The sequence below is a fragment of the Streptomyces lydicus genome, assembly GCF_000717345.1.
Lineage (GTDB): Bacteria > Actinomycetota > Actinomycetes > Streptomycetales > Streptomycetaceae > Streptomyces > Streptomyces lydicus.
In genome coordinates this window covers 111538-166716 of the sequence record NZ_JNZA01000012.1, presented here as the reverse complement: position 1 = coordinate 166716, position 55179 = coordinate 111538, and the positions used below count along the sequence as shown (strand labels likewise).

Here is a 55179-nt window from a genome sequence, read left to right as displayed (position 1 = left end):
AGGCGCTCGCTGCGGCGCGCGCCCAGGACGAGCCGTGCGCCTCGCTCGGCGAGCAGCAAGGCGGTCGCCTCGCCGATGCCGCTGCTGGCTCCCGTGATCGCCACTACCTTGCCGTCGATTCCCGCCATGGCTGCCTCTTCCTTCGTGCTCGCGTGCCGTATGCCGGCGCCGGGGGCGGCGAGCCGGTGGCCGGTGACTGCGGCATGTCCCGCGCACCGGCCAAGGCCCGAACTCCCGCCCGGGGGCACCAGTGTGCGCAGGATTCAGCCTGGTATACAGAACGTACTTATTCTGGAATCAGGGATGCCATCCACCATGCCGAAACCGCCGGACCAACGCCGTGAGCTGAGTGTTTTCCTGCGCAGCCGCAGGGAGCGGACAACCCCCGACCAGGTGGGCCTGCCAGTGACCGGGCGGCGCCGGACGCCGGGCCTGCGTCGGGAGGAACTGGCGCTGCTCGCCGGGATCAGCGCCACCTGGTACACATACCTCGAACAGGGCCGGGACATCCGGGTCTCGGAACAGGTGCTCGACGCGCTGGCCACGGCCTTGCGACTCGACCGGCACGAGCGCGGGCATCTCTTCCAGCTCGCCGGCCACGCGCCCGCGGCCGATGCCGCGCAGCCCGCGCCGCTCGCCGCCGAGGTGGCTGCCGTCCCGCTCCTGCTCCAGCCGAACCCCGCGTACATCATCGACGGCACCTACGACGTGCTCAGCCACAACCGGGCGGCCGAGGAGCTGTTCCCGCGCCTCACCGCGGCCGCCGACCGGCCGGCGAACTTCGCCCGCTGGGTATTCCTGGAGCCGGTGGCCCGGGAGGTGCTGGTCGACTGGGAGCCCGAGGCGCGGGGTCTGCTCGCCCGCCTGCGGACGCTGGCCGGCCGCCACCCCGGCGATCCCCGCTGCACCCGGCTGATCGAGGAGCTCACGGCGGGCAGCCCGGAGGTGCGTGCGTGGTGGCCGCAGTACGACGTACAGGTCCGGCGCGGCGGACGGAAGCGGCTGCGGCGCCCGGGCCGGGGAGCGATCGATATCGCGTACACCGCGTTCCACCTCGCCGAGCAGCCGGACCGGACACTGGTGGTCTACTCCGACGAACGGGAATCGGCCAACTGACCACGTAAGGCCGGGACCTGGACCCTGGAGCGGCAGCGGCTTCGCGCTCGTGTCGCGGTCCGGCGATATCGGCCGCCCGTGCGGAAGGTTCTGGGTCAGAATGCAGCCATGACCGAACAATTGCCCACGCCCGCCCGCCCGTTGCTGCGCAGCCCCGAGGACGGCGAACTCGTCGACGTCGCCGGTGTCGCGCATTTCTTCCGGCTCACCGCCGAGCACACCGACGGGCACTTCGCCTTCGAGGAGTTCAGCCTCGCGCCCGGTGTCATAGGCGCCAGACCCCACGTGCACGACGGCCACGACGAGTATTTCTACGTGCTGGAGGGCGAATTGACGCTGCACTCCGGGGACGGCGAGGTGACCGCGGGCCCCGGACATCTGCTCGCCGCCACCCGCGGCACCCCGCACGGCTTCCGGAATGCCGGCCCGACCACCGCGCGGGCCCTGTGCCTCTACACCCCGGCGGGCTACGAGAACTACTTCCGTGAGGTCCACGCCGCCGTCAGCGCGGGCGCGGAGGCGACGGATGAGCTGCTGGCCGAATTCCGTAGCCGTTACCGGACGAGGTCCTACCAGGAGGCGACGGACCCGGTGAGCTGATGAGCTGACGGGCGCCTCGCAGGCTCGGCGCCGGTTCTCCACCCAGGGGAATTGCTGAGAGATTCCCACGGGTTCTCGCCCTCCCGGACGCCGCATTCCGTCCGGCGAAGGTGTGCTCCGGTTATGCGTTGCACAACGACGTGTCAGGGGGCGGTGCGCGGCGTGCGCACCGGTGCGTGCGCCCGCCACGCTCCAAGGGCCGGGGAACGGCGGAGAATTACCCTGAGTGGGATCTTGGAAGCGACCCATACTGGTGGCGCTTCGAGACCGGCCGCAGGGTGGCCGCGTGGGCGTTCAAGGCTTTTGCGCTTGCGTGCGTTCCCGTTCGGCGGCCGGCTCTTGGAGCGGCAAATTCGCCGACCGACAACGGAGAACGGGAGTTCCGCCATGCGCCGCTTCCCCTCATACGCCATTGCCGCAGCCGCCCTGGTCACTGCGCTCGGGGTCACCCCGACCGCGAGTGCGGCGCCCGCAGCGCCCGCCCGCGCGGCCGCTTATCGCTGCAGCCCCGGCTACTTCTGCATCTACAGCGACTGGAACGGCGGCGGAACCCGCTGTCAGTGGTCGCAGTCCAGCAAGGCCAATACGGCCGACGATTGTTCCTTCATCCAGCGCGGGCAGAACGTGCGCTCCGTGTGGAACAACACCGGCCACCGCGTGCAGTACTACACCCAGACCAATTACCACGCGCGCGTCGGCTCCACCCCCTCCGGCGCCGGGGGCAACCTCCAGGGCAGCTACCAGATCCGGTCCTTCAAGCCGCAGTAGAGCGATTCCGGGACGGGAGGCACCGTGCGGCCTAGGCTGGCGCCATGCCGTCACGTAACCCGTCGTCGTTCACAGTGTCCCCCGACGTCGAACTGCCCGTGCCCGCGCCCGGCGAAATCTGGGCGGTCGGTGCCGTCATCCTCAATGCGGACGGGGCGGCATTCGCCCAGAAAAGAAGTCCGAGCCGGCGTCTGTTTCCCGACGCCTGGGACATCGTGGGCGGCCATGTCGAGGCCGGGGAGACGCTGCTGGCGGCTCTCGCCCGGGAGATCGAGGAAGAGACCGGCTGGCACCTCCGCCATGTGCGCCGATGCCTGGGCACCAGCACCTGGACCGGAGATGACGGCGCCGGCCTCCGGCACGAGGCCGACTATCTCGTCGAGGTCGACGGTGACTTGGACCGTCCCGCTCTGGAATGGTCCAAGCACACCGCATACGGCTGGTTCGGCCTCGACAACCTTTCCCGCCTCAAGGAGCATCGCGCGCCGGGGGATTTCTTCATCCATGATCTGCTCGCGGAAGCGATGTCGCAGCGCCCCTGAGCAGCCCGAATACCGTTTTGTGGGCGACCCTGATCGACTGGAGAGGGCCGTCACTGCGTGTTAGCGTGAAGGTATGCGTGACGATTGTTGCGACGGATTTCTGAGGGGGTTCCCGAGGAAATTCGTCAAAGCGTCAACGTAACGACGGAACGCATCAACGTAACGCTGACTCTCAAAGCAGCGACGTCACGCTCATTCACTCATCACTCATTTACGCAAAGGCGCTCACCCGCTTTCCTCAGCGGGTGCGGAGGAGATGGTGGCCATGGCGCGGGCCCCGTTGTTCCACGCGTCGAGGGAAGCACCGCCGGCCGTCGGCCCCTTCAAAGCCAAGGTGGACTGGGACGGTCTGCGTCACCGACTGCACGGTGCGCTGCTGCGGCCGGGAGATCCCGGGTTCGAGGACGCCAGGAAGCTCTTCAATCCGCTCAACGACGATCACATCCCCGCGGCCGTGGCGCAGTGCGAGTCCGCCGAGGACGTGCGCGAAGGAGTGCTGGCGGCCGCGAACCGGGTGCCGCTCGCCGCCCGCAGCGGCGGGCACTCCTACGTGGGCTACTCGGCGCCGCAGCGCGGCCTGGTTCTCGACCTGCGCCGCATGGCGGCGGTGACGGTCCAGGCGGACGGCACCGCGAGCGTCGGGGCGGGCGCCTGTCTGCGGGACGTCTACAGCGGGCTCGGCCAGGCGAACCGGTGTCTGCCCGGCGGCTCCTGCTTCACCGTCGGCATTTCCGGCGTGGCGCTGGGCGGCGGAATCGGCGTACTGCAAAGGAAGTTCGGGCTGACCTGTGATCACCTGGTGTCCGCCGACGTCGTCACCGCGGACGGACGGCTGCTCACGGTGTCCGCCGCGCGTACCCCCGATCTGTTCTGGGCGCTGCGCGGCGGCGGGGGCGGAAATTTCGGCATCGTCACGCGGTTCACCTTCGCAACCGATCCGGCCCCGACGCTGACCGTGTTCGTGATCATCTTCCCGGCAGGTTCGGCGGTCAAGGTGCTGGGCGCGTGGCAGCCCTGGATCAGTGCCGCACCCAACGAGCTGTGGGCCAACTTCAACATGTCGGGCGGCGACCCGCCGAGCTGCCGGGTGGCCGGCTGCTTCGTCGGGCCGAGCAGTACCTGTCACCCCCTGCTGGACGATCTGATCTCGCGCTCCGGGGTCATGCCCGACCGGCGCACGGTCGACGAGCGGGACTACTTCAGGGCCATGCGCTTCTTCTCCGGCAAACCGGACCGTGAGTCGTTCGTCGCGTCGTCGCGGGTGCTGAGCAAACCCGCTCCCGACCCGGGTGCGGTGGTCGCCGTGCTCACCGGCCGCACGGGCATGTCGCTCATCGTCGACGCGCTCGGCGGCGCGGTGGCCGACGTCGGCGTGCAGCAGACGGCCTTTCCACACCGCACCGCCTTTGCCACCGCACAGATCTACGCGACCGCGTCGGCTGCGTCCGAGGCCGAAGTGACGCACAGCGTCGCCGAGGTCGTGGCCGGGCTGGCGAAGCTGGGCATGGGCGGCGGCTACGTGAACTACATCGATCCGGCCCTGCCCGACTGGCCCCGGTCCTACTACGGCCCGAATCTGGAACGGCTGCGTTCGGTCGCGCACGACTACGACCCGGACCGGGTCTTCGACTTCGCGCAGAGCCTGTCGAGGGCGTAGGGGCCCGTTTCGGCCCCTCGTCAGCCCGCCGTAGCGCCGTCGTGAGCACCGGCGGCCTCAACGGTCGTGACTTCTGCGGACATTCACCTCCCCACGGCTTGTGGCCTGAGTCACTCCATGGCTAAGCTCCGGCACGTTTCGGGCACATTTCCTCCGCAAGTTGACTTATTTGGTGAGCCGATCTTCACGATCTGCCCACATCGACGTGAGGTGGCTCGCATGGAACGGCGATCAGCGGCGTCCCCGGCGGACGACTTACCGTCCGGCTTACCCTCCGGCCCGGTGGCCGGTATGCCCTCGGCCCTTGGTCGTATCCGGTGACGCCGTCCGCCGCCGCGGGGGCCGCAGCGTCCGCCGTACCGCTGCCGCACGCCCGCCGTGACGTCCGGCTGTTCTGGTGGGCGGGCACCTGCGACGCGCTGGGCAGTCAGGTGTCCGGGCTCGTACTGCCGTTGCTGCTGCTGAGTCTGGGCTGGTCCCCGGCCGAGGTGGGTGTGGTCGCCGGGCTGTCCGCGGCCGCCACGCTGCTGTTGGGGCCGCTCGCCGCGGTACCCGCCGACCGCGGTGCGCGCAAGAGCGTGATGGTGGGTGCCGCGGTGGTGTCCGCGGCCGCGATGGCCTGCGTCGCGGTGACCGTGGGGCGGGGAACGGTGCTGCCGGCCGTGCTGCTGACCACCGTCCTCGTCGAGCGGTGTGCGACCTCGTGCTACGAGGCGGCCTCGCTCGGGACAGTCGCCCTGGTGAGTCCGCCCGGCGAACACCGGCGCGTGCTGTCCCGATTACAGGCGGGAGAGCGCGGCGCCCTCGTTCTCGGGCCGGCGCTGGGCGGGCTGCTCTTCCACACCGGCCGGTCGCTGCCGTTCCTCGCGGACGCGCTCTCCTACGCCGTCGCGGCGGGCTGCATCCGTGCCATGCACGCGGATCTCGCCCCGGCCGGGCAGCTCAGGCCACCGGACGGCGCCCCGCGCCGCGGACCGCGAGCGCTGGCGGCCGAGGCGGGGGCGGGCGTCGCCGTGATCCGCCGCGATCCCTTCCTGCGGCTGGCGTTCGTCTGGCTGACGGCCGTCAACGCCCTGCTCGTCGCGCTGTATTACACGACGGTCTTCGCGTTGCAGGGCGGTGGCCGGGGCGCGGCGGCGCTGGGGCTGGTGCTCGCGCTTGCCGGCGCGGCCGGCCTCGGTGGCGCGCTGCTCGCGCCCAAGCTGGCCGGCCGGCACGCCGCGGGACGGGTACTGGTGCCGGTGTCGTGGCTGCTGGTGCCGCCCGCCGCCGCCCTGGCGACGGCCCGCGAGGGCTGGCAGTTCGGGCTGCTCTTCGGCCTTCTGTGCGTGCTGACGCCGCTGGCCACCGTGGCCCTGCAGGCCCGGATCATCCAGGTCGTCCCGCCGGCGCTGCAGGCCCGCACCGGCACCGTGCTGGCCACGGCGGCGGGGACCGGTGCGGCTCTGGCGCCGGCCCTCGCCGGGCTGGCCGCCGACCGGGCCGGGGCCGCCGTCACCTTCACCGGCTGCACCCTGCTGCTGGCGGTGCTCGCCCTGTACGCGACCTGCGCGGCGCCGGGTCTCCCCCGCGCCGACGCCGAGGGGGACGCATGACCGCCGGCGACTTCCGGGTCTACCAGCCGGCGCTGCCCGAGGTCTGCCCGCGCGACCCGCAGCGGATGGTCCTGGCCGCGGACGCGGACGGCCGCTGCGAGATCTTCACGTGGCAGGCCGCCACCGGCACCGCACGCCAGGTCACCGACAGCCGCGACGGAACGCTGCACTGCGCCATCGACGCCGACGCCCGGGTGTGGTGGTTCGCGGAGGACCGCAACGGTCGCGGGCTGTGGTACTTCGAGGAGTTCGAGGGCGGCGGGCCCCGGCGCCCCGGCCTGACCGGTCTGCGCCCGGGCCTCCCGCACGGGCTCGCCGTCAGCGACGCCGGGACGGTGGCCATCGGCCTCGGTGACGGCCACGGCACGACCGTCCACATCGGGACGCCGGGCGGCCCGGCGCGGCCGGTGGCGACCGTCGACGGTCCTGCGCTGCTGGCGGGCATCTCGCCCTCGGGCGGGCTGCTGGCGCTGTCCGGGCCGGCCGGTTCCGAGCGCGCAGTCACCCTGCTGACTTGCGCAGGGGCACCCCTCGACCGGCTCTCCGGGCGGCACGGCCGGTTGTGGGCGCTGGGCTTCGCACCGTCGACGGCGGGCACGGAACTGCTGCTCGTACAGGAATGCGGACCGGAGTCCGCGACGCCTCACGAGCAGCAGGACGTGCAGCAGCGCACGGCCGACGACACATTCAACGGCCGCTATCGACTGGCCAGTTGGCGTCCCGGAAGCGGCCTTCAGCCGTACGACTGGTGCTGCTTCGACACCGAGATCACCGGTCGCTGGTATCCCGAGGGGCGTCGGGTCCTCATCCGTCAGGACCGGCACGGGCGCTCCACGCTCGTCGTCGCCGACCTCGACCGGCGCACCCTGACCCCGGTGCCCACGCCGCCGGGCACCGTGCTCGACGCCGCCCCGCATCCGGGCGACGACGTGCACTACCTCTGGACCGACACCGCCACCCCGCCCCGGATGCGCTCCACCGCCGGCACCCGGCTGCCGGCCCTCGCCACGCTGCCCGGTCGCGCGCCCGGCCGGCACGGCGAGCTGTGGACCGACGGCCCGGACGGGCCCGTCCACACCCTGCTCAGCCGGCCGGACCCCGGACCCGGCGGGTGCCCCCCGCTGGTGTTCCTCGTCCACGGCGGACCCGCCGACCACGCCCGCGACGCCTACGACCCGGAGGTGCACTCCCTGGTCGCGTCGGGATTCGCGGTCGCGCGGGTCAACTACCGCGGTTCGACCGGGTACAGCCCCCGCTGGCGGGCCGCTTTCGGCGAGGGCGTCGGGCTGACCCAGGTCGCCGACCTCGTCGCGGTCCGCGCCGATCTGCTGCGCCGCGGCCTGGCCCGCGAGGACGCCATCGGGCTGTGGGGCACCTCCTGGGGCGGCTACCTGGCCCTGCTGGCGCTCGGCACCCGGCCCGGTCTGTGGCAGGCGGGCGTCGCCGTCAAACCGGTCGCGGACTGCGCGGCGGCGCACCGCAGCGGTACCCCCGCGCTGCGCGCCCTGGACGAGCGGCTGTTCGGCGGCACCCCCGACACGGTGCCCGCACGCTACGCGCGGAGCTCGCCGCTCCACTACGCCGCCGAGGTGCGCGCTCCGCTGCTGGTCGTCGCCGCCACGCTGGACGCCAAATGCCCGCCGGGTCAGGTGCGCGGCTATCTCACCGCGCTGCGGGAGGCCGGCGTCGCGCACGAGTCCCTGTGGCTGGAGACCGGCCACGACGGCTACACCGGCGCCCACCACATGACCGTACTGAGCCGCGCCGTGCGGTTCCTGGACCGGCACCTGCGCCGCTCCGGCACGGCCCACCGAGCTCCCCGCCCCTCCGTGGGCGGGGTCTCCGGGGAAACCGGCGCGTCCGGTGTCCCCGGATTGCGAGGCCCGATTCCCGATGCCGTACACCGGCAGAACAGGAGAAGCAGCCATGCAGAAGGACATCATCCACAACGACCCGCTCGCGGGTGACGAGGAGAACCGCAAGCCGGGCATCGGCATCACGGTGACCGTGCCGTTCCGCACCGCGGAGGACACCGAGGAGGAGTGACCTCCCCGGCCGGCCCGGTACGCCACCGGGCCGGCCGGCCGCCCGCCGTCACCCGCCCGACGCCGGCCGGTGACGCGTGGTGGCCGCCCCTTGCCCATCCGCCGCCGTACGAGGAGCCGCCATGCGCGTTCTGCTGGTCAACATGCCCTGGTCCCCGATCGATCTGCCGTCCCTCGCGCTCGGCATCCTCCGGCGGAGCGTCGACGAGCGCACCTCCGGCCACGCCGACGTACTGCACGCCAATCTGGAGTTCACCGACTGGATCACCCGGCGCACCGCGTTCACCGGTGACGACTACCAGTTCTACGCGCTGTCCTCGTACTTCATGGGGTGCGGCGACTGGGTCTTCTCCTCCGCCCTCTACGACAATCCCGAGTGGCGCGTACCGGAGTTCAGCGCGTCGATGCGCGGCAAGCTGAAGGACGCGCGGCTGCGGATGTCGCACGAACTGCACCGGGTGGTACCGGAGTTCGTGCAGGAGATCGCCGAGCGGATCGTCGCGGCCGGTCCCGACGTCGTCGGCTTCACCTCCACCTTCCAGCAGAACACCGCCGCGCTCGCCGCCGCCAAGTACGTCAAACGCCTCGCCCCGCACATCCGGACGGTCATGGGCGGGGCGAACTGCGACGCCGAGCAGGGCGCCGCCGCGCACCGCAACTTCCCGTTCGTGGACTTCGTGGTCCGCGGCGAGGGCGAGGCCGCTTTCCCGCAGCTGCTGACCGCGCTCGACGAGGGCACGGAGCTGTCCGCCGTACCCGGCCTGTGCCACCGCGGCGCCGACGGCTCCAGCATCGCCAACCCGATGAGCACCAGCCCGCTGCCGCCCGTCGCCATCCTGCCGCCCGACTACAGCGGCTACTTCGAGCGGCTGGCGTCGTCCGTCGCCCGCAACTGGGTGGAGCCCAAGCTCGTCGTCGAGGGGGCGCGCGGCTGCTGGTGGGGCGAGAAACACCACTGCACGTTCTGCGGCCTCAACGGCTCCTTCATGCAGTTCCGCAGCAAGAGCCCCGACACCTTCTACAAGGAGATCATGGACCTGGCACGCCGCCACCGGGTGCTGGACATGTACGTCGTCGACAACATCCTCGACATGGGCTACCTCCACACCGTGCTGCCCCGCATCATCGACAGCGGCTACGACCTGCGGATGCACATCGAGATCAAGGCGAACATGCGCCGGCCCCAGCTGCGCACCCTCGCCGAGGCCGGGATGATCTACGTGCAGCCGGGCATCGAGAGCCTGAACAGCCGGGTGCTCGACCTGATGGACAAGGGCGTCAGCGGCTGCCAGAACGTCCGCATGCTCAGGGACGGAGCCGAGACCGGGCTGTCCGTCTCCTGGAACTACCTCCACGGCTTCCCCGGGGAGACCGCCGCCGACTACGAGCCGGTCATCGCGCAGATACCGGCTCTGGAGCACCTCAACCCGCCGGTCGACCTGTCGGCCCGGATCGCGATCGAGCGGTTCAGTCCGTACTTCAACCGGCCCGAGCTGGGGTTCACCGGCCTGCGGCCCGAGGAGCACTACCGCTTCACCTACGACCTGCCGGAGTCCGAACTGCTCGATCTGGCCTACGTCTTCGAGGCTCCCGAGCGCGGCATCGGCGAGCCCACCGTCACCGCCCTCAACGACGCGCTCGGCGCGTGGAAGAAACGCCACGTGGACAGCAGGCTCACGCACGCCGACCTCGGCGACCGCATCGTCCTGGTCAGCCGGCGGCACGCCTTCGACTGGGACATCATGGAACTCAGCCGCCCCACCGACATCGAGACCTTCCGGCTTCTCGACCAGCCGCACACCCCCGCCGCGCTCACCCGCAAGCTCGCGGCGCGCCTGCCGGAGCACGCCCTCGACGCCGCCGCCGTCCACGTCCTCCTCCAGCACTGGGTGACGCTCGGCCTGGTCTTCACCGACAACGGCCAGTACGTCCATCTGGCCCCCGCCGCCGTCAACGAGGATCTGCTGCGCCTCGACTTCATGCGCCACACCCACGCCGCGGCGGCCCCGGCGGACCAGCCGGACGCGGCGGCCCGCCCCGTCGTCGCCCACGCCTGAGCGCCCACCCGGCCCGGAGAGGAGACCCCCATGCCCCCTACCACCACCGCCCCCGCCCGAGGCGCGCTGACACTCAGCGCATGGCGCGACTACGACGAGGACGCCTGCGCACTGCCCGGCATGAGCCTGGGCGCAGTCGAACTGACCGGCCCGCCGGAGAAGTACGCCACCCGGCTGTGGGAGCTCGGGGCGCGCCGCGTCCGGCTCGCCGACCCGGTCGACCTCACCGCGGTGGGCGACCCGGACACCGCCGCGCACGCCGTCCGGCAGCTGTGCCTGGTACGCGATCTGACCGCCCGCGCCGTTCTGGTGGAGTGGCACCTGCGGCTGCCGCCGGAGCCCGACGACGGCTGGCGCGACCTCAGCCACCTGCAGCCGCCCCTCACCCTGACCGGCCCCGCCGACCCGGCGGCCGTCCTGACGCGGTGGCGCGACGAGCACTACCTCTGCAAGTGCCTGTGGCGCCAGGGCCCCGGCTTCGTGCAGATCCGCGACCGCCGCTGGGGCGATCTGCGCCGCTTCACCGCGGACGAGCCCGCCTACCACGAGGCGATCGGCCAACTGGCGTACGGCGCCCCGCCGTCGGCCGTACCGGAGGCGATCGCCGCCGACTTCCTGGAGGAGCGGCTGATCGCCCGCACCGGCCCGCTGCTGTGGTGGCTGCCGTACCGGGTCCATCGCTGGATCCAGGAGGCGATGGCCATCTGAACGGCCGTCAGGAAAGCAACACCGAAGCCGATCGGCCCGGCAGCCGGCGGCTAGCCCCGGCGGTTGTGGGTGCCGGGCGTGTAGCCGTACGCGCGGCGGAAGACGTCGATGAAGGCGCTGGTGGAGGACCAGCCGCAGCGGTGGGCGACGGCGGTGACGGAGAGGTCGTCGGCCAGCATCTTCAGGGCATGGTAGAGGCGCAGTTGGGTGCGCCATTGCGGAAACGTCATGCCGAATTCGGAGCGGAAGAGGCGGCTGAGGGTGCGCTCCCCGGTGTGCGTGCGGGCGCCGAACTCGGCGAGCGTGCCGGGGTCGGCGGGGTCGGTGTGCAGGAGCGCGCAGACGGCGGCGAGGCGCGGGTCGGTGGGCGTGGGCAGCTGCACGGGCTCGTGCGGAGACGCGCGGAGCTGGTCCAGGAGCACCGCGCGCAGCCGGCGGCGCGCGGGGCCCGTGTCCGTGGGGTCGCGGGTGTAGGCGAGGATCAGCTCGCGCAGCAGGGGGCTGACGGCGAGGACGGTGGGCGCGTCGAGGCGCAGCGGGTTGTCGCCGACGGGCAGGCCGAGGGTGTGCAGGTCGAGGTGGCCGTAGGCGCGGTGGGCGTGGACGGTTCCGGCGGGCACCCAGATGGCTCGGGTACCCGGCGCGAACCACGTCCCGGCGTCGGTGGTGACGGCCAGCACGCCGGAACCCGCGTAGACGATCTGGTGGTTGTCGTGGCGGTGCGCGTCGATGCGTTCTCCGGCCGCCAGCGCGAGGGTGTGGGTCGGTGCCGCGGGGGTGTGGCGGATGTTCGGCATACCTTGGCATTTTATCGGAAGCACGACAGCCGGGCGGCCGTGACGATCGAGACATGCCAACGACTCCCCCGCCCGGCCGGGCCGCTCCGCCCGGCCGATCCGACCCGTCCCAGCGAATCCACCAGTCCCGCCGGTCCCACCGGTCTCGCCGGTCCGAGGCGTCCGGTGCACCACGTCCGTCCGGAAGCCCTCTCCTGCTGCTGGCCCTGGGGCACGCCTGTGTGGACGTCTATCAGGGCGCGGTGGCCGCCCTCGTGCCGTTCTTCCTCGCCGAGCGGGCCTACACCTACGCCGCGGCGTCCGGCATCGTCCTCGCCGCCTCGTTGCTCTCCTCGGTGGCCCAGCCGCTGTTCGGCGCGCTCACCGACAAGTGGCCGATGCCGTGGTTGCTGCCGGTGAGCACGCTGGCCGGAGGCGTCGGTGTCGCGCTCAGCGGCGTCAGTGGCTCGTACGCGCTGACGCTGACGGTGGTCGCGGTGTCCGGGATCGGGGTGGCGGCGTACCATCCCGAGTCCGCCCGGATGGCCCGCGTCGCGAGCCGGGGCAGTCACACCGCGATGGGCTGGTTCTCCCTCGGGGGCAATCTCGGCTTCGCCACCGCCCCGCTCGCCGTCTCCGCCGTCGTCGCCACCGGTGGCCTGCACGCCTCACCGCTGCTGATCGTTCCGGCCCTGGTGGGCGCAGCGCTGTGCCTGGCCGCCCTGCGTACGGTCAACGCGCCCACTACGACCGGACGTTCCGCCTCCGCCGCCACCCGCCCGGCGGGCAAGGACGACTGGCCGGCGTTCCTCAGGATGTCCGGGGCCATCGTGTGCCGCTCGATCGTCTTCGTCGGCCTGAGCGCCTTCATCTCCCTCTACGCGCGGCAGCGCACCGGAGGAGGCGAAATCGCCGGCACCGCGGCCCTGTTCGTGCTCTACCTCGGCGGCGCGATCGGCACCGTCGCGGGCGGCCGGCTCGCGACGCGTTACGGCCGCGTCCGGGTGGTGCGCTGGTCGTACGCGCTGACCGTGCCCGCCGTCGCCGGCATCGTGCTGGTCCCCGGGCCGCTGCTGTACCTGTTCGTCGCGCTGACCTCCGCCGGTCTGTACGTACCCTTCTCCCTGCACGTCACCCTCGGACAGGATTACCTGCCCCGGCGCGTCGGCACCGCCAGCGGCGTCACCCTGGGCCTGACGGTCAGCGTCGGCGGCATCGCCAGCCCCCTCATCGGCGCCGCGGCCGACGCGACGTCCCTGCAGACCGCCCTCGCCCCGCTCATCGCGCTGCCCGCCCTGGGCTGGCTGCTGTTGCGCACCCTGCACGAGCCCGCCATGCCCGAGGCCGCGACGTCCGAGGTCTCGATGTCCGAGGCGGCCACGCCGGCAGCTGACCCGGCCGAAGCCGCCGCGTCCGAAGCCGCTGCTCCGGACCCCGCGAGGGCCGTCGCCCGCGCGCCGCACCGCGACACCGCGCGCACCACCGGCACCTGACGTCCCAGCCCTCGGTGCCACCGGCCGGAAGGCCCGAGGGCAGCGGGACCCCCCGGGGCGCTCCGGCAGGGGCACGTCAGCGCGTTGCACGGCTCAACAGGGCCCCGGCGATGGCGACCTGCGCAGGTTCGAGGTGCGTCTTGCCGTCTTCGATGTCCCACAGCGCGTTCTGCAGCACACGGCCGAGCGTCCAGCCGGTGGCCCGCCGCCGGTCCAGGCCGAGGGCCTCGGTCAGCAGGTCGAAGCGGCGCAGCACCGCACGTTCGACGTCGCCCGTCGCCACCACCTCCGCCCACCGGTTGTGCAGTGCCGGCAGAAGCTCGAACCCGGGATCCCCGGCCAGCGGCTCGGGGTCGATGGCCAGCCAGGGTTCCCGCTCGCCCGCGAGGACGTTGTCGTAGTGCAGGTCCCAGTGCAGCAGCCGGTCGCCGGGTTCACCGACCAGCTCGGCGACGGCGGACGCGCAGGTGCGCACCAGCCGCTGTTCGGCGGGATCGCGCAGCGCCGGCACGGCCCGCGGGACCTGGTCGAGCATGGCGGCGGCGAGGCCGGACAGCGTGCGCAGGCCCTCGGGGGCGGGCACCGACGACAGCCGGGCCAGCAGCTCGGCGAGGATCTGCAGGGCCCGGGCGTCGTCGGCGACCGAGGACAGCGTGCGGGTGGCGTCGAGCCTTTCCAGCAGCTGGCTGCTGGACTCCTCGTCGTGGTCGAGGAGGCGGACGATGCCGTTGCCCCGCCACGTCCGCAGACCGGTGGCCGCGCCGGCGGTCTCCTCCCGGAGCTGCTGGAGCTTGAGGGCGGCGGGAGTGCCGTCGGCGCGGAGCACGGGCAGGACGAGCGAGGCCATGCCGTGTGCGGCGGGGCCGTCGGGCCGCAGGTCCCAGCGCTCCAGGAGGTCAGCGCCGAGGCGGGGCAGCCCGGCGAGCCAGGCCCGCGCGTCGGCACCCTGCCCGCCGTAGGACGCGGCGAACGCCTCGGGAACGTCGATGGAGGTCGGCGAGTGCATACGAGCAGTCTCCGTCACCGCCCGTACCGGCGCCCGAACTCTCGGACATCCGACCGGACATCCGATCTGGAAGTCGCTCGGCTCCTTACGGACCTTATGAGCAGCATCAACCGCAAAGGTCGCATATGACCCATCTACCGTATGCGGACGCGGATATCACTCTCCGAGGTCACGGCGTCCACATAGCGTTCAGCTCCCGGGCCCACCCGCGTCGGTTTGTATTCTCGGCAGGCGCCCCCCTTCGACGCGGCACCTGTGAGAGGAAGCACCATGACCACCGAGCTGAGCCCCGACGCCCTGACCGAGGCCCTTGCGCGGGCCCGCCGGGACTACCAGGACCTCACGGCCCGCGGGCTCTCCCTCAACCTCACCCGGGGCAAGCCGGCACCGGAGCAGCTCGACCTCTCCGAGGAACTGCTGAGCCTGCCCCGCGGAGTGCACACCTCCGCCGACGGCACGGACGTACGCAACTACGGCGGCCTGCAGGGACTGCCCGAGCTGCGGGAGATCTTCGCCGAGGTGCTCCAGGTGCCGGCCGGACAGCTGCTCGCCGCAGGGAACTCCAGCCTTGAGCTGATGCACGACTGCCTGGTGCACGCCCTGCTCGGCGTACTGCCCGGTGCCACCTCGCGCTGGGTGGAGCAGGAGCGGATCGCGTTCCTGTGTCCGGTGCCCGGTTACGACCGGCACTTCGCGCTCTGCGAGCGGTTCGGGATCGACATGATCCCGGTGCCGATGACCGCCGAGGGCCCGGACATGGACGTCGTGGAGCAGCTCGTCGCCGAGGACCCGACGGTCAAGGGCATCTGGTGCGTCCCGAAGTACAGCAACCCGGACGGCACCTGCTACAGCGACGCGACGGTGGCGCGGCTCGCCTCGATGAACACCGCGGCCCCCGACTTCCGGATCTTCTGGGACAACGCCTACGCCGCCCACCACCTCACCGAAGAGCCCGTCGAGATCGCCGACCTGCTCGCCGCCTGCGACGAGGCGGGGAACCCGGACCGGGCGTTCGTGTTCGGCTCCTCCTCGAAGATCACGATGGCCGGCGCGGGTGTCGCCTTCTTCGGCTCCTCGCCCGCGAACCTGAAGTGGCTGCTCGGCCACAACGCCAAGCGCTCGATCGGCCCCGACAAGGTCAACCAGCTGCGGCACGTCCAGTTCCTGCGCGACGCCGACGGCGTGCGGGGGCACATGGAGCGCCAACGCGCCCTGCTGCAGCCGAAGTTCGAGGCGGTGGCGCGGATCCTGGACGCCGAGCTCGGCGGGACCGGACTCGCGACCTGGACCGCGCCCAAGGGCGGCTACTTCGTGACGCTGGAGGTGCCGGACGGCTGCGCCAAGGAGGTCGTACGCCGTGCCACCGAGGCGGGCATCGCGCTGACCCCGGCCGGCGCCACCCACCCCTACGGCAACGACCCGCGCGACGCGGTGATCCGGATCGCGCCCAGCTACCCGAGCCTGGCCGAGCTGGAGCTCGCGCTCGAAGGTCTCGCCGTCTGCGTCCGACTCGTGGGGTACGAGCAGCAGGCCCGCTAGGTTCCGCCCGTCCGACGCGAAGCATGCGAGGGACGGGGCACGAGCTGTGGGGGGCGCTCCCGGAGCCGGCGTGACCACGGCACCGCGTCATCAGCGGGGCGGTGTGGTCAGCGGTTCCGGGGGCGCCCCCGCAGCACCGGTGCAGGGCATGGCCGGGCGCCTCAGTCCAGGGTCTGGGTGAGTGCGCTGCGGGTGGCGGTGTGCACGACGTGGCCCCGCGCTCCGTTGACGATCGGCAGGTGCGGCGGGACGTGTCCGCACTCGACGTCGGCGATGATCGGCACGTTGAGGGAGCCGAGGGCGTCCAGCACGGCCCGGTGCTGGGTGAGGGAAGCGCTGTCCGGTGCCGAGGTCCGGCCGACGAGGACTCTCCTTCCCAGGAATTCACCACAGCTCCAGCAGTTGAGGGGAGTTCACAGCAGGGCGAGCAACCGCTCTGCTTGCCTCTCGGCGGTGCCGGGCGGGTTGCGACGGGGCGTGCCGTTGTCGCTCAGCAGGTTGCCCAGCCACAACAGGGCGTTGAGCCGGCGCAGATGCTCGATCCGGGCGGACTCGGCCTCGGTGAGCGGGAACAGGCCGAGGAAGAAGTCCACGTCGAAGGTGCTGTCCACCCAGGTGGAGAGGTGGCTGCTGATCTCCGCCAGCTCGAAGGCGCGGTCGCTGCGGCCGGCGTCCTCGAAATCGAGGAGGCGTACCCGGGCCCCGTCATAGAGGTAGTTGGCGATATTGCCGTCCGTCAGCCCGAAAACCGGGTGGACGGCGTCCGCGCCGGACACCGTCTCCAGACGTGCTCCGGCCAGCCACCGCTCCCCCGCCGCGAGCGCCTCCCTGACCACCGGCTCCCAGGGCCCGTCCGGCCGGCGGGCCAGCCGGCTGCGGACATGGGTGTCGACCCGGCGGGCGTGCCAGGCACCGGTGGGGATCGCGGCGAGCGCCTGACCGGGAACCGCACGGTGCACGGCGGACAGCGTCCGGGCGAGCGCGCGGAGGGTCGGCCGCGACACGACCGTTCCGCGCAGCGGCGTACCGTCGATCCTGGACATGGTCACCTCCGGCGGTTCCGCGTCGAGGGCCGCCGCGAGCGGGGCCGGGGCGATGCCGGGCGCGAAGCGGTGCAGCAGGGTGAGTCCGCGCCACTCACGGAGCGCCTCACCGCGCCCCCAAGAAGTGAAGCGCTTGGTCACCACGTCGTCCGCAAGGTGGAGTTGGTGCGTGCTGCGCAGTACGGTCATCGGCCCCGTCCGCTGGTTACTGTGGGGTAGTGCGCCGGCCGTGGCAGCCGGCGGAGGGGCGATCCGCTGCCCGCGGGCCCCCCGGGAACTCCATGAAAGGTGCTACATGACCGCAGTGCACGGTGAATACCTGGATCTCGCCACCCCGGACGGCGTGGCCGACGCCTTCCTCGCCCACCCCGACGACGGCCGGCCACACCCCGGCGTCCTGCTGTACATGGACGCCTTCGGGCTGCGCCCCTCGCTGGAGGAGATGGCCAAGCGCCTGGCCGGGCACGGCTACACGGTGCTGACGCCCAACGTCCTGTACCGCGCCGGGCGCGCCCCGCTGGTGGACCTGCCGGACTTCATCGACGGCCCCCAGGCGGCGGAGATCTTCGAGCGGCTCTTCCCCCTGATCCGGGCGCTCACACCCGAGTTGGCCATGCGGGACGCGGGCGCCTACCTCGACTGGCTGGCCGCCTCTCCCCTGGTCGCAGAAGGCCCGGTGGGCACCACCGGCTACTGCATGGGCGGCGTCCTGGCGATCCGTACGGCCGCGGCCCACCCCGACCGGATCGCGGCCGCGGCCGCCTTCCACGCCGGCCGCCTGGCGACCGACGCCGAGGACAGCCCGCACCGCCTGGCCGGCCGCATCACCGCGGAGCTGTACTTCGGCCACGCCGACCAGGACGCGTCGCTTCCGGCCGAGCAGATCGAGGCCCTGGAAACGGCCCTGGACAGCGCGGGCGTGCGCCACCGCACCGAGGTCTACGAGGGCGCCCACCACGGCTACACCCAGGCCGGCACCTCCGCCTACAACGCGGAGGCCAGCGAACGCCATTGGCAGGCCCTGCTCGACCTCCTCGGACGCAACCTGCCCTGACCACCGCCTGCCACCCGACGCCGGCGGACAGCCGGCAGCCACCGGCCCCGGTAACGGCCGGCCGGGCCCGCGGCCGAGGCGAAGGCCGCGGCCGAGGCGAAGGCCGCGGCCGCCCGGCCGGCCGCCCGGCACCGGGGCCCGGTCAGGTACGGGAGAGCGCGGGAGCGCCGCTCCGTAAACTGATCATGGTGCGAGCACGAGGGGGACGAATGAGCACGACGGTGTGGATCCACGACCCGGGCCGGAAGAGCGGGAAGGCGGAGAGGCCGAAGGACGGGCGCGTGTGGCGGGAGATACGCGCCGCCGGTCCCAGGGGACGTGAAGGCGGCGGCTCGGAGGAGGCGACGCTCGGGTACCTGGAGCGTGACCTTCCGTCCGGGGGCCCGGATGCCTACCTCGCCGCTCGTAAGGAGGGCGCCCGCACGTTCCTGTTGTGGGCCGATGCCTACCGGCAGCACCTGCTGGCCCGGGTCGTCACCAGGTCCGCGACGAAGGGCGGCACCGCCGTGTTCGAGGTGCTCGGGGCCCGCGGCGAGACGCTGGCCGTCGTCTCGCGGAACCCTGCGCTGCACGGTGGGCACGGGCGCTCCCGCTGGACGGTCGAGCAAGCGGGCCGCCCGGCGGCCGTCGGCGTCAAGGGCCACCTCTTCTGGTGGTGGGTGTGGTGGCTCCTCCTCCCCCTGTGGGTGGCCATCGCGGTGGGCAGCTTCGTGGCGGGCGGTGACATCGCGCGGATGCCCCGCAGCATCCGCTGGAAGACGTCCCAGGAGGAGGTCCTCGTCTGGCACTCCGGTACGGACGACTTCGCGCTGACCGCCCTGGCCGACTGGTGGGACCCTCGCGTCACCGCCGCCCTCGCCGCGTTGGTCAAAAGTTACGACGGCTGGCTCGGCACGCCCTGGGACGAGGGGAGGTAGGACGGCGGCCGGGCGAGGTCGCTGCGGGAGTTCCGGCTGCCGATCGACCTGCGAAACGGCGCCCGGACCTGGTCCCCGGAAATGCTCACCACTTTTCGACAGCGGGATGCATGCTCGGATCCGCCCCGATGACCAGGACGCCGAGGTGGCTCGTCTGGTGGCCCATGGCGCACAGCGTGTTGACATCGGCCAGGGTTGAACCGTCGTGGGTTGCCTGGGACTGCGCGGGGGCGGAGCCCGTTAGCGGGTCCGGTACGAGGTTCCCCGCGCAGTCCTCGGGCGGTGGGCGGACGGGCGGGCGCCGGTCCGGCCGGTTTGCTCAGTGGTCGGCGGCCGCGTCGGATTCGGCGGCGGCCGCTGCGCTCTCCGCGCCGTCGACCAGCTTGCGCATGCCCGCCAGGTCGGTGGGCGCCGGCGAGGCGGCCGACGGTGGCGCGGTAGGTGTGGCGGTGGCGCGCGAGGCGTCGCCCTCGGCGCGTACGCCGTTGCCGCACCCCGTGACCAGCAGGCCGCAGACCAGGGTGGTCGCCGCGAAGACGGCGGCCTGGGCGGTGCGGGTCACGACGCGGCGTTGGTCTGCGTCCGGCACCAGGTGGCCACCTTGGCGAGGTCCTTCTCCCGCTGCTGAAGCGTGGGGACGAGGGACTTGCGGTGGGCCAGCTTGTGGTTGAGGAAGGTGGCGATCTCGGTGTGACCGGCCGCCTTCGCCTTCTCGACGCGCTTTTCCAGGCGGGCGATCGAACCGCGCACCGTGGCCTTGCCCTGGAGACGGGCGAGCGCCCGGTGGAGACGCTTTTCGATCTTCGGGGCGCGCTTGCACAGGGCGCGCGCACCGTCGCCGGTGTGGGTCTTGGCGGTGGCGGACGGCTTCGGGGTCGCGGCGGGAGTGTTGTCCGCGGCCACGGCGGTGCCGGCGATGCCGAGCAGGGCGGTGCCGGCGGCCACCGAAGCGATGGCGATGTTCCGGGTTCGGGTGGGCATGGGCTTCTCCTCGTGCGGTTCGTTGCGTGACGTACGGCGCGCTGCGTGACGTAGGGCCCGTTGCGTGTACAGCCCGTCGCGCGTGTGGTGCGTTGCGCTGCGTGCGGTTCTTGCGTGCGTACGGGCGCCGCGTCCGTGCGTATGAGCGCTGCGTTCGTACGGTCGGCGGGCTCGTCGCCCGTCCACGGGGAGAAGTTAGAGAAGCTCTTTGTGGAAACCTTGTGGTCGTTCGACAGGGTCGGCCAGCCAGTCCCGGTGGGCGGGCAGTTGCGCGGGCCGCGGCCCGTCGGGGGTCGCGGCGGGGAAGGCGACCTCGAAGCGGGCGCCCCGGCCGCCCGGGCCGTCCAGGACGCGCAGCCGCGCCCGGTGCAGGGCGGCCTGCTGGGCGACGAGGGTGAGGCCCAGGCCGGATCCGGGACTGTCCTGGCCGCGGTGGAATCGCTGGAAGACCACCTCCCGGCGCTCCGGCGGGATGCCGGGGCCACGGTCGTCGACGCACAGGACGACGTGGCGGGCAGCCGTCGGCGTCCGTGACTCCCCGGGGGCCGTCGGCCCGGCGGCGTGCAGCGAGATCCGCACCTGGCCGGCCCCTCCCGCCGCGGGCCGGCCGTGGACCAGGGCGTTCGTCACGAGGTTGTCCATCAGGGAGCGCAGACCGGGGCGCCAGCCGTGGATCGTCAGGCCGGGGCTGCTGTCGACGGTCACCTCGGCCGCGGGGTTCCTGCGGCGGGCGTCGGCGGCGGCCTCGTCGGCGAGTTCGGCGAGGTCGATCAGTTCGAACGCGTCCGCCTCGACGAGGTCGCCCTGGCCGAGCGCCCTCAGCATCACCAACAGGCCCAGCAGCCGGGCGTGTTCGCGACGCAGATCGTCCACCGTCTCGGCCCGGTCGGTGGGGTCGAGATCCTGGAACGCGTCGAGGATGTCGAGGTTGGTCTGCATGCTCATCAGGGGCGTGCGCAGTTCGTGGGACGCGGCGGCGGAGAAGGAGCGTGCGGCGGCCAGGGCCTCGGCGGTCCGGGTGGCCTGTTCGTCGTAACGGGCCAGGAAGGTCTGCAGCGTCCGGGCGAGGTCGTCGACCTCCGTGATCCGGGTGGGGAGGTGGTCCAGGCGGGCCACGCTGGTGTGCGGGTCGAGTCCGCTGGTGGCCTGCTGGAGCCGCCGCAGCGGCCGGGCGGCACGCGCGGCGAGCAGCCAGGCCGCGGCGCCGGCCGGCACGGCGGCGAGCAGGGCGACGGTGAGGACCCTGCGGCGCACCAGTCCGATCTGCGCCTCGCGCGCGGTGTCCGCGGAGAACAGCCACAGCATTCCGCGCGCACCGGCTCCGCCGCCGGTGACCGGAACGGCCAGCACCCGCCAGCTGTCGCCGTGCGCGCGGACGGTTGCCGGGCGGCCGGAGCGGGCCGGCAGCGGTACCGACACATCGGGTTGCGGGCCGTCGAGGACGGTGCCGCCGGGGCCGGTCAGGCGGACCCCGACATCGAGGGCGGCGGTGAACAGCTTCTGCCGCCGGGCTTGTTCGGCGCGCGGGCGACCGTGCGAGGAGGCCCTCAGCACGCCGCGCGCGGCGACCGCGACACTCTGTGCGCGTTCGGTGAGACGCTGGTCGGCCTGGGTGCGCAGGTCCTTGGCCACCAGTGTCACCAGAAGCCAGCCGGAGGCAGCCACCAGCAGGGGCACCACGAGTCCGACGACGAGCGCGATGCGGGTGGAGAGTCTCATCTCGTCGCGCCCCCCGCCCCGGCCGCGGAGTCCCCGTCGTCGCGCAGGACGAAGCCCACGCCGCGCACGGTGTGGACGATGCGGCCGCGGCCGCCGGCTTCCAGCTTGCGTCGCAGATAGCTGACGAAGGTGTCGACGGCGTCGGTCCGTACGTCGAAGTCGTAGCCCCAGACCCGTTCCAGGAGCTGGTCGCGGGTCAGGACCTGACCGGCGTTGCGGGCCAGCACCTCCAGCAGCGCGAACTCGCGCCGGGTGAGGGACAGCTCCCGGTCGTCGAGGCGCGCGCGGTGGGCTGCCGCGTCGAGCAGCAGGCCGCCGACGCGCACCGTGTCGGTGGCGGCGGGCGGGCGGCGGCGCAGCAGTGCGTGCAGACGCAGTACCAGCTCGTCGAGGGCGAACGGCTTGACGAGGTAGTCGTCGCCGCCCGCCTGGAGGCCGGCGACGCGGTCGGCGACCTCGTCGAGTGCGGAGAGCATGAGGACCGGTATGTCGTTGCCGTCCTCGCGCAGCCGCCGGCACACCGTGATGCCGTCGAGGTCGGGCATCGAGATGTCGAGGACCATGACGTCCGGGGGCGTGTGCGTCAGCCGTTCCAGCGCGTCCCGGCCGCCGTCGGCCAGGCTCACCGTGAAGCCGTTGAGCCGCAGTCCGCGCCCCAGCGACCGCCGGATCGCCGCGTCGTCGTCCACCAGGAGAACCCGGCCGGTACTGAGCGGTCCCGTCATTCTTCTCTGCCTCCGTGCCTCGCCGTCGCCGAAGCATCATGCGTCATGGGGGCGGCGGGCCGGTGGGCGCGGGTGGCAGAACGGGTCTCCCCGGATCCTGGGCGTGCGGAGCGGAACGCACTTCGTCCGTTTTATGTCTTGTCGGGTGGGCGCCTGCCCCGCACTGTCGATGCCGACAGTCTTGATCACCATCACGGAGGCCCGTACACCGCCATGAACACCGAACGTGAGACCACCGTCCGCGCCCAGCTCGAGGACTTCATCCAGACCCGGGAATTCAGCTGCCTGGGGGCGCGCGCCGCGCTGAAACGCGACAGCATCACGCACCGGCATTACCGAAGAATGGGCGAGGCGTCATCGGCCGCCGAGAATCACCGTGATCTCGTGGAGTACGTCCGCACCGTACGGCCGCTGCTCTCGGACCGGAGTTTCCGTACCTTCGTCGCGACGTTCGACGAGCCCGGAACGGTGGACGAACTCGCCTACGAGGGGCTGATATGGCAGCACCTCCAGCTCATGCATGACCTCGACAGCCGCAGCTTCGGGCTGGACAAGGGGGCGACGTCGGACCCCGCACTGCCCAATTTCGGGTTTCACACCGGCGGGCATGCGTTCTTCGTCGTGGGGATGCACCCCGGCGCGTCCCGGGCGAGCCGCCGCTTCTCGGCGTCGGCGATCGCTTTCAATTCGCTGGCGCAGTTCGTGCTGCTCGGGGAGAAGTTCTACTCGATGCAGGGCGCGATCCGCCGGCGTGAGAGCAAGAACAACGGGTCGGTGAATCCGAGTTTCACGGTGTACGAGTACGAGCAGCCGGCGCGGCACTTCTCCGGGCGGTTCACGGAGGAGGACTGGCAGTGCCCGTACACCTCGCGGCACGAGCCGGCCACCGAGGACTTCACGGCGGGGCTGATGCAGCACGGGCGGTAGGCAGGTGGCCGAAGCCGGGCTCAGAGCACGGCCGACGCCGAGTCCGCCAGCCGGCGGCGGGCGGCGCGGGCGGCCGGAAGGGCCGAGGCCGCGGCGGAGACCGTCACCGCGAGGGCGATGACCAGCGCCAGGACGCCGAAGGCCGGGCGCTGTGCGATGCCGGTGCCCCAGCCGCTCGCGGCGCCCTGGAGGTCGATGAGCCACCGGGAGGCGAGGACGCCCAGCACGGTACCGGCCAGCGCGGCGGCCAGGGTGACGAAGGCGGTGGCCGAGACGATGACGGCGGTGATCTGGCGCGGGGTGAGGCCGACCGCCCGGAGCGCGAGCAGGTCGCGGCCGCGGTCGCGGACCGTGGCGCCGACGGTCGTGGCCAGCTCCGCGAGTCCGATCAGCGTGAGCACGGCGATCAGGCCGGCGGCGACGGCGCGGACCGTCGAGAGCTGGTCGGCGGGGTTGGGGACCTGGCGCACTTCGAGCCGGCCGCCGGACGCCTTGGTGAGGGCGTCGCGTACGGCGGCGGGGTCGGTGCCGTGGTGCAGCACCAGGTTGTAGAAGTCGGGGCGGGGCGGCTGCGGCGTCGGGGTGGCGGTGTCGCCGTCGCGCAGGGTGTCCAGGGTGGTGGAGATGACCCGGCCGGCGTCGGCGGTTTCGATGCTGCGGCCGACGATGTGCAGGACGTGCGGCCGGCCGGCGACGGTCATCCGTACCCAGTCGCCGACGTGCGCGTCGAGGAGTTCCAGCAGGCCCTGCCCGGCGACCGCCTCGTCGGGGCCGCGCGCGGCGTGGCCCTCGGCGACGGCGAGGGGGTAGGGGCGGGCCAGGGTGCCGAGCCCGCGCAGGGTGATGGTGCCGGTCTGGCCCGGGACGAGGGCCTGCACCTCGGCACCCGGGTAGGCGGTCAACCGGTGCTGCCCGGCGAGGAGTTGGCGGACGGCAGGGTCGTCGAGGGTGTCGGAGCGGGCGGTGAGGGCCGCGGCCAGGCCGACGCTTTCGGGGCGGGCGGTGAAGCGGTCCACGGTGGTCCAGGCGCCCAGGGCGATGGTGATGAGCAGCAGGGGGACGGCGAGGCGGGCCACGGCCGCCGAGGAGCGCAGCGGGCGGTGGAAGGCGCCGCGCCAGCCGAGGACGAGGGCCGGGGGGATCTTGAGGCCGAGGGCGCGCCGCGTGAGGGCGGAGGGCCGGCCGGCGGTGGGGGCGGCGGCGCGGGCGACCGGGACCGGTGGCACCCGTCCGGCGCGCCAGGCGGTCAGGCAGGTCGCCGAGCCGATGAAGGCCACCACGCCACCGCAGATGGCCAGGGGCAGCCAGGTGTGTTCGGGGAGTTGCCGCCACACGGCCGTCGCGTCGCCGATCCGGCCGGGCGCCAGGGGGCCGAGGAACTGGGTGACGAGTGCGCCGAGGGTGACGCCCAGCAGCGCGAAGCCGAGGTGCAGGGCGAGGAACATGCGGACGACCTGGCCGGGGGTGAAGCCGATGGCCTTGAGGACGGAGATGTCGCGGAGGTGGCCGCGGATCCTGCTGCTGATGGCGCCGCCCACCGCCAGCGCCGCGGCGAACAGCGCGCCGAGCCCGAAGAGGCCGAGAAGGCGGGCGAGCAGGCTGTTGTCGCCGGCGGCATCGGCGCGGGCCTGGCGCCAGGTGGAGACGTCGGTGATCTGGTCGGCGCCGAGCCGGGTGACGGCCCGCTGGACGACGTAGTCGGTGTCCGCGGGGTTGCCGAGCCGGAGGCCGATGGTGCGGCCGTGCTGGTCCTGACCGGCATCGGAGGCGGCAAGGGTCCGGGGCAGCACCCAGCCGACACCGGGGGTCTCGCCCGCGCGGAAGGGGACTTCGGCGGAGTCCGCGATGCCGACGACCCGCAGGGGGGCGGTGAAGCCGCTCAGCGCCAGCGAATCGCCCGGTTTCGCCCAGATCGCGTGGGCCACCGAGGCGTCGAGGACGATGCCCCGGGTGGAGCCGGCGTCGGCCCGTTCATCGAGCCAGCGGCCGGCGACGACCTGCGGGGCGGCGGTGGCCGGGCGACGGGAGGTGCCCCGCAGTTCGAGGGTGGCCCGGGCGCCGCCGGGCTGGAGGCTCGCGGTGGCGCGGACCGTGGGGAACGGGCCGGAGGCGGCGCGGACCTCGTCCAGTGCGGCGAGTGAGCCGGCCGGTGTGCCGGCCTGGGTGTGGATCCAGACGTGGGCGCCGGAGGACTGGGTGAAGACCCGCTGCCAGGGGTCGGTGGCGTACGCGAAGAGGGCGGTGGCCAGCAGCAGGGAGATGGTGATGCCGGCCGTGGCCAGCACGATGAGCACCGCCGCGGGGCGGTGTGCGCGCAGGTGTGCCCGGGTCCAGCGGGCTGCGGCTCGCACCGGTCAGCCCTTGAGCTTGAGGACGTCGGAGACGCCGGCCGCGGGGCGGTCGGGTGCGCTGCCGAGGTGGGCGTCGTCGCGGACCCGGCCGTCGAAGAAGCTGATCACGCGGTCCGCGGCGCTGGCGATCCGGGCGTCGTGGGTGACCAGGAGGATGGTCTGGCCGCGCCGGTGGAAGCGGGCGAGCAGCCGCAGCACCTCGCGGGTGCCCTTGCTGTCCAGGCTGCCGGCGGGTTCGTCGGCGAGCAGCAGGCTGGGGCTGTTGACCAGGGCGCGGGCCAGGGCCACACGCTGCTGTTCGCCGCCGGAGAGCTCGCCGGGGGTGCAGTTCTCCTTGCCGGTCAGGCCCAGCTCGTCGAGCAGTTCGGTGCGGTCGGTGCGGGCCTGCCGGGGGGACCGGCCGGCCAGCAGCGCGGGGAGTTCGACGTTGTCGGCGACGGAGAGGTTGGAGACCAGGTTGAAGAACTGGAAGACGATGCCGATGTGGTGCCGGCGCAGCTCCGCCCAGCGGGCCTCGCTGTAGGTGTCGACCTGGCGGCCGTCGACCCAGAGGGCGCCGCTGTCGGGGCGGTCGAGGCCGCCGAGGAGGTGCAGGAGGGTGGACTTGCCGGCTCCGGAGGGGCCGGTGACCGCGACGAACTCGCCGCGTGCGACCGTCAGGTCGACGCCGCGTACGGCGTGGACGGGGGCGGCGCCCTCGGGCCGGTGGGTCTTGACCAGGCCGGCTGCCCGCAGTATCGGGCCGGACGGCTCGTCCCGGTTCATTCCAATTCCTCCTGACAGCGCTCCAGCCAGTCGAGATCCGCCTGCAGGTGCAGCATCGCGCCCTCGATCAGCAGCTGCGCGACGCGGTTGTCCCGGTCCTCGCTCGCGGCGAGTTTGGACAGGTCGCGCATGGTGTTGAGGTACTGGCGGCGCTGCTTGTTGATCAGGGTGATCTGGTCCGCGGTCCCGGTGTGGGGGGCGAGGGCGAGCTTCATGAAGAATTCGTCCCGTACCCGAGGTTCGGCGGTGGTCTCCTCGAACCACGCGTCCACGGTCTCCCGTCCCGCGTCGGTGATCCGGTAGATGCGCTTGTTGGGCCGGTCCGACTGCTCGACGTCCTCGCCCTCGATCAGGGCCGCCTTCTCCAGCCTGTTCAGGGTGACGTAGATCTGGCCGACGTTCGGCTGAGGGTATGCCGCGCCGAGGAGGTTCTCAAGGGCCTGTTTGAGTTCGTAACCGTGCGCGGGTCCGCCGACCAGCAGGGCCAGGAGTGGCAGCCGCACGCGTGTCCTCTCCCTCCCCGCCGTACTTGCCGGTTATCCGGACCCGTCCGAGTGTGAGCCGGGTCGCCGTCGCATCTTCCTGCGGCATCTAGTATCCCGCATGGCTAACAGGTATACATGGGGCGGGCTGTCGGTCCGCACGTCCCGTCGACGCCTGGTTCAAGGAGGAGCCCATGCGGTGGAAGCGTGCCGCGGGAAGGGCTCTGCTGGTCCTGTCGCTGCTGTTCGCGGGCAGCGCGGGCGCCCAGGCCGGGGAGCCGGCCAACGGCTCGGACGACCGGGGGCCGATCACGCTCGTCACGGGCGGCGACCTCACCGGCTATCTGCGCGGCGTCCTCGACGGCTGGAACGTCCGGCACCCGCGCGAGAAGGTCACGCTGGTCGAGCTGCCGGACGCGGCCGACGAGGTGCGGGCCCAGATGGTCACCGAGCTGCGCGCGCACAGCGACCGCTTCGACGTGCTGAACATCGATGTGGCCTGGACGTCGGAGTTCGCGGCGGCGGGCTGGATCCGGCCGGTGGACGGCCGGCAGTTCCCGCTGAACCGTTTCCTGCCTCCCGTGGTGGACACCGCCACCTTCCGGGGGCGGCTGTACGCGGTCCCGTACGTCACCAATGCCGGGCTGCTCTACTACCGCAAGGACGTGCTCGACCGGGAGGGTGTGCGCCCGCCGCGCACCTGGGCAGAGTTGCGGCACCTGGCGAAGACGGTCGCACCCAAGTACGGACTGGACGGCTACGCGGGTCAGTTCCTGCCGTACGAGGGGCTGACCGCCAATGTCGTCGAGGCCGTGCAGTCGGCGGGCGGTTCGGTGCTCGCCGGTGAGGGCGCGCGGGTGACGGTGGACTCCCCGGCCGCCCGCCGGGGCCTGTCCTTCCTTCTCGACGGGGTGCGCGAGGGCTGGATTCCCGCGCGGGCCCTGTCCTACAAGGAGGAGGAGTCCCGGAAGTCCTTCCAGGACGGCCGGCTGCTGTTCCTGCGCAACTGGCCCTACGCGTACGCGCTGGCCGGCTCGCGTGCGTCGAAGGTGGCGGGGAAGTTCGGGGCGGTGCCGCTGCCGGGGCCGGACGGGCCGGGTTCCAGCGCGCTGGGCGGTTCCAATCTGGCGGTCAACGCGCACTCCCGGCACCCGCGGACGGCCGCCGAGCTGATCTCCTACCTGACGTCCGAGCCGGTGCAGCGCCGGGTGCTCACCGAGGGGGCGCTGCCTCCGGTGTGGGCCGGGGTGTACACCGATCCGCAGCTGGTGCGGCGGTTCCCGTACCTGCCGACGCTCAAGCGTGCGGTGCTGACGGCCCGGCCGCGTCTGAAGAGCCCGCGGTACGACCAGGTGAGCCTCGCGGTGCAGGCGGTCATGCATGACGCGCTGCTCCACCGGCGGAGCACGGACGCCACCGTGGCGCGGCTGAAGCGCGAGCTGAGCGCCCTCGTCGGCCGCGGCTGACGCACGCTTCACCCCCTCATCTAGTTACTTGTTAAGTACAGCCTCGCCTGGGCGCGCTTCATAATTCTGCACAAATACGGGCATCCAAAAGGGATCTTGAGTCTTTTCGTTGACACCCGAATGACATCCCTACTTAACATGCATGCACAACAGCGACCCCCGCCGCAGGCCGCACGGCATGCCCATGCAAGAACGGGATCACGGCAGATGCTCATCGCCACCGCAGACAACGGCTCCCCGGCCGACTCCGCGCCCTCCCTCTCCCTCCCCGGCCCGGCCGCCCCCGCGCCGGCCACCGGGACCACGTCCCACGACACGGCGCAGCGCTGGTGGCGCGACGCGGTGATCTACCAGGTCTACGTCCGCAGCTTCCTCGACAGCACCGGCGACGGGATCGGCGATCTGGCCGGCGTCCGCACGGGGTTGCCGTACCTCAAGAAGCTGGGCGTGGACGGCATCTGGCTCAGCCCCTTCTACCCGTCGCCGCAGCACGACCACGGCTACGACGTGGCCGACTACCGCGAGGTGGATCCCGTATACGGCGACCTCGCCGAGTTCGACCTCCTGGTGGCCGACGCCCACCGGCTCGGCCTGAAGGTGCTCCTGGACATCGTCCCCAACCACTGCTCCAGCGAGCACGCCTGGTTCCGCGCCGCCCTGGCGGACGGCCCGGACAGCCCCGCACGGGCGCTCTTCCACTTCGCCGACGGGCGCGGCACCGACGGCGAACTGCCGCCCAACAACTGGCGGGCGATGTTCGGCGGCCCCGCCTGGTCGCGCGTCACGGAGGCGGACGGCAACCCGGGCCAGTGGTACCTGCACATGTTCACGCCCGAGCAGCCCGACCTGAACTGGCGCAACCCCTCGGTGGGCGCCGACTTCGACAAGGTGCTGCGCTTCTGGCTGGACCGCGGGGTCGACGGCTTCCGCATCGACGTGGCCGCCGGGCTGTTCAAGCACCCCGAACTGCCCGACTCCCCCGACCCGTCGGCCGACGAGCGCACCCGCGACTCGGTCAACCCGCTGGCCTGGAACCAGCCCGAGGTGCACCAGGTGTGGCGCGACTGGCGCGCCCTGTGCGAGGAGTACACGGCCCGCGACGGCCGCGACCGGCTGCTGGTCGGCGAGGTCTCCGTACGGACACCGAGCGAGCAGGCCGCGTATGTGCGCCCCGACGAGCTGCACCAGGCGTTCTTCTTCCACCTGCTCACCGCGCGCTGGGACGTCGGCACCTTCCGCACGGTGATATCCGAGGCGCTCACCGACATCGCGGGCACCGGTTCCACGGTCACCTGGGTGCTCAACAACCACGACCAGGTCCGCACCGTCACCCGGTACGCCGGCGAGCCCGGGGACGGGCCCGCGGGAACGTGCGGACCGGCCAGGGCGCGCGCCGCCGCCCTGCTGATGCTGGCGCTGCCCGGCGCCGCGTACATCTACCAGGGCGAGGAGCTGGGCCTGCCGGAGGTCGTGGACCTGCCGGACGAGGTCCTCACCGACCCGATCTTCCACCGTACGGGCAGCCGGCAGCACATCCGCGACGGCTGCCGGGTGCCGCTCCCCTGGTCCGGGCACGCCTCCCCGTTCGGCTTCACGACGGGCACCGGCGCGGCGCAGCCCTGGCTGCCGCAGCCCGCGTGGTTCGCCGAACACGCCACGGAGCGGGCGCTGGCCGACACCCGGTCGTTCTGGCACCTGTACCGGGAGGGGCTGCAGCTGCGCCGCAGCCTCCCCCAGCTCGGCGAGGGCACCCTGCGCTGGCTCCCCTCCCCGCCCCAGGTCCTGGCGTTCGAACGGGGCGACGGCCTGGTCTGCGCCATCAACTTCGGTACCGAGCCGGTGCCGGCGCCCGCGCCCGGTCTCCCGCTCCTCGCGAGCGGCGACTGCCCGCCGGGGACCCTGCCGGGTTCCACCGCCGCCTGGTGGATGCACGCTCCCGCCGGCCGCTAGCCCGCCCCGCCCCCTGACCCACCACCCCGCTTGTCCTCCCGAAGGGAAACCCACGATGAGACGACCCGCAGTACGACACACCCGAGCCGCCCTCTCCGGCGCGGCCGTGCTCGGCCTGGCGCTGAGTGCCACCGCCTGCGGCGGCGGAGCCTCGGCCGGCGGCGGCAAGCAGGAACTCAGCGGTCAGACGGTGACCGTGGCCGGTGTGTGGACCGGTGTGGAGCAGCAGAACTTCAAGAAGGTGCTGGACGCGTTCTCCGAGAAGACCGGCGCCAAGGTCGTCTTCTCGTCCACCGGCGACAACGTCTCGACGGTCGTCGGCAGCCAGATCGAGGGCGGCAACGCGCCCGACGTGGTGATGGTCCCGCAGGTCGGCGTGTTGCAGCAGTTCGCCAGGAAGGGGTGGCTGGCGCCCCTCTCGGGAGAGGTCGGCGCCGAGGCCAAGCGCAACTTCGCGCAGGTGTGGCAGGACTACGGCACGGTCGACAAGACCTTCTACGGCCTGTACTTCAAGGCGTCCCACAAGTCGACGGTGTGGTACAGCCCGGAGGCGTTCTCGCAGGCCGGGGTGAAGCCCGCGAGCACGTACCAGGAGATGCTGAAGTCCGGCCGCACCCTGTCCGACTCGGGCCTGCCGGCCTTCTCGGTCGCCGGTGAGGCCGGCTGGCCGCTCACCGACTGGTTCGAGAACATCTACCTCTCGCAGGCCGGAGCGGACAACTACGACAAGCTCGCCGCCCACAAGATCCCGTGGAGCGACCCGTCCGTGGTGAAGGCGCTGACCACCCTCGGCAAGCTCTTCGGGGACAAGAACCTGGTGGCGGGCGGCGGTTCGGGGGCGCTGCGCACCGACTTCCCCGAGTCCGTCCAGCAGGTCTTCGGCCCCGAGCAGAAGGCGGCCATGGTCTACGAGGGCGACTTCGTCAGCGCCCTGGTCACCGACGAACTGCACAAGCAGGTCGGCAAGGACGCCAAGTTCTTCCCGTTCCCGTCCGTCGACGGGGGCAAGGCGCCGGTGGTCAGCGGCGGTGACGCCGCCGTGGTGCTCAAGGCCGGGAAGAACAAGAAGGCCGCGATGGACCTGGTCAAGTACCTGGCCACGCCCGAGGCGGCGTCCATCTGGGCCAAGGCCGGCGGCTACATCTCCCCCAACAAGAAGGTGCCCGCGGGCGACTACCACGACGCGGTGACCCGCAACGCCGCCAAGTCGCTTACCGGAGCCGGGAATTCCGTCCGCTTCGACATGTCCGACCAGGCGCCCGCGGCGTTCGGCGGCACCCAGGGCGCCGGTGAGTGGAAGCTGCTGCAGGACTTCCTGCGCGACCCCTCCGACCCCCGGGGCACGGCCCACAAGCTCGAGGCCGCCGCGGCCAAGGCGTACGGAAAGTAAGGACCAGGGGCCCGATCCCATGTCTGCCACCACTTCTGCGGTGCCGCCCGCCACCACGCGCGGCGGCCCGCCCCGCCCGCCGGGCGACACCCCCGGACGGCCCGGCGCCCCCGCGCGCCGCGCCGTCCGGCGCCGCCGGCGCATCGCCGCGGTGTTCCTCTTCCCCGCGCTGCTGCTGCTGGGCGCGCTGGTCGCGTACCCCATCGTGTTCTCGGTCATCCGCAGCATGTACGACGCCTCCGGCGACACCTTCGTCGGCGTCGGCAACTACACCACGATGTTCCAGGACCCGGCCACGCTCCGGGCCATCCGCAACAGCGCGGTCTGGGTCGTCTTCGCCCCCGCGCTGCTGACCGGACTCGGCCTGGTCCTGGCCGTGCTGACCGAGAAGATCCGCTGGAAGACCGCGTTCAAGCTGCTGATGTTCATGCCGATGGCGATCTCGTTCCTCGCCGCCGGCATCATCTTCCGCCTCGCCTACGAGCAGGACCCGCAGCGCGGCGTGCTCAACGCGGTCACCGTCGGCATCCACGACAGCGTCCAGGGCGAGTCCGTCTCCTTCCCGACCGCCAAGGCGCGGCTGGGCGACAAGCGGCTCACCAAGCGTCCGGACGGTGGTTACCGCACGGCCCGCAGCGCCGCGCCCGGCCACACCGTCAACCTCGGTCTGGTCGGCGTGGCCCCCAAGGACATGCCGCACGCGGCGCGGCCCGCCGCCGCGGCCGCCGCGTCCCCGGCCGGCCACGGTGAGCTGCGGGGTGTGGTCTACCTCGACTTCACCCCCGGCGGTGGCGGGAAGCCCGGCGTCGTCGACCGCGGCGAACGCGGGCTGCCGAAGCTCGCCGTCGAGGCGGTCGACTCCCACGGCAAGGTGGCGGCCACGGCCACCACCGGTGCGGACGGCTCCTACCGGCTGACCGGTCTGGCGCCGGGCCCGTACGCGGTCCAGTTGCCGGCGAAGGACTTCGCCCCGCCGTACGAGGGCATCGCCTGGCTCGGCCCCACCCTCATCACGCCCGCCATCATCGGCGCCTACATGTGGATCTGGACCGGCTTCGCCCTGGTCCTCATCGGCGCGGGTCTGTCCTCCATGCCGCGGGACGTCCTGGAGGCCGCCCGGATGGACGGCGCGAACGAGTGGCAGGTCTTCCACCGGATCACCGTGCCGCTGCTCGGGCCCGTCCTGGGCGTGGTGTTCGTGACGATGGTGATCAACGTGATGAAGGTCTTCGACCTCGTCTACATCATCGCCCCCGGCCCCGTGCAGCAGGACGCCAACGTCCTGGCGCTGCAGATGTGGCTGGTCTCCTTCGGCGGCGGCAACAACCAGGGACTGGGCAGCGCCCTCGGCGTACTGCTGCTGCTCCTGGTGGTGCCGGCCATGGCCCTCAACATCCGACGCTTCCGCAGGAGCCAGAAATGACCACCGTCCAGGGATCCGCCGTGCGGCGCAGGCGGGCGGCAGCGCGGCCGGCGAAGCGGCTCAGCCGTACCGTGATCCAGCTGTTCCTGCTCGTCGTCGGCCTGATCTGGCTCACCCCGGCCGCCGGTCTGTTCCTGTCCTCGCTCCGTACGGAGGAGGCCAACGCGAGCAGCGGATGGTGGACCGCGCTGAGTGCGCCGAGCCGGCTGTCGCTCGACAACTACGCGGCGCTGCTGAAGGATTCGGGCATCGTCCAGGCGTTCTGGAACACGGTGCTGATCTCCGTGCCGACCACCCTCGCCGTCGTGGTGATCGCCGCGCTGGCCGGATACGCCTTCGCCTGGATGGATTTCCCCGGCCGGGACTGGGTGTTCCTGGTGGTGGTCGCGATGCTGGTGGTGCCGGTGCAGATCGGACTGCTGCCGGTGGCCAAGCTGTTCGGCGCGCTCGGCCTGTTCGGCTCCATCCCCGGTGTGATCCTCTTCCACACCGCGTACGGTTTGCCGTTCGCCATCTTCCTGCTGCGCAACTACTTCGCGGAGATCCCCAAGGAGATGCTGGAGGCGGCCCGCATGGACGGCGGCGGGGAGTGGCGGATCTTCTCCCAGCTGATCCTGCCGCTGGGCCGCCCCGCCATCGCCAGCCTGGCCATCTTCCAGTTCCTGTGGGTATGGAACGACATGCTGGTCGCCCTGCTCTTCGCGGACAACGAGTCGCAGCCGCTGACGGTCGCCCTGCAGTCGCAGATGCGGCAGTTCGGCAGCAACATCGGCGTGCTGGCGCCCGGCGCCTTCCTGTCCCTGATCGTGCCGCTGATCGTGTTCTTCGCGTTCCAACGGCACTTCGTCCAGGGCATCATGGCCGGTTCGGTGAAGTGACGCGGGCGGGCCTGACGCCCCGGACGCCGGGATCCGCTGCTCCGCGCAGCGGGTTCCGGCGTCCGGGGCGTTGCCGCGCCTCGCGTCAGGAGGTGGTGCGCAGCGGCGGTACCGCGGGAACCTCGATGGCGGCCGCGAGGTCGTCGGCGGTGAGCTTGAAGACGTCCGGGTAGGCGTCGCGGCGGGTGCGGCGGGCCGGCTCGGTGGTGCGCCAGGTGTAGAGGCAGCGGCGGCACTGGAGGACGTCCCAGACACCGGGGACCGGGGAGGTGGCGAGCCGGCCGACGACGTCGTGGGCGCAGCGGGGGCAGAGGGTCATGGGGTGCTCCTTGCGGGAGGTGGCGGCGGATTCAGCCCTGGGCGGCGAGGAGTTGACGGAGCCGGGCGGCCCATTCCTCGGCCTCCGGCAGGTCCTGGACCGGGGTGGAGAAGTTGCCACGGGCGTCGGCGCCGACGGGGGTGGTGGCATCGATGATCATCTTGCTGGTGAGGCCGGCCGGCTGGGCCGCCGGCGCCAGTTCCACGACCGAGAGGTTGGGGAGCACCACGACGTCGTCCTTGGGGTTGACCTTGGCGGACATCGCCCACATGACCTGGGGCAGATTGAACGGGTCGATGTCCTCGTCGACGACGATGACCTGGCTGACGTAGCCGAGGCCGTGCGGGGTGGTCATGGCGCGCATGCCGACCGCCTTGGCGAAGCCGCCGTAGCGCTTCTTGGTGGAGATGATGACGAGCAGGCCGTGCGTGTACATGGCGTTGACGGCCTGCACTTCGGGGTATTCGGCGCGCAGCTGCTTCAGGAGGGGAACGCAGGTGTTGGGCCCGACGAGGTAGTCGACCTCGGTCCACGGCATGCCGAGGTAGAGGGATTCGAAGACGGGGTCGGTGCGGTACGAGACCCGGTCGACGCGGATCACCGGCATCCGCCGGCCGCCCGAGTAGTGGCCGGTGAACTCCCCGAAGGGGCCCTCGATCTGGCGCTTGCGGGACTCGATGACGCCCTCGATGACGACCTCCGAGCCCCAGGGGACGTCGAAGCCGGTGAGCGGCGCGGTGGCGATCGGGGCGGGCGCCTGGCGGAGTGCGCCGGCCATCTCGTATTCGCTCTGGTCGTACGCCATCGGCATGCCGGCCACGAGGGTGAGGACCGGGTCGTTGCCGAGGGTGAGGGCGATGGGCAGGTCCTCGCCCCGCTCCTCGGCCTTGCGCAGGTGGAGCGCCACGTCGTGCACCGGCACGGGCTGCATGGCGAGGCGGTTGTTGCCGATGACCTGGAGGCGGTACGTGCCGACGTTCTGCTTGCCGAAGTCGTCCGGGTCCTCCGGGTCGCGGGAGACGACCGCGGCCTTGTCGAGGTAGAAGCCGCCGTCGCCGTCGTTGAGGCGGAAGAGCGGCAGGACGGAGAAGAGGTCGATGTCGTCGCCCTGTTGGGTGTTCTCCCGCCAGGGGGCGTCCTCGCGGCGTTCGGGGGCGACGGGGAAGGCGTCCCAGCGGGCGGCGAAGGTCTCCACCTGGTCCTTGACCGGGGTGTCCTTGGGCAGGCCGAGGGCGAGCGCGTGGTTGGCCCAGGAGCCGTGCACGTTCATCGCGATGCGGGCGTCGGTGAAGCCCTTCACGTTGTCGAACCACAGGGCGGGGGCGCCTTCGCCGATGCGGCCCGCGGCGTTGGCGGCGGCGGCCAGATCGGGCTCGGGGAGGACCTCGTCGGTGATGCGGAGGAGCTGGCCCTCCTCTTCGAGGGCGGCGAGGAAGCCGCGGAGATCGTCGTACGCCATGGGTGACTGCCCTTCGTGCGGGGGGAGTTGGGGAGGTGGCCGCCGGGGGGCCGGGCGGCGGTCAGGCCGCCGTGCCGGGGCCGGCGGTGCGGGCCGCGCGCATGCCCGCCCAGCGCCGGGCGGCGGGGGCGGGCAGCTCGAACTGGTCGAGGATGCGCGCGGTGAGGTGGTCGACGATGTCGTCGACGGAGGCCGGGTGGTTGTAGAACGCCGGCACCGGCGGCACCATCTGGACGCCCATGCGGGCCAGGGCGAGCATGTTCTCCAGGTGGATCTCGCTGAGCGGCGTCTCGCGCGGGACGAGCACGAGCTTGCGGCGTTCCTTGAGGACGACGTCGGCGGCGCGGGCGATCAGACCGTCGGCGTAGCCGGCGCGGATCCCGGCGAGGGTCTTCATCGAGCACGGGACGATCACCATGCCGTCGGTCCGGAAGGAGCCGGAGGAGAGGGTGGCGCCCTGGTCCTCGGGGTGGTGCACCTCGTCGGCGAGGGCGCTGACGTCGCGCACCGAGCGGCCGGTCTCCAGCTCGATCGTGGTGCGTGCCCAGCGGGAGAGGATGAGATGGGTCCGGACGTCCGGCAGCTCCCGCAGGTTCTCCAGCAGGCGCACCCCGAGGGGCGCACCGGTCGCTCCGGTCATTGCCACGATCAGCCGCACCGTTCCGCTCCTCTACCTCATTGACCTGCGTGTTCCCGCCGTCTGCGGGAGAGGCGGCGATGACTCCACGCTAGGAGGCGCAGGGTGCCGGACGGCGGTACGCTCAGGACACGCGATGGGAAAAAGTGGACACCCGGACGTCCGGGACCTGGCGTACACGGCGACGGCCGGCGCGGCTGCCGGGGTCGAGGTGGTGGAACTGGGCGGCCTGTTCGAGCGGGCCCGGCGCCACGGCAACGACCCGTGCGCGCCGCTGCGGCCCGCCTTCCACCAGCTGATCACGGTGCGCGGCCGGCCGATGCGGATATCCGTCGACTTCGTGGAGCACGAGCTGCCGGCCGGCGCGTGGCTGTGGATCCGGCCGGGGCAGGTGCAGCAGTTCGGTCCGGACCTGGTCGGGGCGGACGGCACGATCGTGGTGTTCCAGCCGGGGTTCCTCCCGCCGTCGACGGTCGCCGTGGCACACATGGATCCGCCGTACATGCAGCGGCCGTTGCGGCCCGACGGCGCGGCCGCGGAAGGGCTGCGCCGGGCGCTCGACCACCTGGTCTTCGAGTACGCCGCGCTGGCGTCGCTGCCGCTGGAGTCGTATGTCGAGGTGATGCGGCATCTGGTGTCCGTGCTGGTGCTGCGGCTGGCGTCGGCGCAGGAGGGGGAGCATCCGCGGTCGGCCGCGGTGGCGGAGACGTTCCGGCGGTTCCACGAGGCGGTGGAGCGGGACCATGCCGTGACCCGGCGGGTCGAGGACTACGCGGCGGCGCTGGGCTACAGCCAGCGCACCCTGTCCCGCGCGACGCTGGCGGCCGTCGGCACGACGGCGAAGAAGTACATCGACGAGCGTGTCCTGCTGGAGGCCAAGCGGCTTCTCCAGCACAGCAGGCTGCCGGCGAAGGCGGTGGCCGACCGGCTCGGTTTCGCGGACGCGAGTGACTTCAACAAGTTCTTCCGGCGGCGGGCGGGCACGACGCCGGCCGCGTTCCGCGCGCAGGCCCGCGGACGTCGTGCCGCTTCCCCGCCGTCGGGGGACGCGCCGTGACCGGACCGTGGGCCCGGCCGGTGCGCTCGTCGAGCTGCCCGGGGCTCCCGAGCGACCGGTGAAGAGCGGTGCGAGCGGGCGGCGTTCGCGTGCACGGCGAGGACTGCGGGCCCCGAGCCCCGGTCGGCGCGATGCGCCCCATTCCCCGCCGCGGGATCCCGGGCGGAGTCCGGTGCGCGGACCGGCGCGGTGTCCGGTGAGCTGCCGTGCGATGCTGAGACATCCCTGCTCAGAGCGAGGATCGGGAGTGTAGAACGGCGTGAAGGCAGCGATACGACGGGCTGTGACCGGCACCTGGGACCGCTTCGCGGCATCCGACCCCGGGTTGCTGCGGCTGATGGCGGGGCTGCGGACGGTGGGCGCGATCGTGCTCACCCTCGTCGCCCTCGCGCTGCTGCACACCGGCGTCACCTTGATGGTGGCGGGCGCCATGGCGGCCATGGTCTCGACCTTCGCGATCCGGGAGAAGGAGGTGCGCGGCCAGGCGATCACCCTCGCGCTGGGTCTGCCCGTCGCGCTCGCCGCCATGGCGCTGGGCGCGGTGCTGCACTCCGGCATCATCGCCGGTGACCTGTTCTTCGTCGCCCTGATCTTCGGCGCCGTGTACTCCCGCCGCTTCGGTGACCGGGGCACCGCGCTCGGCCTGATCGGCTTTCAGGTCTACTTCGTGTCGCTGTTCGTGCGGGCCACCGTCCCGGCCCTGCCCGAGCTGGCGCTGACCCTGGCCGTCGCGTTCGCCTGCAGCGCCGCCGTACGGTTCACCGTCGTGCGCGACACACCCCAGCGCACCCTCGCCCGGCTGCGCGCCGCCTTCCGGGCCCGCCTCGCGCAACTGGTGGCCACCCATGTCGCGCTGATGGACGCCGGCCCCGAGCAGTTCGACGACGTCCTCGACGATCTGCGCCGGCACACCGCCCGGCTGCACGAGGCGGCCCTGATGATCCAGGGCCGGCTGGAGGAGGGCACCCCCGACGCGGCCACGGCGGGGCTGCTGCAACGCCGCATCGCGGACGCCGAGATCGCCGCCGAACGGCTGGGGATGCTGGTGCTCAACGCCCGCAGCGCCGAACGCGCGGACACCCTGACCCTGCATCTGCCCCACGCACCGCTGTCCGCGGCGGCGAGCCGGCTGCAGACCGGCAGCGAGGTGCACAACCGGCTGCGCAAGGACCTCGAAGCGCTGAACCTGCTGGTGGCCAGGCGGGCGCCGGACGACCGCGGCACGGCCCTGGCCCACGTACGCAACCGGCTGCTGGGCTACCGCGACGAGGACAATCTGCCGCAGGCGTCGCCGGCCGTGCAGGACGCCTTCCGCGGAGTCGGTGAGACCGCGCGCGCCGTTCTGGGTCTGCGGCTCGCGCTGGACGGGCCGCAGGACGAGTCCGACGACTCCCCGGCCACCACCCGCTCGCGGGAGGAGTTCGACGCCGAGGACCTCGCGATCGTCGGGGCGGGCAAGGACGAGGAGGACGCGGAGGCCGAGGACGAGCGCACCGGTCTCCAGCGGCCCACCACCCGGGCCGCCTTCCAGGTCGCGGTCGGCTCCACGCTGGCCATCATCGGCGGGGAGTTCCTGTCGAGCCAGCGCTGGTACTGGGCGGTGCTGACGTGCTGGGTGGTCTTCCTCAACACGTCGTCGACGGGCGAGATCCTGGTCAAGGGCTATCGCCGGCTGCTGGGCACGGTGTTCGGCGTGATCGCCGGTGTGGCGCTGGCCGGGCTGGTCGGCAACCACACCTGGACCGCGTTCGCGCTCGTCCTTGTCTGCATCTTCGGCATGTTCTTCACCGCCCCGCTGTCGTACGCGCTGATGTCCTTCTTCGTCACGGCGATGCTGGGCCTGCTGTACACCGTGCTCAACACCTACAGCCTGTCCGTGCTGGTGCTGCGCATCGAGGAGACGGCGCTGGGTGCCGCCTGCGGCATCATCGCCGCGGTGCTGGTGCTGCCGGTGCACACCGACCGCCGTACGGACGACGCCCTGGGCACGGTGCTGGACCGGCTGCGGGAGGTCGTGGCCGCGGCGGTGGAGCAGCTCAGCGGCGGCCCGGCCGTCGACCTGCTGGGCATGGCGCGCGATCTGGACACCGCGCTGGACGATCTGCGCGCCTCCACCGGGCCGTTGACGCATCCGATCACCCCGCTGCGGGTGCGGCGGCAGACCGCGCAGTATCTGGTGGCGCTCCTGGAGACCTGCGCCTACCACGCCCGGTCGCTGGCGGCGACGGCCGAACTCGTGCCGTACAGCAGGACCGTGGCGGCCGATCCGCGGCTGGCGCACGCCGGGCTCCGCATCGCGCGCAACATCGATCTGATCGTCGCGCGGGTGCGGGACGAGTCCGTGGAGGGCGAGGTCGAAGCGGGCGCCAGCATCGCCGCGATGCTGGAGGCGAGCGACTCCCCGGCACTGCGGTCGGGGACGGTCACCTTCCGCGTGCTGCGGCACCTCCAGCGTCTGGACGACGGCGTGGTGGGTCTCGCCCGGCCGCTCGATGTGCCGGTGGCGGGGCGCAGCGGCGGCACCAGGGCCTGAGCCCGCGGCGGGCCGGCCGGGCGGCCGGCCCACTCGCCCGGCGTCACTCGGCCGGTGCCGGAAGGGGCACGGCCGCGCCCGTCACCCGGATCCGGTCGTCGTCGGGGCGGATGTCGACGTACAGGTCGCTGGGACGGCCCATGTCCTCGCCCTGCCGGAGGTGGACCCGTACGGGCTCGGTGACGAGTCCGAGGGTGCGGAGGTAGCCGCCGAAGGCCGCGGCGGCGGCGCCGGTCGCCGGGTCCTCCACGACGCCGCCGACCGGGAAGGGGTCCCGGGCGTGGAAGTCGAGGCGGTCGGGCGCGGCGCGGTGCACGAGGTGGACGGTGGTCCAGCCGTGGGCCCGCATGACGTCGTGCAAGGCGTCGAAGTCGTAGTCGAGGGCGGCGAGTTGTTCCCGGCTGCGGACGGCCAGGACGAGGTGGTCGTTGCCGGCGAAGGCGACCTGCGGCGGGAGTGCCGGGTCCAGGTCGGCCGCGCTCCAGCGCAGCGCCCGCAGCGTCGGCGTGACCTGGGTGGCCTCGTCGGCCGGGCGGGAGTGGGCCGGGACGCTGGTGAGGGTGGCGCGGAGCTGCCCGCCGTCCTCGGTGGTGTCCACCCGGATCTCGCCGGCCGGGGTGTCGAAGACCAGCTCGCCGGTGCCGGTCCGGGTGGCGAGGGCGACCGCGGTGGCGACGGTGGCGTGTCCGCAGAAGGCGACCTCGGCGAGGGGGCTGAAGTAGCGCAGCCGGTAGCGGCGGGCGGCGGTGTCGTGTGCGGTGACGAACGCGGTCTCGGAGTAGCCGACTTCGGCGGCGAGGGCGAGCATCCGTGCGTCGTCGAGGGCTGCGGCGTCGAGCACCACGCCGGCCGGGTTGCCGCCGGCGGGGTCGGTGGTGAAGGCGGAGTAGCGCAGAACCTCGACGCCGGCCGCGTCGGCGGTGTCCGCGTCGGTGGCGGTGGCGGTGAGGGCGGGGCTCTGGTGTGTGGTCATGGGTTTACCGTGACAGGTTCACTCCATCGCGTCCAACGATTGTTTCCGCTCAAGCCCATCGAGGTTCGCGATAGCCTGCGGTCGTGGACACCAGACTTCTGCGGACCTTCGTCACGCTCGCGCACGCGGGGAGCTTCACCGCCGCGGCCCGCGCGCTCCATCTCGCGCAGTCCACGGTGACCGTCCAGATCCGCACGCTGGAGCGGGAGTTGGGGACCGTGCTGTTCGACCGGCTGCCGGCGGGGACGGTGCCGACCCGGGCCGGCCGCGCGCTGGTGGAGGAGGCCGAGGCGGTGCTCGACGCGGTGGCCGGGCTGCGTGCGGCGGCCGCTGCCGGGCAGGGCGACACGGAGGCCGGGGCGGTGGCGGGCGAGGTGGTCGTCGGGGCGGGCGATTCACTGTGCTCCTCCCGGCTGCCCGAGGTGATCGCCGCGCTGCGGCGCGACCACCCCCGGCTGGATGTCCATCTGCACGCGGCGGACACCGTGGGGGCGGTGGACGGGCTGCGCACCGGCCGGCTCGATCTCGCGCTGCTGCTGGAGCCGGAGGTCGACGAGCGGGACCTGCTGGCCCGGCGGATCACGAGCGAGCCGCTGGTGTACGTCGCGGCGGCCGATCATCGGCTCGCCGGGCGGTCGGCGGACTGGGACGAGCTGGCCCGGGAGAGCTTCTTCGTGCACGAGGAGGGCTGCTCGTACAGCGACCGGCTGGTCCGTGCGTTGCAGGAGGTGCCCGGCGTCAGGCCCAGGATCACCCGTTTCGGGAGCATCGACGCGGCCCGGTCGTGCGTCGCCGCCGGGCTGGGGCTGACCCTGCTCCCCCGCGTCACGGTCGAACGGCAGCTGGCCGAGGGCCGGTTGGCCGTGGTGGACGGCCCGTCGGCCGAGCCGGTGCCGGTGCAGCTCGCACGGCACCGCAGGCGGTGGGTCTCGCCGGGCGCGCGGGTGGTGGCAGAGGAGCTGGCGCGGGTGTTCGCCGCGGGGACCTGAGAGCCGCACTCCGAGCGCCTGTGACATCCGTCATAGCCACCTCGCCTCTCAACTATGCCGAATAGTAGATCTTTCCCCAGTCGACATAGGGGATTTGTCCGTCTTGATAGCGCAATAGGCCGCACAGCACCAACCGGCATTCGATGCACTCGGCATTTTCCCCCGCATATTCGCCGCGCAGGGCTTTCTGACGGGCCGACAGCATTTCCTGAGTGATCGAGAATACGGCCAGCATGCCGGAATCCCTCTGACAAGCATCGGCCGCCGCTACTAAACGCATTAGTAGACGGCCTTTCTTGCCTGCCGCACAGCGGTCCCATTGAATGACGAGCCCATGGCATCTCCGCAGTTCAGGGGCGGGGTTCGAGAAACCCGGCAGTCCAGGGAACGCGCCGCGCACACCGAATGAGGTCACCGATGACAAAGCATCGCCGGACGACGCACTACCGGAAGATAACCGTCGCCGCACTCGCGATAGGCGCGGTGGCCGTGCCCTCCGCAGCCATGGCATGTCTGAACGGACAGCAGCACCAGGAATACCGGGGATACGGCCACCACCGGCACGGCCACTGGGAGAACGGCCACTGGACGAAGGCGGCGCACGCCCACCACCCGGGGCGGACCGCGTCGAGCGCCAAGCCCGCCACCAGCACGTCCACGGCCCCCAAGGCCCCCGCCGCGTCCCCGAGCGCGTCGAAGGCCGCCGCTCCGGCTTCCGGCACCGCGGCCCGGATCCTGGAACTCGTCAACAACGAGCGCGCCAAGGCCGGATGCTCACCGCTGGCCCTGAATGCGAAACTCACGAAGGCCGCACAGGACCACAGCAAGGACATGGCCGCCCACCGGAACATGTCCCACACGGGCTCCGACGGATCCGACCCCGGCGCCCGGATCACGCGGGCCGGTTACCACTGGAGCGCGTACGGCGAGAACGTCGCCTATGGATACTCCTCCCCCGAGAGCGTGATGAAGGGCTGGATGTCCAGCCCCGGCCACAAGCGCAATATTCTCGACTGCTCCTTCAAGGAGATGGGCGTGGGCCTGGCACAGCCCGGCGATTACTGGACGCAGGACTTCGGAACCGCCGGATAACCGCCTTCCGGCACAGCGGACCGCATCACCCTCCGGCCCTCCCGGACCTCGTCAGGCACCCGCCCGGTCCCGCTCGACCAGCAGATGGCGCGGCCCTCGCAGGACCGGGCTGCTCCGGTACGGCGGCGGATCCTCGACCAGGCGGGGCCCGTCGAGGTGCCGGAGCAGTCCGGTCAGGGCGATCTGGGCCTCCAGACGAGCCAGCGGGGCGCCGAAGCAGCTGTGGATGCCGCTGCCGAAGCCGAGGTGCTGGTTGTCCTCGCGGGCCGAGTCGAAGCGGTCGGGGTCGTCGAACCGCTTCGGATCGCGGTTGCCGGAGGCGAGCACCAGGATGAGGGGTGAACCCTTGGGGACGGTGACGCCCGAGACCTCGATGTCGGTGAGCGGGGTGCGCTGCGGCAGCATCTGCACGGGAGGCTCGTAGCGCAGCAGTTCCTCCACCGCCCGCGGCATCAGGGCGGGATCGTCGCGCAACCGCGCCAACTGGCCGGGGTGGCGCAGCAGGGTGAGCACCCCGTTGGTGATCAGGTTGACGGTGGTCTCGTGCCCGGCGATGAGCAGCAGTACCGAGGTGGTCATGATCTCCAGCGGGGTCAGGCCCGCACCGGCCTCGGCGCCGCCGGTGACGAACGCCGAGAGCATGTCGTCGGACGGGTGGCCGCGGCGCCGCTCGGCGAGCTCCCCCAGGTACAGGCCCATCGCCTTGCGGGCCTCGGAGGCCGCGCGGGCGCGCTCGGCGGGATCCTCACCGGGGGTGGGGTCGAAGCCGGAGACGATGGCGTCCGACCAGCCGCGGAACTGCGGCTCGTCCTCGGTCGGCACGCCCAGCAGCCGGCAGATCACGGTGACCGGGAGCGGGTAGGCGAAGTCGTCGACGATGTCGATCCGGTCCTTGTCCCGGAATCCGTCGAGCAGATCCGCCACGATACGGGCCATTTCGCCCTGCAGGGAGTCGATCCGGCCCGGGGTGTGGGGCGGGCCGAAGGAGCGCATCGCGAGGCCGCGGAGCCGGTGGTGTTCGGGGTCGTCGAGCCCGATGAAGGACGGCGGCAGGTCTTCGCCGGTGCCGGTGCCGTCCGGTGTGACGCGGTTGCGGCGGTCGGAACTGATCCGCGGGTCGTGCAGCAGCGCGGCGATGTCGTGGTAGTTCCCGACCAGGTAGCTCCCGTCGCCCTGCCGCGCCACGCCTGCCTCGCGCAGCTCGGCGTAGAGGGGGTAGGGATCGGCGCGGTGGGCGTAGTCGGTGATCCTTCGGAACAGGGTGTCCGCGGACATGGGCGGGGCTCCTCCTCGCTCTGTTTCGCCGGGTGACGGGCCTCAGCGGGCCGGTTGCACGACGGTCAGCCGCCGGTCCGGCAGATGGCCGGAGGGCGACGGTCGCACTGCGCATATCCCTGACAGTGGTTGAGGTCGACCACCCTGTTCATCCCGCGTACCTGCTTCTCCCGCCGCCACACCCGTCAGCTCCGTCCTACTCCTGATCGGGGCGCGCGGCTGGCGGTGCTGGGCCGTTGGAGGGCTCACGGCGAGTGAGGACCACCGTCACGGTCCTGCCTCCACCCGTAAGCCCGGTGGCAGCAAGCACTGTTCACACGATGTTGAAGCCTCTACTGGCGTCGTAGATGTCGACGTCGACAACGACCAGGTCGTAGGGGGTCACGAGGTAGTGCACCATGAGACCGTCGGCCCAGGTTGATCGGGTGGCGTCATCGTCTCTGTAGGCGAGGTGTGTGGCCGGACCTTGCGGGTCGTCGGCGATCTTGTCGACGAGGTGCAGGAGCGCCTTCCGGTCGTCGACCGGGATGTAGTCGCGGAATCGCCCCGCCTGCTCGGTGAAATGAACACGTCGCTTCATCGTGGTGGGAGTGTACGTGGTGTCAGCGGTGTGGAGCCTTGTCACAGACGTTCGTTGAGGACCTGATCAGTCACGCCCGAGATCCCCTTTCACAGCAGGCCCTGGCGCGGCGCCCGCACGCCCCCGGGTGACTCCGCTCGTTCCAGGGAGTTACAGGCGTCCAGGAAAGCGGCCAGCCGGCGGGACGGCGGGCCGGGGCGTACGGCCAGATTGGTCTGGAGGGCGGGGGCGGGGTCGGTGAAGGGGCGGAAGGCGATGCGGGGCGCGGGCTGGATCGCGGCCTGGGACGCGAAGTAGACCGTCCAGCTCGGCCGGCCGGCGGCGATGGCGGCCAGGGTGTCCTGGTCGGTGGTGAACGCGGCGCCCATGACCGGGTCGAAGCCCGCCGCGCGGCAGGCGTGCACGACGGCGTCGACCAGCTGGGGGTGGGCCTCCCGGGGCGCGATGCGCAGCGGCAGTCCGGCCAGGTCGGCGAGGGCGACGCACGGCCCGGCGGCCAGCGGGTGCCCGGCGGGCAGGGCGGCGACCAGGACGTCGGTCCAGAGGGGCAGGAGTTCCAGGCCGGGGCTGTGGTCGGGGCCCCGGATGAACGCGGCGTCCAGCTCACCGTCGCGGACCTGCTGGAGCCGGGTGGCCCGGTCCGCGCTGACCAGCTCGACCATCAGCTGCGGGGCGCGTTCGGTCAGCGCGGTCAACAGCGCGTCCAGGCGGAGTCCGAGTCCGACAGTGGTGCCCACCCTCAGGGTCGATTCCTGCTCGGCCTGAAGAGCGGCCATCGCCTCGGTCGCCGCGCGCTCGGCCCGCAGCAGGGCCTGCGCATGTGTCAGGAAGGTCTGGCCCGCTGCGGTCAGCGTCACCGTGCGGGTGGTGCGGTCGAACAGCTCCAGGCCGAATTCCCGCTCCAGGCGCCGGATCTGCTGGCTGACCGTCGGCTGCACGATGTGCAGCCGCGCGGCGGCACGTCCGAAGTGCAGCTCCTCGGCCACCGCCACGAAGTAGCGCACCTGACGCAACTCCACGTCACCCTCCCCCGATTCATCACGATCCGTGATCAGTCTAAGAACGGACCGCTCCTTGGACGGCACCGGCCCACCCGCTGGAATGGGCACGTCCGCGCGGCGAGGCGGCTCCACCGGTCCGTCGGCGGGCCCGCGAGAAGAGGAGAGAACGACGATGGCGCACGCGACCGTCAACGGCACCACACTTCACTACCAGGACCTCGGCTCCGGCCGCCCCCTGGTGTTCCTGCACGGCTGGGGCACCAGCGGCCGGGTGTGGGACGCCCAGGCGGCCGACCTGATGACCGACCACCGTGTGATCACCGTCGACTGGCGGGGCTGCGGCAGGTCGGACCGGCCCGCCACCGGCTACAGCATCGCCGGCCTCACCCGCGACGTCCTGGAGTTCCTCGACGTCCTGGAGCTGGACCGGCCGGTGCTGATCGGCTCGTCGATCGCGGGGGCGTTCACCCTGGAGGCCGCGCTCGCCGCCCCGGACCGGATCGGCGCGATCGTCCCGGTGGACGCGGGCTTCCACCACTTCTCCGGGATGCGGGCGGCGATGGACAAGCTGCTGGCGGACCTGCGCGCCGACCGGGCGGGCACACTGGCCGACTTCGTCCCGCACTGGTACCGCCCGGGGGCGAGCGCCGCCATGATCGACTGGACGGTCCGGCAGCTGCTGGACGCCACGTTCCTCATCGACCAACTCGTCCTCGACCAGGCGGACTACGACCCGCGCGACCGGCTGGGCGACGTGCGGGTGCCCACCCACTTCCTGCACGGCGAGCTGGACACCGAGGTCCCGCTGTCGGTCGCCCGGGAGTGCGCCGCCCTGATCCCCGGTGCCCGGCTGACGGTCATCGAGGGCGCCGGCCACATGTCCCAGCAGGACCGGGCCGAGCGCTTCAACCAGGCGCTCCGGGCGGCCCTGCGCCAGGCGGCCCCCCGGAACTGACCGGGCCCGCGGCCCGTCCGCCGCACCCTGCCCTGTTCCCACCCCTCCCTGAAGGAGAGCACCGTGCCCGTGGTCGACGTTCCCGTATCCGGCGGTACCAGCAAGGCCCACTACCTCGTCACCGGCAGCGGTCCCGGCCTGGTGCTGGTGCACGGCACCGGCGCCACCGGCGAGGGCAACTGGGGGCCACTCATCAAGGCCCTCGGCGACCAGTACACGATCGTGGCCCCGGATCTGCCCGGTTCCGGCGGCACCCGCGACCCCGGCGGGCCCTTCACCCTCCACGACCTGGTCGCGCACGTCGTGGCGGCGGCCCGGGACGCCGGCCTGGACCGGTTCCACGTCGTCGGGCACTCGCTCGGTGCCGTCGTGGCCACGGCCACCGCGGCCCTGCACCCCGACCTCGTCAACTCCCTGACGGCGCACGCCGGATGGGTCCGGTCCGACCCGCAGATGGTGTTCCAGTTCGAACTGTGGCAGCACCTGGCGCGCACCGACCCGGCGGCGATGGCGCGCATGATGCTGCTCACCGCCATGGGCAAGGAGACCCTGCGCGCCTGGGACCGGACCACGTTCGAGCAGGTCGCTGCCACCGTCACCGAGCTGCTGGACGGCGCCCGGGACGGCCTCGCCCGGCAGTCCGCGGCCAACGCGGGCGTCGACCTCACCGGCCTGCTCCCGCACGTCACCGCCCCGACGCTGGTCATCTCCAGTGCCGACGACCGCATCGTCCCCCCGCACCACCAGCACGAACTGGTAGACCGGATCCCGCACGCCCGGCTGCTGCGGGTACCCGGCGGACACGGCCTCCCGGCGGAGAACCCGGAGTTGCTCCTCACGAAGGTCGCCGAACACCTCGAACGGCTCGACCGATCGCGTACATGTGCATGACAAATGAGCGATTGTTCGCGAAGGCGCGGAGAGCGGAACCAACCGTGAGAAACAAGGCCGGACCCCCCTTCCGCTTTCCGGGGTGACCGGCGAACCTCGTGATCACGGGGCCGGCACACCGGCCCCCGCCGTGCACAAGGAGGCCCACCGTGAACCATGCGCACACCCCCCACCCCGACCCGGCGGCCGGGACCGGCACCGCCGGCTGGTACGTCGACGAGCGCTGCACCAACTGCGACGTCGCGCGGCAGCTCGCACCGGACCTGATCGGTGAGGCCGACGGCCGGTCCCACATCCTGCGCCAGCCGCGCGACGAAGCGGAGGAACGCATGCTGTCAGCGGCCGCGTTCGCCTGCCCCACCCGCTCCGTCCGCCCCGCCTCCCGTCGGCTGGACGTGACGCGTGACCCCTTCCCGCTGCCGCTGGACGACGACGGCACCGTCCACCTCTGCGGGCACAACTCCCCCGAGAACGCCGGCGCCAACTCCTATCTCGTACGGCGCCCTTCGGGGTCCTTGATGATGGTGGACACCCCCCGCTTCAGTGCCGCGCTCGCCACGCGGTACGAGCAGCTCGGCCCCGTCACCGATGTTCTGCTGACCCACCGGGACCACGCCGCGCACGGCCGTCGCTACGCCGACCGGTTCGGTGCGCGGCTGTGGATCCACGAGGGCGATCTCGACGCCGCCCCGGATGCCGACCGGGTGCTGCGTGGGACGGAGACCGTCGAGATCGCCGCGGGAATGCTCGCCCACCCCCTCCCCGGCCACACCGAGGGAAGCGTGCTCTACGTCGCCGACGAGCGGTACTGCTTCAGCGGCGACAGCTTCTACTGGTCGCGCGGCCTGGGCGACCTGGCGGTGGCGGAGAGCGTCACCTGGTACTCCATCGAGGTGCTGGCCGCGTCGTTGGCCCGGACCGCCGACCAGCTGCGCTTCGAGTGGCTGCTGCCCGGCCACGGCGACCGCAAGCGGCTGCCCGCGGAGGAAATGGCGCGGCGGATGCGGGAGTTGACCGCCCGGGTGGGGCAGCTGCGGCCGCGGCCGATCGACTTCACCGCGGTGCGCTGGTGACGCCGGGCGGTCCACCGCCGCCCGGAGTCACCGCCCCGATGACCTACGCCGTCCCGCCGTGCTCCGCGGGGCTCTCGCGGGCGAGAAGCCGGGCGAGGACGCGCTCCAGCTCGCCGGCCGGATCCTCGGACGGGGCGCCCGCCCGCCAGGCGACGAACTGATCGGGGCGTACCAGCAGGGCGCCGGCCGCGTCGAGCCCGGCGAGCCGTGGCCAGTCCCTTTCCGGGTCGGCCACCTCGGCACCGGGGCCGATCCGGTGCGCGGCGACCGCAACGCCCAGCCGCTCCCCCGCCTCCCGTGCCGCGCGGATCCAGCGGTCGCCGTCGGCGCCGGTCAGCAGGGTGAACCGGGACTCGACCAGGTCGAGCGTGGAGATCCGGCGGCCGTGCCGCTCGACCCACAGGTGCGGGAGGCGGGAGCCGGGGGCCCCGTCGAGGGTGCGGGCGACGTCCTCGTGGGAGGGCAGGTCCGGCTGCGGGTCGATCACCGCGTCGGAGTCATAGCGGTAACCCAGGTGCACGACGGGCGCGTTGACGACCCCGGCGGCGGCGCGCGCGGCCGCCGTCCGCGGGCTCTGGTCCCAGTGCAGCCGGGGGTCGGCCAGCCGCCGCAGGGACTGCTCCAGGGCGAGCGCCGCCACCGGACGCCGTTCGGCCGGGTAGCTGTCGAGCAGCGCGGGGCCGGCGTCGCCACGCAGGACGGCGGCCAGCTTCCAGGCCAGGTTGTGCGCGTCGGCGATCCCGGTGTTCAGGCCGAAGGCGCCCAGCGGCGGGTTGGTGTGCGCGGCGTCGCCGGCCAGGAACACCCGGCCGGCGCGGAAGCGGTCGGCGAGCAGTCCCCGCGGTCGCCACGGCAGCGTGCTGACCACCTCCACCTCCAGATCGGGGGCGCCGATGGCCGCCCGGATCAGCGCGCGGCAACGGGCGGGAGTGAAGTCGTCCGCGCCGCGGCCCGCGCCCGGGGCGTAGGCGGCGTGGAAGATCCACTCCTTTTCGCCGTCGACGGTCACCAGCAGGCCGGGCGCGTCGGGATGGGTGATGTCGCAGGTGACGAAGGAGTGTCCGTGCGTGTAGGCGGTGAGGTCGGCGCGGAAGAGGATGTTCACCATGGGGCTGCCGAGTTCACCGGGGCCCGAGGTGGCGATGCCGAGTGCGTCCCGTACGCCGCTGCGCACCCCGTCGGCGGCCACCAGGTAGTCGGCCCGTACGGTCTCACGTCCGCCGGGGGCGTCCCCGGTGTCGAGGAGCGCGGTGATGCCGTCGTCGTCCTGCTCGAAGGACACCAGCCGGGTCGCGTACCGGACGGTGGCGCCGCGCTCGCGTGCGGCCGGGAGGAGTACGGCGTCCAGCCGGTTCTGCGGGCAGGTGCCGCGCAGCACGCCCGGGCTGACCCGGCCGGTGAGCCGGGGCCCCAGCTGCGGGTGAGCGGGCCCGGCCGCCGCCACGGCGGGCAGGTCGGCCTCGGCGAGCGTGCCGGCCGAGATCTTGCCGAGGTTGCCCGCGGACATGTCGATGGCCACCGCGTCGACCGCCTCGTCGAGGCCGGCCTGACGCAGGAACTCGACGGTCCGCGGCCCGAGTCCGGTGGCGCGTGGGTGGACGCTCGGCCCGGGCTGCCGCTCCACGACCAGGGACGCCACACCGTGGTGGGCCAGGAACAGAGCGGTGGCCAGACCGACCGTGCCGCCGCCGGCGATCAGGACCGGAATGCGGGTCTCGGGCATGCTTCTCCCCCGTTGCGATTGCTGAGTACAGCTTATGGCTACAGTGTTCTCACTACGGCAACACCGTAGCCACTGCGCTATGTTGGCCGCAATGGCCCACAGAAGGAGAACCGCGATGACCGACCCGGCACCGCAGCCGACCCCCGCCCTGGTGTGGCGGAAGGAGCGGCGCGTCCCGCGCCGGCAGGCCCCGGGCGTGGACCGGATCGTGCAGCAGGCCCTGGCGATCGCCGACACGGAGGGGCTGTCCGCGCTGTCGATGCGCCGGGTCGCGACGGATCTGCGCTCGGGTACGGCCTCGCTCTACCGCTATGTGGCGAGCCGGGACGAGCTGTTGGACCTGATGGTCGACGAGGTGCACGGCGAGACCGAGCCACCCGCGCTCACCGGCGACTGGCGCGCCGACCTCGACGCCGTCGCACGGGACGTACGCGCCCGTCTGCTCCGCCATCCCTGGCTCGGCTCCGAACTCACCGGCCGTCCCGCCCTCGGCGCCAACTCGCTGCGGCGGTACGACCTCGCGCTCACGGCTGCCGCCGCACTCACCCCGGACATCACCTTCGCCTCCCACGCCGTCGACACCGTCATGGCCTACGTCTTCGGCTCGACCGCCCAGGAACTCGCCGAACTCCAGGCACAGCGCCGCTCCGGGCTGACCGAGGACCAGTGGCGGGCCGGCGTCGGCCCGTACATCCGCGAGGTCATCGCCAGCGGCGACTACCCGCAGTTCGCCCGGCGGGTGACCGACGCCGAGGACGCCGGCCCGGACGAACAGTTCGCGTTCGGCCTGGCGTGCGTCCTCGACGGCCTCGCGGTCCGGGCCCGCAGCACCGGCGCCGCGCGCGACGGCGGCTCAGCGCAGTGACGCGGCCGGCGGGCGTTCCCGCAGCGCGCCGTAGGCGAGGAAGTACGCCGGCACCCGGTTCAGCCACCGCGAGGTGGTGAGCAGTTCGGCGGCCCGCTGCGCCCGCCGGGGATTGCCGAAGGGCGGGTCGCCGGCCAGCACGGGCCCGATGACCCGCCGGTGGGCGAACCGCTGAAGCGCCTGGGTCAACGCCGTGGTCGGCCACCGGCGCCGCTGGACACCGCGTACGTCGCCCGGCCCCACCGTGCCCGCGGACAGCGGCCCGACGAGGTACCGGGCGGCGGCCACCGCGTCCTCGACGGCGAGGTTGATGCCGATGCCGAAGACCGGCGACATCGCATGTGCCGCGTCGCCGATGCACAGCAGCCCCGGGCGGTGCCACCTGCTGAGCCGGTCGAGCCGTACGTCGAGCAGCTTGACGTCGTCCCAGGAGCGCAGTGCGGACACCCGGTCGGCGAGCCAGGGGGCGGCCGCGGTGAAATTGTCCATGAAGGGCGCGAGACCGGCGGCGCGGCGCTCGGCGTCGGTGCCCTTCGGGATCAGCGCGGCGCACTGCCAGTAGTCCCCGCGGTCGATCATGGCTGCCAGAAGCCGGTCGCCGACGCCGCCGACGAGCCCGTGCGGATCGCCGTCGCACCGCGGCAGCCGGAACCACCAGGCGTCCATCGGGCAGGCGAAGCTCCGCAGCCCCAGTTCGGGAAGCGACCGCGCCAGCGAACCCCGGCCGTCGCAGGCCACCGTGAGGGTGGCAGCCAGCTCACCGGTACGGCCGTCGGACGTGCGGTAGCGGACCCCCGCGACCCGGCCGCGCTCCATGAGGAACGAGGTCGCCTCGGTGCTCATCCGCACGGAGAAGGACGGCTCGCGCCGGGCCTCGTCCGCGAGGAGGTCGAGGAGGTCCCACTGCGGCACCATGGCGATGTAGTTGAACGGTCCCGGCAGCGCGCCGATGTTGCCGACGGTGACCAGGGAACGGTCCGGCCCCAGCGGCAGCTGAACGGTCGTCACCCGCCGCTGCGGCAGCCGGGCGAACCGCTGCGCCAGCCCCAGGTCGTCCAGCAGCGCGAGCGTGGAGGGGTGCACGGTGTCACCACGGAAGTCGCGGAGGAAGTCTCCGTGCTTCTCCAGCACGGTGACCTCGACACCCGCCCGTGCCAGCAGCAGCCCGAGCACCATGCCCGCCGGGCCGCCGCCCACCACGCAGCACGTGGTCCGCTCCCTCACCACCGCTCTCACCGCCGCTCGCCTCGGGTCCCGTGTTCCCGCACACCCGGTATACCCGCGCGGCGGCCCGCGCTCTCACCACGCAGGGCCGAGCGGAGGGTGAACGGGCGGGCGGCGGCGTTCAGCGTCCCCGCTCGGTCACCAGGTGTGGGCGACGTCCACGATCAAGGTGTCACCGGACTGCAGTACCCGGAACGGGAGCTTGGCCCGCACCCCCAGGCCGACCTGGGTCTGCCCCTCGAAGCTCGCCCCGAACTTGGTGTCCTTGAACGTCCGGTAGCCGCTGAGGTTCACGCCGGGCAGCGACTTGCCGGCCTCGGCCGCGTAGGTCTGCCGACCGGTCGCGGGGTCATGGCTCGGCGCGGACACGAAGATCTCCAGGATGGCGCCGCCCTTGACCGGTATCCGCTCACCGGAGCCGTCCTGATGGAACGCGTCGACGTAACCGACGTGGTAGCCGAGCTTGCCGCGCGCGCCGCTGATGTCGAAGACCATGCGGTCGTAGCACGCGTTCCCGCTGGTCGTGATGTTCTTCAGCCGAGCGGAGGTGGCGTTCATGGCCGACTTCGCCTTGCTGCCCCAGGTCACCGAGCAGTTCGTGGCCGAGCCGGACATGGCTGCCGTGCCGGTGGCGGCGCCGGCCGTGCCGGCCGTCCCCAGCAACCCGGCGGCCGCCAGAACGACCACCGCGGCTGCTGCTCCTGAGCGTCGCATGAGAAACCCCTCCAGATGAGTGCGTACAGGTACGTGCGGTAGGACGGCCGACGGCGCCTGCTCGTTCAGCCCGGGTCGGGATCCAGCCGCGGCCCGGACGAAGTTGTCGCGAAAGCGGGCCTGTTGATCATCGGGGGGGCTCAATCGGCTCGTCACGGAACCCCGGCTCCCGCCTCGCCGCTCCCGCCGCTCCGGCTCTTTCGCGCCCTGTCGGGTCAGCGCACGCCGTGCGGCCGGAACTGGATGCTGATCCGGGGCCCCGCCGCCCGGGTGCTCTTGGGTATCGCGTGCTCCCAGGTCCGCTGGCAGGAGCCGCCCATCACGATCAGGTCCCCGTGCCCGAGCGGCCGCCGTACGGTGCTGCCGCCGCGTCGCGGGCGCAGCAGCAGGTCACGGGGCGCCCCCACGGACAGGATGGCGACCATCGTGTCCTCGTGCCTGCCGCGGCCGATCCGGTCCCCGTGCCAGGCCACGCTGTCCCGGCCGTCGCGGTAGTAGCACAGGCCGGCGGTGGTGAACGGTTCGCCGAGCTCGGCGCGGTAGTGGGCGGACAGGGCCGCTCGGGCCTCGTCCAGCACGGGGTGCGGCAGTGCCTCGCCCTCGCCGTAGTGGGCGAGCAGCCGCGGTACGTCGACCATGTGCTCGTACATCTGACGGCGCTCGGCCTGCCAGGGAACCTCGGCGGCAAGCCGCAGGAACAGGGCATCGGCCCCGGTCAGCCAGTCGGGCAGCAGATCGATCCAGGCGCCGTCGCCGAGCGTGGTCCTGCGCAGCCCCCGCAGCGGACCGAGGCGGATGTCCTCGGTCTGGTCGAAGAGCGAGCCTTGGAGATGCGTGCTCATACACACAGGATACCCGGCTATTCGAATATATGTTCTGTCGGCATGGTCGGGCCCCCGCCGTGGCCGGGCCCTGCGCCCCGACCCCGCATCCCCGCGGGAAAATCCCTTGCGCACCTCGCGATCATGGAAGGAGCCGGCACCGGTCCGTGTCGGACCATCCAGCAGACGAGGAAGCCGATCCGCCATGGCATCAGTCCCCGCCGATCCCCATGTGCTGCACCCGATGCCCGAACAGCCGCGCGTGGTGCTGTTGAAGCCGCTGGTCACCTCGCCGCTGATCGAGGTCGGCGAGTTCACCTACTACGACGATCCGGACGACCCGACCGCGTTCGAGACCCGCAACGTGCTCTACCACTACGGTCCGGAAAAGCTGGTCATCGGCAAGTTCTGCGCCCTGGGCGAGGGCGTCCGGTTCCTCATGAACGGCGCCAATCACCGCATGGACGGCCCCTCCACCTTTCCGTTCCCGATCATGGGCGGGTCATGGTCGGAGCACTTCGACCTGATCACCGGCCTGCCCGGCCGCGGCGACACCGTGGTCGGGCACGACGTCTGGTTCGGCTACCGCGCCACGGTGATGCCGGGCGTGCGCATCGGCCACGGCGCGGTCATCGCCTCCGGGTCGGTGGTCGTCGACGACGTACCGGACTACGGCATCGTCGGCGGCAACCCGGCGCGCCTCATCCGCCGCCGCTACAGCGACGAGGACATCGCCCGCCTGCTGGCCGTCGCCTGGTGGGACTGGCCGGCCGAGCACCTCACCGAACACCTCCGGACGGTGATGTCCGGCAGCATCGACGACCTGGAGGCCGCCGCCCCGGCACGGCACTGAGCCGGCACCGCCACTTCAGGACGCCGACTGGGCCGCCGCGCGTGCGCGGGCGGCGGCCGCCCGGTCCGGGGCGCCGAGCTGGTCCTCCAGGCGGGCCTTGGCGGACCAGTTGTACGGGCAGACGGGCCGGAGCTGACTGCGTTCGCTCAGCAGCGTGCGGGCCAGATCCGTG

At 72.4% G+C, this 55179-nt stretch carries 52 protein-coding genes and 2 pseudogenes (2 of these 54 cut by a window edge); 29 read left to right on the top strand and 25 right to left on the bottom strand.

Features of this window, described 5'->3' with window-relative positions:
• On the bottom strand, window positions 1-128 hold the start of the coding sequence (locus tag OO62_RS13315) for an SDR family oxidoreductase (RefSeq protein WP_033267553.1). Its footprint begins 610 nt before the window's first position; 128 of the gene's 738 nt are visible here — the first part of the coding sequence; it begins with the start codon at window positions 126-128; its stop codon lies off the left edge, out of view.
• Window positions 129-315: 187 nt separating this feature from the next.
• Here OO62_RS13315 and OO62_RS13310 point away from each other — a divergent pair, with 187 nt between their 5' ends.
• The 9 genes from OO62_RS13310 (at window position 316) to OO62_RS13270 (ending at window position 11088) form a co-directional block, all read left to right on the top strand.
• Entirely contained in the window at window positions 316-1116 is an 801-nt protein-coding gene (locus OO62_RS13310) for a helix-turn-helix transcriptional regulator (RefSeq protein ID WP_033267552.1), read from the top strand.
• Window positions 1117-1224: 108 nt separating this feature from the next.
• Window positions 1225-1716, top strand: coding sequence for a cupin domain-containing protein (locus tag OO62_RS13305; RefSeq protein WP_051733099.1), 492 nt, complete (start codon window positions 1225-1227; stop codon window positions 1714-1716).
• A 387-nt stretch (window positions 1717-2103) separates the two neighbouring features.
• Window positions 2104-2484: a peptidase inhibitor family I36 protein gene (locus OO62_RS13300; protein WP_033267551.1), complete on the top strand. Its 381-nt coding sequence runs from the start codon at window positions 2104-2106 to the stop codon at window positions 2482-2484.
• Between the two features lie 44 nt (window positions 2485-2528).
• Window positions 2529-3026, top strand: a complete 498-nt coding sequence (locus OO62_RS13295) for an NUDIX hydrolase (protein ID WP_078617149.1) — start codon at window positions 2529-2531, stop codon at window positions 3024-3026.
• 265 nt (window positions 3027-3291) lie between these two features.
• A complete protein-coding gene (locus OO62_RS13290; RefSeq protein ID WP_248782279.1) occupies window positions 3292-4683 on the top strand; it encodes an FAD-binding oxidoreductase in 1392 nt (463 codons plus the stop codon).
• A gap of 317 nt (window positions 4684-5000) precedes the next feature.
• Window positions 5001-6278, top strand: coding sequence for an MFS transporter (locus OO62_RS13285; RefSeq protein WP_078617148.1), 1278 nt, complete (start codon window positions 5001-5003; stop codon window positions 6276-6278).
• Entirely contained in the window at window positions 6275-8245 is a 1971-nt protein-coding gene (locus OO62_RS13280) for a S9 family peptidase (RefSeq protein WP_033267549.1), read from the top strand. The genes OO62_RS13285 and OO62_RS13280 overlap by 4 nt, the downstream gene beginning before the upstream one ends.
• A 200-nt stretch (window positions 8246-8445) precedes the next feature.
• Entirely contained in the window at window positions 8446-10380 is a 1935-nt protein-coding gene (locus OO62_RS13275) for a RiPP maturation radical SAM C-methyltransferase (RefSeq protein ID WP_033267548.1), read from the top strand.
• Window positions 10381-10410: 30 nt separating this feature from the next.
• On the top strand, window positions 10411-11088 hold the full coding sequence (locus OO62_RS13270) for a DUF5825 family protein (protein ID WP_033267547.1): 678 nt from the start codon (window positions 10411-10413) through the stop codon (window positions 11086-11088).
• 50 nt (window positions 11089-11138) lie between these two features.
• Here OO62_RS13270 and OO62_RS13265 read toward each other — a convergent pair whose 3' ends face one another.
• Window positions 11139-11885 (bottom strand): AraC family transcriptional regulator, encoded by a 747-nt coding sequence (locus OO62_RS13265; RefSeq protein WP_033267546.1) that lies wholly within the window; start codon window positions 11883-11885, stop codon window positions 11139-11141.
• A 221-nt stretch (window positions 11886-12106) separates the two neighbouring features.
• Here OO62_RS13265 and OO62_RS13260 point away from each other — a divergent pair, with 221 nt between their 5' ends.
• On the top strand, window positions 12107-13357 hold the full coding sequence (locus OO62_RS13260) for an MFS transporter (RefSeq protein ID WP_248782278.1): 1251 nt from the start codon (window positions 12107-12109) through the stop codon (window positions 13355-13357).
• 76 nt (window positions 13358-13433) lie between these two features.
• On the opposite strand, the gene OO62_RS13255 is transcribed toward OO62_RS13260, so the two are convergent.
• Entirely contained in the window at window positions 13434-14363 is a 930-nt protein-coding gene (locus OO62_RS13255) for an aminoglycoside phosphotransferase family protein (protein WP_033267545.1), read from the bottom strand.
• A 270-nt stretch (window positions 14364-14633) separates the two neighbouring features.
• Between OO62_RS13255 and OO62_RS13250 the strand changes: the two genes are divergently transcribed.
• Complete coding sequence (locus tag OO62_RS13250; RefSeq protein ID WP_033267544.1) at window positions 14634-15902, top strand: aspartate aminotransferase type Ic; 1269 nt, start codon at window positions 14634-14636, stop codon at window positions 15900-15902.
• 161 nt (window positions 15903-16063) lie between these two features.
• Here OO62_RS13250 and OO62_RS37845 read toward each other — a convergent pair.
• Window positions 16064-16270, bottom strand: a pseudogene (locus tag OO62_RS37845) (LD-carboxypeptidase); the annotation flags it as partial.
• Between the two features lie 45 nt (window positions 16271-16315).
• Window positions 16316-17134, bottom strand: a complete 819-nt coding sequence (locus OO62_RS37420; protein WP_033267543.1) for a phosphotransferase — start codon at window positions 17132-17134, stop codon at window positions 16316-16318.
• A gap of 106 nt (window positions 17135-17240) precedes the next feature.
• Here OO62_RS37420 and OO62_RS13240 point away from each other — a divergent pair, with 106 nt between their 5' ends.
• From OO62_RS13240 to OO62_RS40565, 3 genes and pseudogenes are all read left to right on the top strand, one after another.
• Window positions 17241-17999 (top strand): dienelactone hydrolase family protein, encoded by a 759-nt coding sequence (locus OO62_RS13240; RefSeq protein WP_033267542.1) that lies wholly within the window; start codon window positions 17241-17243, stop codon window positions 17997-17999.
• Window positions 18000-18208: 209 nt separating this feature from the next.
• Complete coding sequence (locus tag OO62_RS13235; RefSeq protein WP_033267541.1) at window positions 18209-18916, top strand: hypothetical protein; 708 nt, start codon at window positions 18209-18211, stop codon at window positions 18914-18916.
• 115 nt (window positions 18917-19031) lie between these two features.
• A pseudogene (locus tag OO62_RS40565) lies at window positions 19032-19112 on the top strand (VOC family protein); the annotation flags it as partial.
• A 123-nt stretch (window positions 19113-19235) separates the two neighbouring features.
• Here OO62_RS40565 and OO62_RS13230 read toward each other — a convergent pair.
• From OO62_RS13230 to OO62_RS13215, 4 genes are all read right to left on the bottom strand, one after another.
• A complete protein-coding gene (locus OO62_RS13230) occupies window positions 19236-19505 on the bottom strand; it encodes a hypothetical protein (RefSeq protein WP_051733095.1) in 270 nt (89 codons plus the stop codon).
• Window positions 19475-19897 carry a hypothetical protein gene (locus tag OO62_RS13225; protein ID WP_033267540.1) on the bottom strand — a complete coding sequence of 141 codons (423 nt, stop codon included), beginning with the start codon at window positions 19895-19897 and terminating at the stop codon, window positions 19475-19477. Before OO62_RS13225 ends, OO62_RS13230 begins: the two co-directional genes overlap by 31 nt.
• A gap of 195 nt (window positions 19898-20092) precedes the next feature.
• Window positions 20093-21616, bottom strand: a complete 1524-nt coding sequence (locus tag OO62_RS13220; RefSeq protein ID WP_033267539.1) for a sensor histidine kinase — start codon at window positions 21614-21616, stop codon at window positions 20093-20095.
• A complete protein-coding gene (locus OO62_RS13215; protein WP_033267538.1) occupies window positions 21613-22341 on the bottom strand; it encodes a response regulator transcription factor in 729 nt (242 codons plus the stop codon). Before OO62_RS13215 ends, OO62_RS13220 begins: the two co-directional genes overlap by 4 nt.
• Window positions 22342-22554: 213 nt before the next feature.
• Between OO62_RS13215 and gntA the strand changes: the two genes are divergently transcribed.
• Complete coding sequence (gene gntA / locus OO62_RS13210) at window positions 22555-23268, top strand: guanitoxin biosynthesis heme-dependent pre-guanitoxin N-hydroxylase GntA (protein WP_033267537.1); 714 nt, start codon at window positions 22555-22557, stop codon at window positions 23266-23268.
• A gap of 20 nt (window positions 23269-23288) precedes the next feature.
• Here gntA and OO62_RS13205 read toward each other — a convergent pair whose 3' ends face one another.
• Genes OO62_RS13205 through OO62_RS13195 form a run of 3 tightly spaced genes read right to left on the bottom strand, consistent with a single transcriptional unit; the run spans window position 23289 to window position 26887 of the window.
• A complete protein-coding gene (locus tag OO62_RS13205) occupies window positions 23289-25619 on the bottom strand; it encodes an ABC transporter permease (RefSeq protein WP_033267536.1) in 2331 nt (776 codons plus the stop codon).
• Window positions 25620-25622: 3 nt separating this feature from the next.
• Entirely contained in the window at window positions 25623-26384 is a 762-nt protein-coding gene (locus OO62_RS13200; RefSeq protein WP_033267535.1) for an ABC transporter ATP-binding protein, read from the bottom strand.
• Window positions 26381-26887 carry a PadR family transcriptional regulator gene (locus OO62_RS13195; protein WP_033267534.1) on the bottom strand — a complete coding sequence of 169 codons (507 nt, stop codon included), beginning with the start codon at window positions 26885-26887 and terminating at the stop codon, window positions 26381-26383. The genes OO62_RS13200 and OO62_RS13195 overlap by 4 nt, the downstream gene beginning before the upstream one ends.
• Before the next feature lie 173 nt (window positions 26888-27060).
• On the opposite strand from OO62_RS13195, the gene OO62_RS13190 reads away from it, so the two are divergent.
• The 5 genes from OO62_RS13190 (at window position 27061) to OO62_RS13170 (ending at window position 33973) form a co-directional block, all read left to right on the top strand.
• Entirely contained in the window at window positions 27061-28332 is a 1272-nt protein-coding gene (locus tag OO62_RS13190) for an ABC transporter substrate-binding protein (protein WP_033267533.1), read from the top strand.
• Window positions 28333-28539: 207 nt separating this feature from the next.
• A complete protein-coding gene (locus OO62_RS13185) occupies window positions 28540-30282 on the top strand; it encodes a glycoside hydrolase family 13 protein (RefSeq protein WP_033267532.1) in 1743 nt (580 codons plus the stop codon).
• A 55-nt stretch (window positions 30283-30337) separates the two neighbouring features.
• Window positions 30338-31672 (top strand): ABC transporter substrate-binding protein, encoded by a 1335-nt coding sequence (locus OO62_RS13180; protein WP_033267531.1) that lies wholly within the window; start codon window positions 30338-30340, stop codon window positions 31670-31672.
• A gap of 19 nt (window positions 31673-31691) precedes the next feature.
• Window positions 31692-33095: an ABC transporter permease gene (locus OO62_RS13175; RefSeq protein WP_033267530.1), complete on the top strand. Its 1404-nt coding sequence runs from the start codon at window positions 31692-31694 to the stop codon at window positions 33093-33095.
• Window positions 33092-33973 carry a carbohydrate ABC transporter permease gene (locus OO62_RS13170; protein WP_234386240.1) on the top strand — a complete coding sequence of 294 codons (882 nt, stop codon included), beginning with the start codon at window positions 33092-33094 and terminating at the stop codon, window positions 33971-33973. Before OO62_RS13175 ends, OO62_RS13170 begins: the two co-directional genes overlap by 4 nt.
• A gap of 85 nt (window positions 33974-34058) precedes the next feature.
• On the opposite strand, the gene OO62_RS13165 is transcribed toward OO62_RS13170, so the two are convergent.
• From OO62_RS13165 to OO62_RS13155, 3 genes are all read right to left on the bottom strand, one after another.
• Window positions 34059-34292 carry a non-oxidative hydroxyarylic acid decarboxylases subunit D gene (locus OO62_RS13165; RefSeq protein ID WP_033267529.1) on the bottom strand — a complete coding sequence of 78 codons (234 nt, stop codon included), beginning with the start codon at window positions 34290-34292 and terminating at the stop codon, window positions 34059-34061.
• Between the two features lie 31 nt (window positions 34293-34323).
• A complete protein-coding gene (locus tag OO62_RS13160) occupies window positions 34324-35751 on the bottom strand; it encodes a non-oxidative hydroxyarylic acid decarboxylases subunit C (protein ID WP_033267528.1) in 1428 nt (475 codons plus the stop codon).
• A gap of 61 nt (window positions 35752-35812) precedes the next feature.
• On the bottom strand, window positions 35813-36409 hold the full coding sequence (locus OO62_RS13155; RefSeq protein ID WP_033267527.1) for a non-oxidative hydroxyarylic acid decarboxylases subunit B: 597 nt from the start codon (window positions 36407-36409) through the stop codon (window positions 35813-35815).
• Window positions 36410-36524: 115 nt separating this feature from the next.
• Here OO62_RS13155 and OO62_RS13150 point away from each other — a divergent pair, with 115 nt between their 5' ends.
• Both OO62_RS13150 and OO62_RS13145 read left to right on the top strand, forming a co-directional pair.
• Entirely contained in the window at window positions 36525-37445 is a 921-nt protein-coding gene (locus tag OO62_RS13150) for a helix-turn-helix transcriptional regulator (protein ID WP_033267526.1), read from the top strand.
• A gap of 337 nt (window positions 37446-37782) precedes the next feature.
• Window positions 37783-39978 carry an FUSC family protein gene (locus OO62_RS13145; RefSeq protein WP_051733167.1) on the top strand — a complete coding sequence of 732 codons (2196 nt, stop codon included), beginning with the start codon at window positions 37783-37785 and terminating at the stop codon, window positions 39976-39978.
• Between the two features lie 43 nt (window positions 39979-40021).
• Here the strand turns inward: OO62_RS13145 and OO62_RS13140 are convergent, their stop codons facing one another.
• Window positions 40022-40951 carry a PhzF family phenazine biosynthesis protein gene (locus OO62_RS13140; protein WP_033267524.1) on the bottom strand — a complete coding sequence of 310 codons (930 nt, stop codon included), beginning with the start codon at window positions 40949-40951 and terminating at the stop codon, window positions 40022-40024.
• Window positions 40952-41034: 83 nt separating this feature from the next.
• Between OO62_RS13140 and OO62_RS13135 the strand changes: the two genes are divergently transcribed.
• Window positions 41035-41940, top strand: a complete 906-nt coding sequence (locus OO62_RS13135) for a LysR family transcriptional regulator (RefSeq protein ID WP_033267523.1) — start codon at window positions 41035-41037, stop codon at window positions 41938-41940.
• A gap of 52 nt (window positions 41941-41992) precedes the next feature.
• On the opposite strand, the gene OO62_RS39570 is transcribed toward OO62_RS13135, so the two are convergent.
• Window positions 41993-42175, bottom strand: coding sequence for a hypothetical protein (locus tag OO62_RS39570; RefSeq protein WP_157850139.1), 183 nt, complete (start codon window positions 42173-42175; stop codon window positions 41993-41995).
• Window positions 42176-42357: 182 nt separating this feature from the next.
• On the opposite strand from OO62_RS39570, the gene OO62_RS13130 reads away from it, so the two are divergent.
• The gene (locus tag OO62_RS13130) at window positions 42358-43032 is read left to right on the top strand and encodes a CAP domain-containing protein (RefSeq protein ID WP_033267522.1); all 675 of its coding nucleotides are present in this window, start codon (window positions 42358-42360) and stop codon (window positions 43030-43032) included.
• A gap of 51 nt (window positions 43033-43083) precedes the next feature.
• Here the strand turns inward: OO62_RS13130 and OO62_RS13125 are convergent, their stop codons facing one another.
• The 3 genes from OO62_RS13125 to OO62_RS13115 form a co-directional block, all read right to left on the bottom strand.
• On the bottom strand, window positions 43084-44307 hold the full coding sequence (locus OO62_RS13125) for a cytochrome P450 (RefSeq protein ID WP_033267521.1): 1224 nt from the start codon (window positions 44305-44307) through the stop codon (window positions 43084-43086).
• A gap of 313 nt (window positions 44308-44620) precedes the next feature.
• Window positions 44621-44887, bottom strand: a complete 267-nt coding sequence (locus OO62_RS13120) for a hypothetical protein (protein WP_033267710.1) — start codon at window positions 44885-44887, stop codon at window positions 44621-44623.
• Between the two features lie 89 nt (window positions 44888-44976).
• Window positions 44977-45906: a LysR family transcriptional regulator gene (locus OO62_RS13115; protein ID WP_051733091.1), complete on the bottom strand. Its 930-nt coding sequence runs from the start codon at window positions 45904-45906 to the stop codon at window positions 44977-44979.
• Window positions 45907-46060: 154 nt separating this feature from the next.
• Here OO62_RS13115 and OO62_RS13110 point away from each other — a divergent pair, with 154 nt between their 5' ends.
• From OO62_RS13110 to OO62_RS13100, 3 genes are all read left to right on the top strand, one after another.
• Entirely contained in the window at window positions 46061-46843 is a 783-nt protein-coding gene (locus tag OO62_RS13110) for an alpha/beta fold hydrolase (protein WP_033267520.1), read from the top strand.
• Window positions 46844-46906: 63 nt separating this feature from the next.
• Window positions 46907-47734, top strand: coding sequence for an alpha/beta fold hydrolase (locus tag OO62_RS13105; protein WP_033267519.1), 828 nt, complete (start codon window positions 46907-46909; stop codon window positions 47732-47734).
• 149 nt (window positions 47735-47883) lie between these two features.
• Window positions 47884-48807: an MBL fold metallo-hydrolase gene (locus OO62_RS13100; RefSeq protein ID WP_033267518.1), complete on the top strand. Its 924-nt coding sequence runs from the start codon at window positions 47884-47886 to the stop codon at window positions 48805-48807.
• A gap of 43 nt (window positions 48808-48850) precedes the next feature.
• Here the strand turns inward: OO62_RS13100 and OO62_RS13095 are convergent, their stop codons facing one another.
• Complete coding sequence (locus tag OO62_RS13095; RefSeq protein WP_033267517.1) at window positions 48851-50530, bottom strand: FAD-dependent monooxygenase; 1680 nt, start codon at window positions 50528-50530, stop codon at window positions 48851-48853.
• A gap of 115 nt (window positions 50531-50645) precedes the next feature.
• Here OO62_RS13095 and OO62_RS13090 point away from each other — a divergent pair, with 115 nt between their 5' ends.
• Entirely contained in the window at window positions 50646-51395 is a 750-nt protein-coding gene (locus OO62_RS13090; RefSeq protein WP_078617146.1) for a TetR/AcrR family transcriptional regulator, read from the top strand.
• Here the strand turns inward: OO62_RS13090 and OO62_RS13085 are convergent.
• The 3 genes from OO62_RS13085 to OO62_RS13075 form a co-directional block, all read right to left on the bottom strand.
• Window positions 51384-52619, bottom strand: coding sequence for an FAD-dependent oxidoreductase (locus OO62_RS13085; RefSeq protein ID WP_033267707.1), 1236 nt, complete (start codon window positions 52617-52619; stop codon window positions 51384-51386). The genes OO62_RS13090 and OO62_RS13085 overlap by 12 nt on opposite strands.
• A gap of 138 nt (window positions 52620-52757) precedes the next feature.
• Complete coding sequence (locus OO62_RS13080; protein WP_033267516.1) at window positions 52758-53333, bottom strand: AMIN-like domain-containing (lipo)protein; 576 nt, start codon at window positions 53331-53333, stop codon at window positions 52758-52760.
• Between the two features lie 215 nt (window positions 53334-53548).
• Entirely contained in the window at window positions 53549-54175 is a 627-nt protein-coding gene (locus OO62_RS13075; protein ID WP_033267515.1) for an alpha-ketoglutarate-dependent dioxygenase AlkB, read from the bottom strand.
• Between the two features lie 184 nt (window positions 54176-54359).
• On the opposite strand from OO62_RS13075, the gene OO62_RS13070 reads away from it, so the two are divergent.
• Complete coding sequence (locus OO62_RS13070) at window positions 54360-55007, top strand: CatB-related O-acetyltransferase (RefSeq protein ID WP_033267514.1); 648 nt, start codon at window positions 54360-54362, stop codon at window positions 55005-55007.
• A 15-nt stretch (window positions 55008-55022) separates the two neighbouring features.
• Here OO62_RS13070 and OO62_RS13065 read toward each other — a convergent pair whose 3' ends face one another.
• Window positions 55023-55179: the end of a tetratricopeptide repeat protein gene (locus tag OO62_RS13065; protein ID WP_033267513.1), read on the bottom strand. 1238 nt of this gene lie beyond the right edge of the window; 157 of the gene's 1395 nt are visible here — the last part of the coding sequence; its start codon lies off the right edge, out of view; the stop codon is at window positions 55023-55025.

What these genes read in the sequence shown, in the direction of transcription:
- OO62_RS13310 (WP_033267552.1), top strand. Translation starts at nt 316, where the DNA reads ATGCCGAAACCGCCGGACCAACGCCGTGAGCTGAGTGTTTTCCTGCGC.
- OO62_RS13305 (WP_051733099.1), top strand. Translation starts at nt 1,225, where the DNA reads ATGACCGAACAATTGCCCACGCCCGCCCGCCCGTTGCTGCGCAGCCCC.
- OO62_RS13300 (WP_033267551.1), top strand. Translation starts at nt 2,104, where the DNA reads ATGCGCCGCTTCCCCTCATACGCCATTGCCGCAGCCGCCCTGGTCACT.
- OO62_RS13295 (WP_078617149.1), top strand. Translation starts at nt 2,529, where the DNA reads ATGCCGTCACGTAACCCGTCGTCGTTCACAGTGTCCCCCGACGTCGAA.
- OO62_RS13290 (WP_248782279.1), top strand. Translation starts at nt 3,292, where the DNA reads ATGGCGCGGGCCCCGTTGTTCCACGCGTCGAGGGAAGCACCGCCGGCC.
- OO62_RS13280 (WP_033267549.1), top strand. Translation starts at nt 6,275, where the DNA reads ATGACCGCCGGCGACTTCCGGGTCTACCAGCCGGCGCTGCCCGAGGTC.
- OO62_RS13275 (WP_033267548.1), top strand. Translation starts at nt 8,446, where the DNA reads ATGCGCGTTCTGCTGGTCAACATGCCCTGGTCCCCGATCGATCTGCCG.
- OO62_RS13270 (WP_033267547.1), top strand. Translation starts at nt 10,411, where the DNA reads ATGCCCCCTACCACCACCGCCCCCGCCCGAGGCGCGCTGACACTCAGC.
- OO62_RS13265 (WP_033267546.1), bottom strand. Translation starts at nt 11,885, where the DNA reads ATGCCGAACATCCGCCACACCCCCGCGGCACCGACCCACACCCTCGCG.
- OO62_RS13255 (WP_033267545.1), bottom strand. Translation starts at nt 14,363, where the DNA reads ATGCACTCGCCGACCTCCATCGACGTTCCCGAGGCGTTCGCCGCGTCC.
- OO62_RS13250 (WP_033267544.1), top strand. Translation starts at nt 14,634, where the DNA reads ATGACCACCGAGCTGAGCCCCGACGCCCTGACCGAGGCCCTTGCGCGG.
- OO62_RS37420 (WP_033267543.1), bottom strand. Translation starts at nt 17,134, where the DNA reads ATGACCGTACTGCGCAGCACGCACCAACTCCACCTTGCGGACGACGTG.
- OO62_RS13240 (WP_033267542.1), top strand. Translation starts at nt 17,241, where the DNA reads ATGACCGCAGTGCACGGTGAATACCTGGATCTCGCCACCCCGGACGGC.
- OO62_RS13235 (WP_033267541.1), top strand. Translation starts at nt 18,209, where the DNA reads ATGAGCACGACGGTGTGGATCCACGACCCGGGCCGGAAGAGCGGGAAG.
- OO62_RS13225 (WP_033267540.1), bottom strand. Translation starts at nt 19,897, where the DNA reads ATGCCCACCCGAACCCGGAACATCGCCATCGCTTCGGTGGCCGCCGGC.
- OO62_RS13220 (WP_033267539.1), bottom strand. Translation starts at nt 21,616, where the DNA reads ATGAGACTCTCCACCCGCATCGCGCTCGTCGTCGGACTCGTGGTGCCC.
- OO62_RS13215 (WP_033267538.1), bottom strand. Translation starts at nt 22,341, where the DNA reads ATGACGGGACCGCTCAGTACCGGCCGGGTTCTCCTGGTGGACGACGAC.
- gntA (WP_033267537.1), top strand. Translation starts at nt 22,555, where the DNA reads ATGAACACCGAACGTGAGACCACCGTCCGCGCCCAGCTCGAGGACTTC.
- OO62_RS13200 (WP_033267535.1), bottom strand. Translation starts at nt 26,384, where the DNA reads ATGAACCGGGACGAGCCGTCCGGCCCGATACTGCGGGCAGCCGGCCTG.
- OO62_RS13190 (WP_033267533.1), top strand. Translation starts at nt 27,061, where the DNA reads ATGCGGTGGAAGCGTGCCGCGGGAAGGGCTCTGCTGGTCCTGTCGCTG.
- OO62_RS13185 (WP_033267532.1), top strand. Translation starts at nt 28,540, where the DNA reads ATGCTCATCGCCACCGCAGACAACGGCTCCCCGGCCGACTCCGCGCCC.
- OO62_RS13180 (WP_033267531.1), top strand. Translation starts at nt 30,338, where the DNA reads ATGAGACGACCCGCAGTACGACACACCCGAGCCGCCCTCTCCGGCGCG.
- OO62_RS13175 (WP_033267530.1), top strand. Translation starts at nt 31,692, where the DNA reads ATGTCTGCCACCACTTCTGCGGTGCCGCCCGCCACCACGCGCGGCGGC.
- OO62_RS13170 (WP_234386240.1), top strand. Translation starts at nt 33,092, where the DNA reads ATGACCACCGTCCAGGGATCCGCCGTGCGGCGCAGGCGGGCGGCAGCG.
- OO62_RS13165 (WP_033267529.1), bottom strand. Translation starts at nt 34,292, where the DNA reads ATGACCCTCTGCCCCCGCTGCGCCCACGACGTCGTCGGCCGGCTCGCC.
- OO62_RS13160 (WP_033267528.1), bottom strand. Translation starts at nt 35,751, where the DNA reads ATGGCGTACGACGATCTCCGCGGCTTCCTCGCCGCCCTCGAAGAGGAG.
- OO62_RS13150 (WP_033267526.1), top strand. Translation starts at nt 36,525, where the DNA reads ATGGGAAAAAGTGGACACCCGGACGTCCGGGACCTGGCGTACACGGCG.
- OO62_RS13145 (WP_051733167.1), top strand. Translation starts at nt 37,783, where the DNA reads ATGGCGGGGCTGCGGACGGTGGGCGCGATCGTGCTCACCCTCGTCGCC.
- OO62_RS13140 (WP_033267524.1), bottom strand. Translation starts at nt 40,951, where the DNA reads ATGACCACACACCAGAGCCCCGCCCTCACCGCCACCGCCACCGACGCG.
- OO62_RS39570 (WP_157850139.1), bottom strand. Translation starts at nt 42,175, where the DNA reads ATGCTGGCCGTATTCTCGATCACTCAGGAAATGCTGTCGGCCCGTCAG.
- OO62_RS13130 (WP_033267522.1), top strand. Translation starts at nt 42,358, where the DNA reads ATGACAAAGCATCGCCGGACGACGCACTACCGGAAGATAACCGTCGCC.
- OO62_RS13125 (WP_033267521.1), bottom strand. Translation starts at nt 44,307, where the DNA reads ATGTCCGCGGACACCCTGTTCCGAAGGATCACCGACTACGCCCACCGC.
- OO62_RS13120 (WP_033267710.1), bottom strand. Translation starts at nt 44,887, where the DNA reads ATGAAGCGACGTGTTCATTTCACCGAGCAGGCGGGGCGATTCCGCGAC.
- OO62_RS13110 (WP_033267520.1), top strand. Translation starts at nt 46,061, where the DNA reads ATGGCGCACGCGACCGTCAACGGCACCACACTTCACTACCAGGACCTC.
- OO62_RS13095 (WP_033267517.1), bottom strand. Translation starts at nt 50,530, where the DNA reads ATGCCCGAGACCCGCATTCCGGTCCTGATCGCCGGCGGCGGCACGGTC.
- OO62_RS13090 (WP_078617146.1), top strand. Translation starts at nt 50,646, where the DNA reads ATGACCGACCCGGCACCGCAGCCGACCCCCGCCCTGGTGTGGCGGAAG.
- OO62_RS13080 (WP_033267516.1), bottom strand. Translation starts at nt 53,333, where the DNA reads ATGCGACGCTCAGGAGCAGCAGCCGCGGTGGTCGTTCTGGCGGCCGCC.
- OO62_RS13075 (WP_033267515.1), bottom strand. Translation starts at nt 54,175, where the DNA reads ATGAGCACGCATCTCCAAGGCTCGCTCTTCGACCAGACCGAGGACATC.
- OO62_RS13070 (WP_033267514.1), top strand. Translation starts at nt 54,360, where the DNA reads ATGGCATCAGTCCCCGCCGATCCCCATGTGCTGCACCCGATGCCCGAA.